This window comes from Vibrio sp. 397 (genome assembly GCF_033339395.1).
GTDB lineage: Bacteria > Pseudomonadota > Gammaproteobacteria > Enterobacterales > Vibrionaceae > Vibrio > Vibrio alginolyticus.
In genome coordinates, this window is the sequence record NZ_JAWOUN010000026.1 from 1 (window position 1) to 45,581 (window position 45,581).

The 45,581-nt window shown below is 44.6% G+C and carries 39 protein-coding genes, 1 rRNA gene, 1 pseudogene and 1 other annotated feature; of the genes and pseudogenes, 17 read left to right on the forward strand and 24 right to left on the reverse strand.

The features are described from left to right. The 4 genes from R7P36_RS23085 to rluD form a co-directional block, all read right to left on the reverse strand. A 16S ribosomal RNA gene (locus R7P36_RS23085) occupies positions 1-67 on the reverse strand; the annotation flags it as partial. Positions 68-589: 522 nt separating this feature from the next. Continuing rightward, on the reverse strand, positions 590-3,163 hold the full coding sequence (clpB, locus tag R7P36_RS23090) for an ATP-dependent chaperone ClpB (protein WP_318099411.1): 2,574 nt from the start codon (positions 3,161-3,163) through the stop codon (positions 590-592). Between the two features lie 144 nt (positions 3,164-3,307). Beyond that, the gene (gene pgeF / locus R7P36_RS23095) at positions 3,308-4,036 is read right to left on the reverse strand and encodes a peptidoglycan editing factor PgeF (RefSeq protein ID WP_005381874.1); all 729 of its coding nucleotides are present in this window, start codon (positions 4,034-4,036) and stop codon (positions 3,308-3,310) included. A 1-nt stretch (position 4,037) separates the two neighbouring features. Beyond that, positions 4,038-5,015 (reverse strand): 23S rRNA pseudouridine(1911/1915/1917) synthase RluD, encoded by a 978-nt coding sequence (gene rluD, locus R7P36_RS23100; RefSeq protein ID WP_005381875.1) that lies wholly within the window; start codon positions 5,013-5,015, stop codon positions 4,038-4,040. 136 nt (positions 5,016-5,151) lie between these two features. Here rluD and bamD point away from each other — a divergent pair, with 136 nt between their 5' ends. The 5 genes from bamD (at position 5,152) to yjjX (ending at position 10,141) form a co-directional block, all read left to right on the forward strand. Next, a complete protein-coding gene (bamD, locus tag R7P36_RS23105; protein ID WP_005381876.1) occupies positions 5,152-5,880 on the forward strand; it encodes an outer membrane protein assembly factor BamD in 729 nt (242 codons plus the stop codon). A gap of 148 nt (positions 5,881-6,028) precedes the next feature. Next, positions 6,029-7,510, forward strand: coding sequence for a lytic transglycosylase F (locus tag R7P36_RS23110; protein WP_309474286.1), 1,482 nt, complete (start codon positions 6,029-6,031; stop codon positions 7,508-7,510). Between the two features lie 325 nt (positions 7,511-7,835). Beyond that, entirely contained in the window at positions 7,836-8,162 is a 327-nt protein-coding gene (gene hpf / locus R7P36_RS23115) for a ribosome hibernation-promoting factor, HPF/YfiA family (protein ID WP_005381889.1), read from the forward strand. A gap of 108 nt (positions 8,163-8,270) precedes the next feature. After that, positions 8,271-8,392, forward strand: a sequence feature (Phe leader region). A gap of 12 nt (positions 8,393-8,404) precedes the next feature. Further along, positions 8,405-9,583 carry a prephenate dehydratase gene (pheA, locus tag R7P36_RS23120; protein ID WP_213899739.1) on the forward strand — a complete coding sequence of 393 codons (1,179 nt, stop codon included), beginning with the start codon at positions 8,405-8,407 and terminating at the stop codon, positions 9,581-9,583. Positions 9,584-9,607: 24 nt separating this feature from the next. Beyond that, positions 9,608-10,141: an inosine/xanthosine triphosphatase gene (gene yjjX / locus R7P36_RS23125; RefSeq protein ID WP_213899738.1), complete on the forward strand. Its 534-nt coding sequence runs from the start codon at positions 9,608-9,610 to the stop codon at positions 10,139-10,141. A 110-nt stretch (positions 10,142-10,251) separates the two neighbouring features. On the opposite strand, the gene trpR is transcribed toward yjjX, so the two are convergent. Further along, positions 10,252-10,560, reverse strand: coding sequence for a trp operon repressor (trpR, locus tag R7P36_RS23130; protein ID WP_005381892.1), 309 nt, complete (start codon positions 10,558-10,560; stop codon positions 10,252-10,254). Positions 10,561-10,573: 13 nt separating this feature from the next. Then, positions 10,574-12,520 (reverse strand): murein transglycosylase, encoded by a 1,947-nt coding sequence (gene sltY, locus R7P36_RS23135; RefSeq protein WP_031779075.1) that lies wholly within the window; start codon positions 12,518-12,520, stop codon positions 10,574-10,576. Positions 12,521-12,884: 364 nt separating this feature from the next. Between sltY and ettA the strand changes: the two genes are divergently transcribed. The 3 genes from ettA (at position 12,885) to R7P36_RS23150 (ending at position 16,183) form a co-directional block, all read left to right on the forward strand. Then, complete coding sequence (gene ettA / locus R7P36_RS23140; protein ID WP_005381894.1) at positions 12,885-14,552, forward strand: energy-dependent translational throttle protein EttA; 1,668 nt, start codon at positions 12,885-12,887, stop codon at positions 14,550-14,552. Positions 14,553-14,782: 230 nt separating this feature from the next. Continuing rightward, on the forward strand, positions 14,783-15,142 hold the full coding sequence (locus tag R7P36_RS23145) for a PilZ domain-containing protein (protein ID WP_005381897.1): 360 nt from the start codon (positions 14,783-14,785) through the stop codon (positions 15,140-15,142). Positions 15,143-15,181: 39 nt separating this feature from the next. Further along, a complete protein-coding gene (locus R7P36_RS23150) occupies positions 15,182-16,183 on the forward strand; it encodes a M23 family metallopeptidase (RefSeq protein WP_005381900.1) in 1,002 nt (333 codons plus the stop codon). Positions 16,184-16,260: 77 nt separating this feature from the next. Here the strand turns inward: R7P36_RS23150 and tyrA are convergent, their stop codons facing one another. From tyrA to nagZ, 3 genes are all read right to left on the reverse strand, one after another. Beyond that, entirely contained in the window at positions 16,261-17,388 is a 1,128-nt protein-coding gene (gene tyrA, locus R7P36_RS23155; RefSeq protein ID WP_213917043.1) for a bifunctional chorismate mutase/prephenate dehydrogenase, read from the reverse strand. A 21-nt stretch (positions 17,389-17,409) separates the two neighbouring features. Continuing rightward, a complete protein-coding gene (locus tag R7P36_RS23160; RefSeq protein ID WP_005381904.1) occupies positions 17,410-18,486 on the reverse strand; it encodes a 3-deoxy-7-phosphoheptulonate synthase in 1,077 nt (358 codons plus the stop codon). 207 nt (positions 18,487-18,693) lie between these two features. Then, positions 18,694-19,677, reverse strand: a complete 984-nt coding sequence (gene nagZ, locus R7P36_RS23165) for a beta-N-acetylhexosaminidase (protein ID WP_213917042.1) — start codon at positions 19,675-19,677, stop codon at positions 18,694-18,696. Between the two features lie 99 nt (positions 19,678-19,776). On the opposite strand from nagZ, the gene R7P36_RS23170 reads away from it, so the two are divergent. Then, a complete protein-coding gene (locus R7P36_RS23170; protein WP_033906112.1) occupies positions 19,777-20,889 on the forward strand; it encodes an anhydro-N-acetylmuramic acid kinase in 1,113 nt (370 codons plus the stop codon). 36 nt (positions 20,890-20,925) lie between these two features. Then, positions 20,926-21,855, forward strand: coding sequence for an N-acetylmuramic acid 6-phosphate etherase (gene murQ / locus R7P36_RS23175; RefSeq protein WP_213899736.1), 930 nt, complete (start codon positions 20,926-20,928; stop codon positions 21,853-21,855). Between the two features lie 51 nt (positions 21,856-21,906). Here the strand turns inward: murQ and R7P36_RS23180 are convergent, their stop codons facing one another. Together R7P36_RS23180 and R7P36_RS23185 are read right to left on the reverse strand one after the other, a co-directional pair. Beyond that, complete coding sequence (locus tag R7P36_RS23180; protein WP_005381911.1) at positions 21,907-22,179, reverse strand: hypothetical protein; 273 nt, start codon at positions 22,177-22,179, stop codon at positions 21,907-21,909. A 114-nt stretch (positions 22,180-22,293) separates the two neighbouring features. Continuing rightward, positions 22,294-22,635 carry a DUF2799 domain-containing protein gene (locus R7P36_RS23185; protein ID WP_005381912.1) on the reverse strand — a complete coding sequence of 114 codons (342 nt, stop codon included), beginning with the start codon at positions 22,633-22,635 and terminating at the stop codon, positions 22,294-22,296. Positions 22,636-22,915: 280 nt separating this feature from the next. Between R7P36_RS23185 and R7P36_RS23190 the strand changes: the two genes are divergently transcribed. From R7P36_RS23190 to R7P36_RS23205, 4 genes are all read left to right on the forward strand, one after another. Then, positions 22,916-24,400, forward strand: coding sequence for a carbon starvation protein A (locus tag R7P36_RS23190; RefSeq protein ID WP_005381914.1), 1,485 nt, complete (start codon positions 22,916-22,918; stop codon positions 24,398-24,400). A gap of 193 nt (positions 24,401-24,593) precedes the next feature. Then, positions 24,594-26,264 carry a sensor histidine kinase gene (locus tag R7P36_RS23195; protein WP_005381915.1) on the forward strand — a complete coding sequence of 557 codons (1,671 nt, stop codon included), beginning with the start codon at positions 24,594-24,596 and terminating at the stop codon, positions 26,262-26,264. Between the two features lie 31 nt (positions 26,265-26,295). Then, on the forward strand, positions 26,296-27,024 hold the full coding sequence (btsR, locus tag R7P36_RS23200; RefSeq protein ID WP_064353638.1) for a two-component system response regulator BtsR: 729 nt from the start codon (positions 26,296-26,298) through the stop codon (positions 27,022-27,024). A 71-nt stretch (positions 27,025-27,095) separates the two neighbouring features. Further along, positions 27,096-27,569: a low molecular weight phosphatase family protein gene (locus tag R7P36_RS23205; RefSeq protein ID WP_064353637.1), complete on the forward strand. Its 474-nt coding sequence runs from the start codon at positions 27,096-27,098 to the stop codon at positions 27,567-27,569. A 46-nt stretch (positions 27,570-27,615) separates the two neighbouring features. Here R7P36_RS23205 and ispH read toward each other — a convergent pair whose 3' ends face one another. The 6 genes from ispH to murJ form a co-directional block, all read right to left on the reverse strand. Continuing rightward, positions 27,616-28,581 (reverse strand): 4-hydroxy-3-methylbut-2-enyl diphosphate reductase, encoded by a 966-nt coding sequence (gene ispH, locus R7P36_RS23210; protein ID WP_017636164.1) that lies wholly within the window; start codon positions 28,579-28,581, stop codon positions 27,616-27,618. Between the two features lie 24 nt (positions 28,582-28,605). Further along, positions 28,606-29,037 (reverse strand): FKBP-type peptidyl-prolyl cis-trans isomerase, encoded by a 432-nt coding sequence (gene fkpB / locus R7P36_RS23215; RefSeq protein WP_042521860.1) that lies wholly within the window; start codon positions 29,035-29,037, stop codon positions 28,606-28,608. Between the two features lie 144 nt (positions 29,038-29,181). Then, a complete protein-coding gene (gene lspA / locus R7P36_RS23220; RefSeq protein ID WP_005385948.1) occupies positions 29,182-29,688 on the reverse strand; it encodes a signal peptidase II in 507 nt (168 codons plus the stop codon). Positions 29,689-29,761: 73 nt separating this feature from the next. After that, entirely contained in the window at positions 29,762-32,590 is a 2,829-nt protein-coding gene (ileS, locus tag R7P36_RS23225; RefSeq protein ID WP_017636166.1) for an isoleucine--tRNA ligase, read from the reverse strand. 64 nt (positions 32,591-32,654) lie between these two features. Continuing rightward, positions 32,655-33,590, reverse strand: a complete 936-nt coding sequence (gene ribF, locus R7P36_RS23230) for a bifunctional riboflavin kinase/FAD synthetase (protein ID WP_005381933.1) — start codon at positions 33,588-33,590, stop codon at positions 32,655-32,657. Between the two features lie 69 nt (positions 33,591-33,659). Beyond that, positions 33,660-35,222, reverse strand: a complete 1,563-nt coding sequence (murJ, locus tag R7P36_RS23235; protein ID WP_025998736.1) for a murein biosynthesis integral membrane protein MurJ — start codon at positions 35,220-35,222, stop codon at positions 33,660-33,662. 305 nt (positions 35,223-35,527) lie between these two features. Between murJ and rpsT the strand changes: the two genes are divergently transcribed. Continuing rightward, entirely contained in the window at positions 35,528-35,788 is a 261-nt protein-coding gene (gene rpsT, locus R7P36_RS23240; RefSeq protein WP_005381938.1) for a 30S ribosomal protein S20, read from the forward strand. Between the two features lie 303 nt (positions 35,789-36,091). On the opposite strand, the gene R7P36_RS23245 is transcribed toward rpsT, so the two are convergent. Together R7P36_RS23245 and nhaR are read right to left on the reverse strand one after the other, a co-directional pair. After that, a complete protein-coding gene (locus R7P36_RS23245; protein WP_005381940.1) occupies positions 36,092-36,400 on the reverse strand; it encodes an ArsR/SmtB family transcription factor in 309 nt (102 codons plus the stop codon). Between the two features lie 288 nt (positions 36,401-36,688). After that, entirely contained in the window at positions 36,689-37,579 is an 891-nt protein-coding gene (gene nhaR, locus R7P36_RS23250) for a transcriptional activator NhaR (protein ID WP_005381942.1), read from the reverse strand. A gap of 386 nt (positions 37,580-37,965) precedes the next feature. Between nhaR and R7P36_RS23255 the strand changes: the two genes are divergently transcribed. Beyond that, positions 37,966-39,111 (forward strand): Na/Pi symporter, encoded by a 1,146-nt coding sequence (locus R7P36_RS23255; protein WP_025768431.1) that lies wholly within the window; start codon positions 37,966-37,968, stop codon positions 39,109-39,111. A 147-nt stretch (positions 39,112-39,258) separates the two neighbouring features. Next, a complete protein-coding gene (locus R7P36_RS23260; RefSeq protein ID WP_053306894.1) occupies positions 39,259-40,401 on the forward strand; it encodes a flavohemoglobin expression-modulating QEGLA motif protein in 1,143 nt (380 codons plus the stop codon). Between the two features lie 70 nt (positions 40,402-40,471). Here R7P36_RS23260 and R7P36_RS23265 read toward each other — a convergent pair whose 3' ends face one another. From R7P36_RS23265 to R7P36_RS23285, 5 genes and pseudogenes are all read right to left on the reverse strand, one after another. Further along, entirely contained in the window at positions 40,472-41,323 is an 852-nt protein-coding gene (locus R7P36_RS23265; RefSeq protein ID WP_025768429.1) for a thymidylate synthase, read from the reverse strand. A 9-nt stretch (positions 41,324-41,332) separates the two neighbouring features. Next, positions 41,333-42,154: a prolipoprotein diacylglyceryl transferase gene (lgt, locus tag R7P36_RS23270; protein WP_005381948.1), complete on the reverse strand. Its 822-nt coding sequence runs from the start codon at positions 42,152-42,154 to the stop codon at positions 41,333-41,335. Between the two features lie 87 nt (positions 42,155-42,241). Next, complete coding sequence (locus R7P36_RS23275; RefSeq protein WP_005385965.1) at positions 42,242-43,033, reverse strand: sulfite exporter TauE/SafE family protein; 792 nt, start codon at positions 43,031-43,033, stop codon at positions 42,242-42,244. A gap of 6 nt (positions 43,034-43,039) precedes the next feature. Then, a complete protein-coding gene (gene ptsP / locus R7P36_RS23280) occupies positions 43,040-45,286 on the reverse strand; it encodes a phosphoenolpyruvate--protein phosphotransferase (RefSeq protein WP_213899734.1) in 2,247 nt (748 codons plus the stop codon). Positions 45,287-45,288: 2 nt separating this feature from the next. Continuing rightward, positions 45,289-45,581, reverse strand: a pseudogene (locus R7P36_RS23285) (RNA pyrophosphohydrolase); the annotation flags it as partial.

Here is a 45,581-nt window from a genome sequence, read left to right on the forward strand (position 1 = left end):
GCTCGACTTGCATGTGTTAGGCCTGCCGCCAGCGTTCAATCTGAGCCATGATCAAACTCTTCAATTTAAGATTTTGTTCGGCTCAATGAATACTGAACATTCCTTTCGCTAATAAATAGCAGAAGTAATGTTTGAATTGACTGTGCTGAATCTTTCGATTCAATGGTCACTTCGTATCATTGAAACCTAATTTGAAGCCTAAGCTTCTAATTGGATTATCATCAACGAGTGCCCACACAGATTGATAGGTCTATATTTTTAAAGAGCACACTTCGAAGTTCTCTTCAAAGTGGACGGCTATTTTAGCTAGATAACTTATCGTGTCAAACACTTTTTTAAGTTATTTATCTGCGAGTTAATTTTAACTCACTAACCGTAGTTGTTTAGGTTCCGCTTCACTTGCTTTCCCGTGACAACGGAGGCGCATTATAGGGAGTTCATTAAAGAACACAAGTGCATTTTTTAAAAAAACTCACCTTTTTAGTTTATTCGTATAGAAAACAGACAAAAGACTCTAAAAAACTATAGAAAAGGGGCCAAACGGCCCCTTTAGTGTGATTTTTATCTCAATTTTACTGTATCCATACAATTATTGATGAGCACAAATTTGGTCATTAGTAACAATTAGCTGCACTGTCTTGTCTGGAACGATTTCACCAGAAAGAATTGATTTGGCTAACGGGTTCTCGACATTCTGCTGAATTGCACGTTTTAAAGGACGCGCACCATACACAGGATCGAAACCAACTTGAGCGATCAAGTCGAGTGCTTTGTCGGAAACTTCTAGTTGATAGCCTTTCTCCTCTAGTCGTTTCGCCAAACGTTCCAATTGAATAGAAGCAATGGACTTAATGTGCTCTTGACCAAGTGGATGGAACACCACGATTTCGTCAACACGGTTCAAGAACTCTGGGCGGAAGTGTTTGCTAACCACATCCATCACTTCACTCTTGATACCTTGATAGTCTAATGTTGCGAAATTCTCTTGGATACGAGATGAACCCAAGTTAGATGTCATGATCACAACCGTATTACGGAAGTCAACAGTACGACCTTGACCATCCGTTAAACGCCCATCATCGAGAACTTGCAGCAGAATGTTAAATACATCCGGATGCGCTTTCTCTACTTCGTCTAACAAAATTACCGAATACGGCTTGCGACGAACCGCTTCAGTTAAGTAACCACCCTCTTCATATCCGACATAGCCTGGAGGCGCACCCACCAATCTTGCCACTGAGTGTTTCTCCATGAACTCAGACATATCGATACGGACCATCGCATCTTCACTGTCGAACATAAAGCTCGCAAGTGTCTTACAAAGCTCTGTTTTACCCACACCAGTTGGACCTAAGAATAAGAAGGAGCCAATTGGTCGGTTTGGATCAGAAAGCCCAGCTCGACTACGACGAATGGCATTCGATACAACAGAGACCGCTTCGCTTTGCCCTACCACACGATTATGCAGCACGTCTTCCATACGAAGTAGTTTCTCTTTTTCCGCTTCTAGCATCTTGGATACCGGAATGCCGGTTTGCTTAGAAAGTACTTCTGCAATCTCGTTGTCGGTTACTTTATTACGCAATAGCGCCATTTCCTGCATTTCAGCTTGGGTTGCAAGATCTAACTGCTTCTCAAGTTCAGGAATACGACCATATTGAAGCTCCGACATACGGTTTAGATCGCCAGCACGGCGAGCAAACTCCATGTCCATACGAGCTTGTTCAAGCTCAGACTTAATATGTTGAGTGCCAGAAAGAGCTGCTTTTTCTGTATTCCAAACCTCTTCTAGTTCAGCGTACTCACGTTCTTTTTCATTGAGTTCTTCATTAAGCGCTTTCAAACGCTTTTCACTCGCTTCATCGTGCTCGTTACTTAGTGCTTGTTGCTCAATTTTGAGTTGGATGATTTTACGCTCAAGCTTATCCAAGGACTCTGGCTTAGAGTCAATTTGTAAACGAATGCTTGAAGCCGCTTCGTCAATCAAGTCAATCGCTTTATCCGGCAACTGACGGTCGGAGACATAGCGATGTGACAAACTCGCCGCAGCAACAATCGCTGGGTCGGTAATTTCGACGTGATGATGAAGCTCATAACGCTCCTTCAAGCCACGTAAAATCGCCACGGTATCCTCAACGGTCGGCTCATCCACCAGCACTTTTTGGAAACGACGTTCTAATGCTGCATCTTTTTCGATGTACTGACGATATTCATCCAATGTTGTTGCGCCAACACAGTGCAGCTCACCACGAGCTAATGCCGGTTTTAGCATGTTGCCCGCATCCATTGAGCCTTCACCTTTACCAGCACCGACCATAGTGTGTAGTTCATCAATGAAGAGGATGACGTTGCCTTCTTCTTTAGCAAGTTCATTCAATACTGATTTTAAACGCTCTTCAAATTCCCCACGGTATTTCGCGCCAGCAACCAGTGCGCCCATATCCAGTGATAGCACACGGCGACCACGCAGACCTTCAGGTACTTCATTGTTAACTATGCGCTGCGCTAAGCCTTCAACAATTGCTGTCTTACCTACGCCTGGTTCACCGATAATCACAGGGTTGTTTTTAGTACGACGCTGCAATACCTGGATAGTACGACGGATTTCATCATCACGGCCGATAACCGGATCCAATTTACCTTGCTCTGCACGTTCGGTAAGGTCTATGGTGAACTTTTCCAATGCTTGACGAAGCTCTTCTGCATTCGGATCATTGACCTTTTGACCACCTCTGATCTTTTCGATTGCCTGGCTGACTTTTTGCTCTGTTAAGCCGATCTCTTTGAGCAATTGCCCCAATGGTCCGCGATCTTCTAAAGCGGCAAGCAGGAAGACTTCAGACGAGATATAGGAGTCTTGACGCTTTTGCGCCACTTTGTCACACAGGTTAAACAATGTGCCCATCGAGCTAGAGAGCTGAACATCCCCACCGATGCCACTGACTTTTGGTAATCGATCTAACATTTCACTCAATTTAGAGCGTAAATGCGTTACGTCCACATCCAGCATAGTAAGCAATGGACGAATTGGACTGCCATTTTGATCAAGCAAAGCCACCATGAGGTGAACTGGCTCGATATATTGATGATCGCGCCCTAACGCTAGTGATTGAGCATCAGAGATAGCGATTTGAAACTTACTTGTGAATCGATCAAGACGCATATCTACCTTCCTAACCTCAACTAAAGGAAATTCTTTTGACAGTTAGAAAGATGGATACTCGGGTGGGGAATTTCAAGGGAGTGAATGAATAAAGATAGCTTTGCAAAAATAGTAGTATGCATCTTAGCACTTTGGTGCTTATAGCTAGTCTTCGATCCAAATAAAGGTTGCTTGTCGACCAGTCTTACCATCACGGCGATAAGAGTAAAAAGAGGCTTTATCTTGGTAAGTACAAAGTCCAGAATCAAACACTTGTGTCACACCAGCCCGGTTTAGACGTTGCGTTGCCAGCACCGACATGTCAGCAAACCATTTACCGTCGATATCGCGTGGAGCAAATGCTTGATTCGCCTGTGAATCAAAATCAACAAAAGCTTGCAGAACATCTTCACCCACTTCGAAGGCTTGAGGGCCAATGGCGGGGCCAAGCCACGCTATCACTTCACCAGAAAACAACGCTAACGCATTTTCGACAATGCCATTTGCTAAGCCGCGCCAACCTGCGTGAACAGCGGCTACTTGCGTACCTTGTGTATTAGTCAATAATACAGGTAAACAATCGGCGGTCATCGCTGAACAAACAACATGGCTTGAAGAAGTAAATACACCATCCGCATCAAGCACCTGTGTTGTTGGTTCATTTGCTTGAGCCACAACGGTTGAATGCGTTTGGTTTAACCAGATTGGCGCATTTGGCATGCTTGCCTGTTGCGCCAACCAAGCTCGGTTCTTCTCTACTAAAGACAAATCATCCCCAACGTGAGTACCTAAATTTAGCCCTTGGTAAGGGCCTGTCGAAAATCCGCCTATGCGTGTTGAGGCGAAAGCTTTGACATTTTTAGGCGCTGGCCAGTTCGGAATGATCGTCTTCATATTAGAATTCTTCCGGTAAGCCGTGCTCTTCTGTATCTTGACGAAGCGCTTCAGTCATCACAACCATGTCATCAGGCACTGGAGCATGAAACTCAAGAACTTCGCCCGTAATTGGGTGCTCAAAGCGCAGCATTACTGCGTGCAATGCTTGGCGATCGAAGCCCCGGATCATTGCCGTTAGCTCTTCAGACGCACCTGTCGGGATGCGAGCACGTCCACCATATGCAATATCACCGAGCAGCGGATGCTGAAGATAAGACATGTGCACACGAATCTGGTGCGTACGACCCGTTTCTAGACGCAAACGAATACGCGTGTGTTCGCGGAAGCGTTCAGCAACACGGTAGTGCGTTACTGCTGGTTTGCCCATTGGTGCCACCGCCATAAGCGTGCGCTTAGTAGAGTGACGACCAATAGGTTGATCCACTTTACCGCCCGCAGTCATACGACCAATAGCGATCGCTTCGTACTCACGAGTAATATTACGTTTTTGCAGTGCGCGAACCAGACGAGTTTGTGCAGGAACGGTTTTCGCCACCACCATCAAACCCGTTGTGTCTTTATCCAAACGGTGCACGATACCTGCACGAGGTACTTCTGCAATATCAGGGTAATGATGCAACAACGCATTAAGTACAGTGCCATCAGGCGTACCAGCGCCCGGATGAACCACAAAGTCACGAGGTTTGTTGATAACGATAATATCTTCATCTTCATAGACAATATCTAGCGGGATATCTTGCGCTTCCCAGCGTTCTTCATCTTCTAACTCGGCTTGCAATGTAATTTCCTCGCCACCCATTACTTTGGTACGAGGTTTAGTGACAACTTCACCATCAACTTGAACTTTCCCATCAAGCAGCCACTCTTTTAGGCGCGAGCGAGAGAAGTCCGCGAATAATTCGGCGATAGCTTGGTCTAAACGTTGACCTAACTGGCTATCTTTTACGGTATTTGTTAATACAATCTGCTGAGCCATATCGAACTTTTTTAAAAACTGTGAGACTAATGCTCACGACTGTGAAAAAATAGACTATTACGTCATTGTATCTGTTACTGGAAAGAAAGTAACGGCAGCTTAAGAAATATTTAGATTCAAGGAACAGACTCCTGATATGAAACGTCAGACTTTAACAGGCCTTTTAGCGGTATCCCTTCTGTTTGGATGTGCAAGCAAAGAAGAAATCGTTCCTGATGTGCCGCCTTCGGAACTGTATGCAGACGCACAGATTTCTCTTCAAAGTGGTAATTGGCTTTCTGCAATTGAGAAACTGGAAGCATTAGACTCACGTTACCCATTCGGTGCCTACTCAGAACAGGTGCAGCTTGACCTAATCTATGCGTACTACAAAAACGACGACCTTGCTTTGGGCTTGGCAACCATTTCTCGCTTTATGCGTTTAAACCCAACCCATGAAAAGATGGACTGGGTGCTGTACATGCGAGGTCTAAGCCATATGGCGCAAGATCGTAACTTTATGCATGATTTATTCAGCGTAGATCGAAGCGATCGCGATCCTGAACCGGTAAAAAAAGCGTTTGATGACTTCAAAAAACTACTTCAACGCTACCCGAATAGCCCATATGCAGAAGATTCACAAAAACGTATGGTTGCGCTGAAAAACCGTCTAGCGAACTATGATTTAGCGACTGCTGACTTCTACCTTCGCCGCGAAGCTTGGGTCGCTGCTATTAATCGCAGCCAAGAGCTACAAAAAGCGTATCCAGACACAGAAGCTGCACGTAAGTCACTGACTATCCAGCTAGAGGCCTACAAGCAACTTGGTTTGGAAGACGCCGTAGCAAGAACTGAAAAGCTTATAGAGCTCAACCCTGTGAAGTAATTGAACTTGCTTTAAACTGAACCGCCACCGTTTTTACCGTGGCGGTTTTTTATTACTCTCAATAGTGTATTCAGCCCTTTCTTGATGATCTTCCTAGCTCCACATATGCTTAAAGTTCTCCTCCCCCCTTTATAAAAAGGATGTGAACGTGACGATATCTAAGCTTTGCGCAGTTATGCTGCTCCTCTTGTCTGCTTCCGTTTGCGCACTGCAAATCTCGCCGCTCAAACAGCCTCCTTATACCGGAGACCTCGATGTCATCAAGGAGAAGAATGTACTGCGCGTCTTAGTTTCTGCTGATTTAGGCTTTTACTACATTGAGGGCGGCACACCAAAAGGCATAGGCGCGGAATTGCTGGCGCATTTCGAAAAAGACCTTCGTAAACTCAAACCAAAGCTTAACGTACAAATTATTCCTGTTGCCCGCGACCAGCTACTGCCAGCCTTAGAAAACGGTTCAGGTGACTTAGCTGTCGCCAATCTGACTATTACCGACACGCGCAAACAGAAAGTGGAGTTCAGTTCACCCATCCTCACTGGTATTCAAGAGTGGGTAGTGACAAACAAAAGCACACCAGCGATGACGAAAATCGAACAATTGAGCGGCAAAGAGATTTGGGTGCGCGCCAGTTCTAGCTACTTTGAAAGCATTCAGACACTAAATAAGAAACTAAACAAAAAAGGCTTACCGCCTGTTATCGTGCACTTTATTGAAGAAACACTTCAAGATTATGAGCTGGTCGGAATGCTCAACAATGGTTACGTCAAAGCCATTGTTCTCGATAGCCATAAAGCCAAGCTTTGGCTGAAAGTGATGGATGATATTCGGGTTCACAAAAAAATCCCTATCCGCAAAAATGGCAAAATTGCTTGGGCAATGCGAGAAAATAGTCCCAAATTAAAAGCCGTCGTGAATAAGTTCATCCAGAAGTCTCGCTCTGGGACACTACTCGGTAACGTTATTTACGGTAAATACATCGATAACACGGGATGGTTGAACAGAGCTCTTAACCCTAAGAAAATTGCTCAACTAGAAAAACTCGCAGCGCTATTTTCACGCTATGGTGAGAAATACGATATCGACTATTTACTGATCGCTGCAATCGCTTACAAGGAATCAGGATTTAATAACGACCTAGTTGGAAGCCGAGGTGCCGTTGGCATAATGCAAGTCCTACCCAGCACCGCTCAAGATCCGAATATCAATATCAAAAATGTTCGACAATTAGAAAACAACATTCATGCTGGAGTGAAATACTTAGCTTTTTTGCGTAAGCAGTACTTCAGTGATCCTGATATTACTGCACAAAATAAACTCTACTTTACATTGGCGGCTTACAATGCGGGCCCCGGCAATGTAGAGCGTATTCGTAAGCGTGCAGCCCAACAAGGTTACGATCCTAATGTTTGGTTTAATAACGTGGAAGTCGTTATGCGGAAAAGTTTAAGCTCAACGGTTGGGTACGTCACAAGCATTAATCGCTACTACATAATATACAAACAACTAGAAAGTTTGGACCAAGTCAAAAGTCTAGAAAGGGTTTCACTAGCCCCAAAAGACCCCATTTTCATGATACCGCTACGAAAAGTCAGCCAAATGCCAGACAGTAAAAAGCCGCTTGTACAGTAAGCGGCTTTTTAAATGGATTCATTGGAAAGACTCAGTGATCGTCATCACACCTTACGTGTAGTTAAATTTTAACCACCTCAAATATTAGGCCGTAAAACTTCCCTAAAAACGAGGCCGTTTTCAGCTGAGTACTCTATCCAATCTACGGATTTACTAACCGATAACAAGCAATTTCACGATAAATCTCAGAAGTTCTTGAGTGAGATCACATTCATTTTTCATCATAAAAAACCCGAGCAAAATAATGATCTGAATCACATTTTTTTATGCTTAAAGCGGTAATCTGAACTCAACCCATGAGGGATGCAACAGAGGAAAAACACTTATGACAATGAATATCACTGGCAAAAACATCGAAATCACCTCTGCAATCCGAGCTCATATTGAGAGCAAATTTAAAAAACTGGAGAAATGGCAAGTAGACCTAATTGGTTGCCAAGCAACTTTCAGTGAGGAACCAAACAAACAGAAGAAATTCGAAGCGGTTATCAAAGTTCCTAAAGGCCAGCTCATTGCCTCAGCAACTCACGAAGATCTTTACGCAGCTATCAACGAAGTGGAGCAAAAACTAGAACGACAATTGAACAAGCTGACCCACAAACCTGAAGCTCGACGTGCAAGTAAGCCTGAGCTAGTGGAAGAAGAAGAGTAAACTGAACAGATTGAGGAAATAGCGCCGAAAGGCGCTATTTTTTTGCTTGACGCTCTCCCCAGCCTTGCTTATTGTGTTTAAACACTCATAAATTAAGCACTATTTATGCATTTAACCTCACTGTTTATTTTTGACTTCTTTTTCCTCCCATAGTTGGAGGGGCGAACTCGTTTGTGAAAGAAAAGTCAAAAACAAACAGAAAGCCTCCCAAATCGGGAGGCTTTTTTATAAGGAAAGAATTGATGACTGACCAACCTATTTCCCTCGAAGAAATTCGTTTACGCTTGAATGAGTTGGATGACCAACTTCTCAGCTTATTGTCTGAGCGCCGTAAACTCAGCATTGAAGTAGCCAAAAGCAAAGTACAAACCTCAAAGCCTGTTCGCGACGCCGTCCGTGAACAGCAATTATTGGTCAAGCTGATTTCTAATGGCCAAGATAAATACGAACTTGACGCGCAGTACATCACCAAACTTTTCCATACCATCATTGAAGACTCAGTTCTGCTTCAACAAAGTTATCTGCAAAATCTCGTTAACCCACAGCAAAGCCGTAAGCCACTTGCTCGCGTCGCATTTTTAGGAGCCAAAGGCTCTTATTCGCACTTGGCAAGTCGCGAATACTTCAGTCGTAAAAATACGGAGCTTATCGAGCTCAACTGCGAGCACTTTAAAGAAGTGACTCAAACGGTTGAATCTGGCCATGCTGATTATGGCGTTCTGCCAATCGAAAACACCAGCTCAGGCTCTATTAATGAAGTGTATGACTTACTACAACACACGACGCTTTACATCGTTGGAGAGCTAACTCAACCAATCGAACACTGCTTGGTTGCGAAAAAAGACATTCGTCTGGAAGATATTAAAACGCTGTATTCTCACCCTCAGCCACACCAACAGTGCAGTGAGTTTTTAAGCCGTATGAAAGGGGTAAAGCTGGAATCCTGCGCGAGCACAGCAGATGCAATGCAGAAAGTCCAAGAGATGGATCGTGATGATGTGGCTGCAATTGGTAATGCATCAAGCGGTAAGCTATATGGCTTGCAAGCAATTCAAGGCAACATCGCAAACCAAACCGAAAACCATACTCGCTTTATCGTGGTTGCTCGTAAACCGGTTGAAGTTTCTACTCAGATTCCAGCAAAAACCACATTGATCATGTCGACCTCCCAAGAGGCAGGCTCATTGGTTGAAACACTATTAGTGCTGCAACGTTACGGCATCAATATGACCAAGCTGGAATCACGCCCAATTATGGGGAACCCGTGGGAAGAGATGTTCTACGTAGACTTGACATCACATCTTGCTTCGACAGAAATGCAACAGGCACTTGAAGAGCTAACAAAAATCACTAAGTACTTGAAAGTATTAGGCTGTTACCCGAGTGAGAACGTAAAGCCTACGCAAGTAAAATTGAGTTAATAGACACCAGTGAGTAAAAAGATCATGGCAACCCAAAAAGTCGTAATCGCATCGCTAAACCCAGCCAAAATTAATGCAGTTCAAAGTGCATTTCGTAATGCATTTCCGCATCAAGAGTTCAACTTCGTTGGCATCAGTGTACCGAGTGAGGTCGCAGATCAGCCCATGACGAATGAAGAAACTCATCGTGGTGCGCTAAACCGCGTTAAAAACGCAAAAGTAGAGATGCCAAACGCGGATTACTATGTCGGTCTCGAAGCGGGAATTGAAGCAAACGTGACGTTTGCTTGGATGGTGATTGAGTCAGAGACTCACCGCGGTGAATCTCGTTCTGCAAGCTTAATGTTGCCGCCAAAAGTCTTGGAAAAACTCAAGGATGCGAATGAGTTGGGAGATGTAATGGACGAAGTGTTTGGTACTGATAATATCAAACAGAAAGGTGGCGCTATTAGCCTGCTAACCCAAAACCAGCTAACTCGAAGCTCGGTCTATCACCAAGCCTTGATTCTGGCTTTAATTCCATTCACAAACCCTGAGCATTTTCCTTCAAATTTATAACACTCAGCCTAGTCTCTAGATACGCAAAAGGGCGGATATTTCCGCCCTTTGTAATACGTTATCTTAGTCACTTGTAACACCAAGGCCTAAAAGCAAATTGGATATACTGTCTACTTAGATACCGCAACTTGTTCTAACAAGACTTTCAACTTGTCTTTTTCTTCATCAGATTTCGACTTTAGTTCGTTAGAGCCACGAGTAATGGTGGCAATGCCCACACCAAGCATCTGACTGATCTGACGTTGAGATAATTCTCCTTTAAGAAGTTCGTTAATTATATTAACGCGTGATATTAATGACTCTCTCTCATCACGTGACATCAGCATAGTTAACAGCATGTCATCTTGCTGGGTGCCCATACTTGTTCGAATTAGCTCAATAATCTGTTGCCAGTCTTTGTACTCGGGTTCGTGCGACATCAAGTTACCTCACTCAATACTTGGTATTGATCTCATGTTGATTCAAGAACGCGCCATCGATACCCAAAAGATCACGATAGTATGTTTCAAACATCAAGATGTTTTGTACATAACCGCGCGTCTCTTTAAATGGAATTGCCTCAATAAAGGCATAAGCATCCACTTTTCCTTGGGTACGCTCTCGCCACGTTTTTACTCTGTTAGGACCTGCATTATAAGCAGCAAGAGCAAAAATACGATTATTATCGTAATCCTCTAATAAACCTTGCAAATAATGGCTACCAATTTCGATATTTTTTCCTACATTGTAGAGATCCTGCGTACCTTGATAACTCAACTTATATTTACGTGCCGTGTACTTCGCCGTCGCAGGCATGATCTGCATAAGACCACGAGCGCCAACTGGAGAGCGGGCTTCAACATCTAACGCACTTTCCTGTCGAGCGAGAGACATCATCGTGACGGGATCAATGTTGTGCTTTTTCGCATAAAAGTTAAACCACCAGCGGTGTGCTATTGGGAACCTAAGTTCGATATTATCCCACATCTGCGCTTGAATACTCGCGGTCACCGTTAGGTGATGCCAACGTTTAAATGATGCATAAGCCGCCAACATCGCCTTTTCATCTTTCCCTACGCGGCGCAGTAAGTGTGCCCATTCACTCTTCGCTGCTGCGATTTTATCCGTCGCGATCAACTCTTCGATACGAGCTAACGAGTCTTGATAGGGTTGAACAACTTTCTTATCCAACTTAACCGTATGCGTTGGGTATTTGATTGATTGTCCGATTGCATTGGCGGCAGCCACACTGTAGAAGTTTCGTTGCCCAAGCAGAGTTGCTAAACGCTGTTTCCCCGCGATGTCATCACCTAACGCTATTTCACTTCTTCCAAGCCAATATTGCCAGCGTAGCGTGGCTTGTTCTTCTTTATTTAGAACAGCAATCCACTCTTGTACGCCTTTCCAATCTGCATTTTGAATCGCTAAGCGGATGCGCGTTTCAATCAACGGTAAGTACTGACTGGTTTTCGTTTTATCATCGCGCCATTTAGCTAATGACTCAGACTCCGTACGAGTCAATCGAAATGCAATATAGTCGGCAAGTTCTTGCGCTTTTTCTGGAGAAAACTTCTGTCCTTTAATGACGGCATCGTACGCACCTTGTGCTTGGCTAGTGTTCATACGAGCCAACTTTTCTAACGCATATTCACTTTGCGCTCGATTAAAATCATTCGCAGGTTTTTTCTTCGCGAATTCCGCAACACTTGCAGGATTATCAAACAACGCTTTCATTTCTTTGGCTTGTTGCTTTGCCTGCGCTGATTTAGGCAGTTTGAGCAAGTAACTCATCAAACCGCCATTACGAGCATCAAACGCCAGTAACATACGCTGTAGAATCAGTTCATCGGTACGCTCACCCGCCTTGTCCCATGCTGCAAATAATGGGTCACACTCATCAGCAATGCTGATGCCACGTAACCACATATGTTCAGCCCCTTTAAACGCCGCGACTTTCTTGCCTTGCTTTAACTGAGCGACGTAGAAAATACATTGGTAACGCTCACCACTAGGAATGACTTTTTGAAACTCAGTAATGGTTTTCCAATCTTTTTGCTTATAAAGATGATTGAGGTATGGAGCGCGAACTCGACGAGAAAATGGAAAAGACTCGTGCTCAGAAATAAACTCGTTTACCTGTTGTGGTGACTTTTCCGGTAACTGTCTAATAAAAGTGCGGTAATCCACATAAGGCGTTAGTGGATAGTCAGAAATTTTAGGACGAATCGAAAGGTATCCATCGATGTCATTTTTATCTAATAAATCTTGAGCTTGCTCATATACTTCGCGCTGCTTTTCCAAACTCAGCGCGGCATTAGCACTCAAACTCATAGCACACAACGCGGCGGCGCAGCATACGTTTTTAGCCAATTCAGATACGTTGAATCTCATTTGTGTCATTTTCCCCAGACATATACTGCCCTAAAGCCTAGTTTTGTTAGAGTTCATGTGATGTTAAGGCAATTTTCACACATGCATCTATTTACACAGAATGCAGATGTCCATGTAAAGCAACTTAGTGTATTAAAAATTGTACTCGTCAAACTTTTAAGACGATGGAGACAAAGCGTTTCTAACTCGCATAGAAAACACTTCGTCATTCTTAACGAATAACAAAAGTGTATACCCTAACCGTGTAAGTTTCCGGTCAGCTCAAAATAAGAAATCCATTCGTTAGGGAAATTCTTGCAATGCGGTAACAAAAACAAAGCACTTGGTATAAAATGATGGGTTTGAATGACAGTTAATTTAGGAACGATCGGCAATGGCTGAATACGTATATACCATGTCGCGGGTGAGCAAAATTGTGCCACCTAAGCGTCAAATTCTTAAAGACATCTCTCTGAGCTTCTTCCCTGGTGCGAAAATCGGTGTTTTAGGTCTGAACGGTGCAGGTAAATCCACACTGCTACGTATCATGGCAGGTATCGACACGGATATCGACGGTGAAGCGCGTCCACAACCTGGTCTAAACGTAGGTTACCTACCTCAGGAACCAGTATTAGACGAATCAAAAACCGTTCGTGAAGTTGTTGAAGAAGCGGTTGCTGACGTTGCTGACGCTCTGAAACGTTTGGACGCAGTCTACGCAGCATACGCTGAACCAGATGCAGACTTCGACGCACTTGCAAAAGAGCAAGGCGAGCTAGAAGCCCTTATCCAAGCGAAAGATGGTCACAACCTAGAAAATGCGCTTGAGCGTGCAGCAAACGCACTACGTTTACCTGAATGGGACCAAAAAATTGCGCACCTATCAGGTGGTGAACGCCGCCGTGTGGCTATTTGTCGCTTGCTACTTTCTAAGCCAGACATGCTATTGCTTGATGAACCTACCAACCACCTAGATGCAGAATCAGTGGCTTGGCTAGAGCGCTTCTTAGTGGATTACACAGGTACCGTAGTAGCCATCACCCACGACCGTTACTTCCTAGATAACGCTGCGGGCTGGATCTTAGAACTGGACCGTGGTGAAGGTATCCCATGGGAAGGCAACTACACCTCATGGCTGGAGCAAAAAGACGCTCGTCTACAACAAGAAGCCTCCCAAGAGAGTGCTCGCCAAAAGACTATCGAGAAAGAGCTTGAGTGGGTACGTAAAAACCCTAAAGGTCGTCAAGCGAAGTCAAAAGCACGTATGGCTCGCTTTGAAGAACTGCAAAGCTCTGATCACCAAAAACGTAATGAAACCAATGAACTGTTTATCCCACCAGGTGAGCGTCTAGGTGATAAGGTTATTGAAGTGAAGAACCTGACCAAGTCATTTGACGGTCGTGTTCTGATTGATGACCTGTCATTCAGCATCCCTAAAGGTGCAATTGTTGGTATCATCGGTGCTAACGGCGCAGGTAAATCGACGCTATTCAAGATGTTAAGTGGTACTGAACAACCAGACTCGGGCACAATTGAGATGGGCGATACAGTAAAACTGGCATCGGTCGATCAGTTCCGTGACAGCATGGACGATTCTAAAACCGTATTCCAAGAGATCTCTGAAGGTGCTGATATCATTAAGATCAACAACTTCGAAATCCCAGCTCGCGCATACTGTTCACGCTTTAACTTTAAAGGCAGTGACCAACAAAAGATTATTGGTGAACTATCGGGTGGTGAGCGTAACCGTGTCCACCTTGCGAAGCTTCTTAAAGCGGGCGGTAACGTGTTGCTACTCGACGAACCAACCAACGACCTTGACGTTGAAACACTGCGTGCTCTAGAAGAAGCATTACTAGAGTTCCCTGGTTGTGCAATGGTTATCTCGCACGACCGTTGGTTCCTTGACCGTATCGCGACTCACATCATTGACTACCGTGACGAAGGCCAAGTTAACTTCTACGAAGGTAACTACACAGAGTACATGGATTGGTTGAAGAAAACATTGGGTCCTGAAGCCGCAGAACCACACCGTATCAAATACAAGCGTATTGCAAAGTAATCGCAACCCACAAAGTTTGATTGTAATTTGTACAAAGGCCGCTATCATAGCGGCCTTTGTTTTCTTTGTTATAAAAAGAGCTCATTAGCCCGTCTCGTTCGTTAAGAACATGACATAGCACTTACGTCACTCTGTAGCGACCTCGACACTTTTCAAACAACAATCGAACATTTTTTGTTCGTATTGATATACTATTCAATTCTGTTTGACGACCTGACGAGAATATTCATATGACAGAGAGACGACGCTTTTCACGTATTCTCCATCAAGCTCCAGCTAAGATAGAACAACGTGACTTGGCAATTGAAGCTAGGATTCAAGATCTTTCCTTGCATGGTTTACTCATGAAAGTGGAAGAGACTGAGGCTTTGGATCCAACCCTTCCAGTCCATGTGACTTTTTCATTTGATCAATCCGAACAAGTGATTACGTTAAAAGCGCAAATTGTGAATGTCTCTAAGTGTGAGATTAGGTTGAAGATCGCTAAGATAGATATCGAAAGCATTAGCCAACTAAAACGATTTATAGAATTGAATGTAGGCAATAACGACCTTCTGAATCGAGAGTTAGAGCACCTCTCTGGTTTTTAGGAGAAAAATAAATGAACGCCTATTTAAGTAACAATAACTATGTCTAAAAAAATCATCATGCAGATCCCGACGAAAGACGGCGATCAGCAGTTCTATTTGGGCCGCAGTTCGGTCCTAGCAGTATTTGCTTCAGTATTGGCATTACCTGCCGTCGTTGGTGGCGCGTGGTACCTTAATCAGCAGCAGATGCACAATAAAGACGAACTAACACAAATCATCGCCAAACTGGAAAGTGAAAAGGCCGAAGTGACGGCTCTTTACGAAGAACAGCTTGATACCAATCATTCGCTTTCCCAGTCTTTGACGGACAAAAACAATCAAATTCAGCTATTGGGCAAACGGGTATTCGACGTTGAATCGGTTTTAGGTCTCGCAGACGAAGAGTTGATGATCGATGAGAACAGCATGGGGTTAGAGGAGCGAATTGACGCAGCCGCTATCGATTCTGCTGTTCGCGCGACGATGTTCCGTTTGATACCAAATGACAGTCCAGTCACATACCAACGTATTTCTTCTTCTTACGGCAGTCGTATTAATCCGATTTCAGGTAAGAGGCATGTTCATACTGGTATCGATCTGACTTGTAAAAGAGGAGAAGAGATCCTGGCACCGGCTGACGGTGTGGTGGAAACCGTTCGCCCGAGCAATCGTGGTTATGGTAACTATGTCACCATTCGTCACTCATTTGGCTTTATGAGCTCCTTTGCTCATCTACAACGCTTCAAAGTGAAAAGCGGTCAGTTTGTTAGTAAAGGCGACATCATTGCTCAATGCGGTAACTCTGGCAACTCCACAGGGCCACACTTGCACTATGAAGTACGCTTCCTCGGACGAGCACTCAACCCTCAATACTTAATGGAGTGGACGCCAGAAAACTTCAATGACGTCTTTGAAAAAGAGAAAAAAGTGAAATGGGGACCTTTGGTTCAATTGATTGATAACGTTGTACGCCTACAAGTCAATTTAACCAATTCACCCTATCGCGATACCAGTATCAACACAGTATCAAGTGAAGATACGAGTAATACTGCGACGAACTGATTTGTCCATCAACACGAAAAAGAGCAGCTTACGCTGCTCTTTTTGTTTCGGACTCTGCACGGCTAAATGACCCGTGATTAGCCGCGATGAATATTATCATTCGCCTGTTTGAGTAAGTTTTGGCTCTCATTCATAAATTGTTGAGAATAAGTACCAAACCAATCACTCACCTGCTTAAAGCTTTCGATGAATCGCGCTTTGTCTCTGCTATCCAGAATCGCTACCGCATCACCTAAACGCTGATGGAATCGCTTGATCATATCGATATTCTCTTGAGAAGAGAAAATGATATCACCGTACAAGTTCGGATCCTGACCAAACAGTCGTCCCACCATCGCCAATTCAAGGCGGTAGATTGGCGAGCTTAACTTCAACAACTGATCGATGTTCGGATTCTCTTTGCTAAGGTGCATACCGTAAGCAAACGACGTGAAGTGGCGCAGCGCCTGAATCAACGTCATGCCATGATCGTGCTCTTGTGCATCGATTTGGCACAAGCTTGCGCCCCAAATCCCAAACTGTTGCAATAGCCATTGGTAATGCTCGTGACCACGGCCATCACAGTACACAATAACCTGCTTGGCAAGGCTCGGAACATCTGGGCCAAACATTGGGTGCAAACCAACCACAGGACCTTGGTGCACATTCAACATTGCTTGCAGAGGCTTCGACTTGATAGAAGTCAGGTCACACAGAATGCAGTCTTGCGGCAAGTTCCCCAGTTTTTCGATCACCCCTTCCGTTAGATGAATCGGCACCGTGACCACGACTAAACCCGCGTTGTCTAGAATCTCATCCGCATGAGCCCAGTCTTTACTGCCGAGAACTTTGACCTGGTAGCCCGACAATTTGAACATACGCCCAAACAGGCCACCCAATTGACCATTACCACCAATAATAACAACTGAGCGTAAATCAGGGTTCAAACACTTAAAACCGGAATCTTTCTCGCTGGCATAAGACTCACGCATTGTTCGACGCAGAATATCTTCAATAAGCTGTGGAGGAATTCCCATTTTTTCAGCTTCAGCGCGACGAGAAGCTAACATCGCCGCTTCGCGGTCTGGAGCATAAATTGGCAAACCATGTTCGCTTTTTACTTCCCCAACTTTCTCTACGAGCGCTAAACGCTGAGCCAATAGCTCCAACATTTGCTTGTCGACTGCATCAATCTGATCGCGTAATGCGTTAAGTTCAACTGCCATTGATGTTCCTTAAATCCTGTATTAATTAGCCTTTAGACGATTTTCTAAGAAAGGCACTAGCTCTTCATGTGCATGACGTAATAGTGCCTCAGTTGAATCCCAATTGATACATGCGTCAGTGATAGATACACCGTATTTCATCTCTTCAAGAGCTAAGTCAGAAGATTGATTTCCTTCATTGATATGGCTTTCAATCATAAGACCGATAATAGATTTATTGCCTTCACGGATTTGATGAATCACATCCTCCGCGACTAATGGCTGGCGACGGTAATCTTTACGTGAGTTGGCGTGACTGCAATCCACCATTAATGAAGCATCAAGACCAGATTTTGCCATCTCTTGCTCACACTCAGTGACTGATACCGAATCGTAGTTAGTTTGCTTGCCGCCACGTAAGATCACATGTCCATTAGCATTGCCCTGGGTGGTTAACAGTGCGACTTGTCCCTCACGATTAATTCCCATAAAACGGTGGCTAGAGGACGCAGCTTGCATCGCGTTAATTGCGGTTGCCAAACTGCCATCCGTGCCATTCTTAAAACCGATTGGCATAGACAGACCGCTTGCCATTTCACGGTGAGTTTGTGACTCCGTCGTACGTGCGCCGATGGCTGCCCAGCTAAAAGTATCCGCCAAGTATTGTGGGCTAATTGGGTCTAGAGCCTCAGTCGCGAGCGGGATTTCCATCTCTGCCAACTCCACCAGAAGTTCGCGTCCAACATGCAGACCGTGTTCAATATCGAAACTGCCGTCTAGATGTGGGTCATTGATCAGGCCTTTCCAGCCGACCGTGGTGCGCGGCTTCTCAAAGTAAACACGCATAACAATATACAGTTGGTCACTTAGTTGTTCAGAGAGTGCTTTAAGGCGCTTTGCGTAATCCTTCGCCGCTTCTACGTCGTGGATAGAACATGGACCGCATACAACAAGCAGGCGGTGATCCTTCTTGTGAATAATATTAGCGATAGTTTGACGAGACTCTTGAATAAAGCGACGTGCTTTTTCACTCAAAGGAAGCTTGGTTTTTAGTTCCTCCGGAGTAATAAGAACCTGTTCTTCGATAATATTAATATTGCTCAACTCACTTTTCTGCATAACTCTAACCTGTATATTTATTTTTACACCCAACCAAACCCTTGGTGAGACAACTAAGCTTTAACGACAAGATAACAGGCTAAAAAAGAAAAACAAGCGTACAGAATAAAAAACATTTAGTGTAAAATTTAATTTACAGCCAAATAAAAAGCCAAAGTATAATTAACTTTGGCTTCTCATCGCTGTTTTGAATCTTTTACAAGAGGTTTAGCTAGTCAAGCGTTTCATCGCTTTACTCGCCGCTTTCCACTCTTGAGATAGCTTAAGTTCGCTTGGAGAAAATGACTGTTTTTTCAGTAATCCATCCGCGAGTGGCACGGTTGAAACCGGTAAGTTGTCTAATACCTCAACGTGCGCTTCTCGTTTATTACACATTAACAACATATCGCAACCAGCTCTCAATGCTTGAGCACCTCGCTCGGCTGGGCTGCCCATAATCGCAGCGCCTTCCATAGTCAAATCATCCGAAAAAACCAAACCTTTAAAACCCAATTGCTGACGCAGGACCTGTTTTAACCAGTATTCAGAACCGCTGGCTGGTTGAGCATCATAATGTGGGAAAATCACGTGAGCAGGCATCATGGCATCTAAAATACCGGCATCAATTTGCGCTTTGAAGATCGCCATATCTTGTTCAAAAATATCACTGCGCTCGTCGTATGGTGTTTCTAGATGTGAGTCTGCAATCACGCCACCATGTCCAGGGAAGTGCTTGCCTGTCGTTGCCATGCCAACACTCTTCATTCCCTGCATATATGCAGTGCTATAGCGAAGAATGGTGTCGGCATCTTCACCGAATGCGCGGTTACCGATCGCTTTACATTGATGGCCTTGGTCAAGTACCGGGGCAAAGCTTAAATCAATATCATGGGCAATCAGCTCTGCTGCCATTAACCAACCGCCCATACGAGCAAGCTCTTCACCATTTTGATGTTTAGCGTACTCATCAGCAGCAGGAATTAATGAGAAACCTTCACGAAAGCGCTGCACTCGGCCGCCTTCTTGATCCACACCGATCAAAAACGGGCGCTTAGCCGCCTTTCGGATGGATTGAGTAAGTGCTTGAAGCTGTTCGCTATCATGATAGTTGCGAGCAAATAGAATTAAGCCACCAACCGTAGGATGCTCCAAGATTTCTTTGTCTTCAGCGGTCAGTTCATACCCCGCAACGTCAACCCATAACGGTCCCATGTTTTCTCCTCAAAATCGGCTGAATATCTCGTATTCGATGAGGTTATTCGCTTCAGATTTGCTTTACAATAAGTGAATGAAGAATTGACGAGATCGGCTATGAAATTTAACGAACTGTACATTGGTGTGATGTCTGGAACGAGTATGGATGGCGTTGATACCGCTCTAGTTGAAATAAGCGATGAGCATGTTCGTCTGATTGCGCACGACGACTACCCAATGCCCGCAGCGCTAAAAGACATGCTGTTATCTGTTTGTACCGGTCAAGCAACAAATTTAAAAACCATAGGTGAACTTGACCACCAGCTCGGCCACCTATTTGCAGATGCTGTGTTACAGCTACTCAATAAGTCTGGCTACGTCGCAGAGCAAATTCGTGCGATTGGTAATCACGGTCAAACAGTGTTCCATCAGCCTACCGGAAACTTGCCGTTTACCACTCAATTGGGCGATGCAAACATTATCGCAGTCAAGACAGGCATTGATACGGTAGCGGATTTTCGTCGTAAAGACATGGCGCTAGGTGGACAAGGTGCCCCACTCGTCCCTGCTTTCCATAAAAGCATTTTTGCGATGCAGGATTCCACAATTGTGGTGCTTAACATTGGAGGCATTGCCAATATCTCGGTACTGCATCCAGAACAACCAGTCATTGGCTATGACACAGGCCCGGGCAATATGTTGATGGACGCATGGTGTGCGCTGCATACTGGGCAAAGCTTCGACGAAGATGCACAATTTGCACTTAAAGGAACGGTAAACGCTACTTTGTTGACTCAATTACTCAAAGAAGCTTACCTCGCCATGCCTGCCCCTAAAAGTACCGGGCGAGAACTGTTCAATATTGACTGGCTGCATCAACAACTGGCCCATCACAATTTACCAATCGAAGACGTACAACGTACACTTTGCGAGTATTCTGCAATTACCATTGCCAACGAAGTCGACAAGTTTTCTCATGGCATCACACCTCAACTATTAGTCTGTGGCGGTGGAGCAAGAAACCCGCTTTTGATGCAGCGACTAGCTAAGTTATTGCCACAATGGAGCGTTGCGACAACGGCAGAAAAAGGTGTTGATGGCGATTACATGGAAGCAATGGCGTTTGCTTGGCTTGCGCAGCGCCATATTCACGGCCTCCCTAGCAACTTACCGGAAGTTACGGGGGCAAGTCGTCTCGCTTCACTGGGTGTACTCTATTCAAAAAATTAAGGGCAATATATCCTAAACAAAAAGGCTTAATTCATTATGACGAACGATGCACTTATCGCAGCTTTATCCCATCTGGTATCTGAAGGGCGAAACCCAGACACCATGGACATCGACTTGCTGCCTTCTCTCGATATTGTTCAACGCATCAACCAACAGGACAAACTCGTTCCTCTTGCCGTTGAAAAAGTGTTGCCTGAGATCGCTGAAGCCGTTGATAAGATCACGGAAGCATTTAAGGTCGGAGGTCGGTTGTTTTACATCGGTGCGGGTACCAGTGGTCGACTTGGCGTTTTGGACGCTTCAGAATGCCCACCAACTTTTGGCACAGATCCAGAGATGGTCGTTGGTATTATTGCCGGTGGAAAAGAGGCAATGTTCCGTGCAAAAGAAGGGGCGGAGGACGACCCTACATTAGGCGAGCAAGATCTTAAAGAGAATATGCTAACACAACGCGATGTCGTCGTTGGTATTGCGGCAAGTGGACGAACACCTTACGTGATTGGTGGCTTAGAGTATGCGAACAAGCTTGGTGCCACCACTGTAGCACTATCTTGTAACCCTGACTCTCCGATTGCAGATATTGCTGATATTGCGATTAGCCCCGTTGTTGGACCTGAAGCGTTAACGGGATCCACTCGCTTAAAATCAGGGACAGCACAAAAACTCGTACTGAACATGCTCACTACCGCAAGCATGATTCGCCTGGGCAAAAGTTATCAGAACTTAATGGTAGATGTGAAAGCGACGAATGCAAAGCTAGTTGCAAGAGCGGCTCGTATTGTTATGCAAGCAACAGATTGTACTAACCAAGAGGCTAAAACGGCTCTCAAAGAAACGGACTACGACGCCAAGTTAGCTATTTTGATGATTTTAACCGGGCTGGATAAAGAAAGCGCGACTGAGCAACTGAAAGCCAAACAAGGATATTTAAGAAAAGTCGTGAGCGCGCAAGCTAATCAATCTTAATCAATAAAGCGCCTCACTTATTTAAAAGTCAGGCGCCTTTTATGGCTTAATTTAGTAGTTCAATCGTTCAATGTGAGTAATACCGACTTTACCTTCAAGGTCGCTGAACATATGAACCATTGCTGGGTATGGTTGTGCTCCAGGGTAGACAACTTCTGCATTACAGAAAAACGCATAGTTTTGTCCGGCTACGACTTGAGTAGCCACAACCAAAGGGGAGTATTTGACACCGACAAACCCCTCGATACCTTTAGCAAATACTTCTTTATTCTCTGCTGTGAGTTCATGAAATGGACTCCAACCACCAGCCATTTGCGTTGACATAATGTGATTCCTTTTTTTCTGTGCTCACTATCAAGCAATATGAACATAGTTTAATAAGGAGAATTTTGCCACATTTATGTGATGCAGACAGTGTAACAACGGCTTTATTGACTATTAATTTGAGTATTCATTCCAACCACGTTGCCATTCCATGCGGAATTTTTGCGCTTGCTCAGTACCTTCACAAACCCCTTCGTAATACTGACCAGATAACCCCATTTGATACGCAAAAGCAGGATTACAGTACTCACGTAAACCTTCTAAATAACCTTGGTCGTAGTCACTTTGCTTAACACTACCCAACTCACGAAGCTCGCTCATCGTGCGCGATGTGTGTCCGGTTATGCCATCTTGATATCCGATCTGATGCCAATCTCCCGACTTGGCAAGATCTGCTGTCGTTGCTGTGCATCCTGCAAGTAAAGCCAGTGCCAGACCTACCGTTACCTTTTTCATGGTTCTTCCTTAAGTAATTGTTTTCAAAAATAAGCTTACCACTAATTATTGGCGCTTGCCGCTGAGCTTGCAGATTTAACCACTGATGACTCAAATCAGCCGCTCAAGACTGTCATCAACCTTTCGCCATTTTTAAAAACCGCTCAAGCAGCATATCGACCACTCAGTGCTCTATTCGACCACTCATCTACTAACCGAATGCATTTAACACAAGTGACGCATAACATGCATCCTGAGATTAAAAAATTACCCTACCCAACTAAGACCAAGGACAATTGCTATGATGTGGTTTCTAACCTGTGTCGCAGCCCTAATCGGCGGATACTTCATCTACGGCGCTTTCGTCGAGAAGATTTTCGGCATCAATGAAAAACGCCAAACGCCAGCTCACACCAAATCGGACGGTGTTGACTTCGTTCCAATGTCAACAAAGAAAGTTTACCTAGTTCAACTACTTAACATCGCAGGTGTTGGTCCAATTTTTGGCCCGATCATGGGGGCACTATACGGTCCTGCGGCGATGCTTTGGATTGTAGTCGGTTGTATTTTTGCTGGTGCAGTACACGATTACTTCTCAGGCATGCTTTCAGTGCGTAACGGCGGTGCATCTGTACCTACCATTACAGGTCGCTACCTAGGTAATGGCGCAAAACACTTTATGAATATTTTTGCCATTGTCCTATTGCTTCTAGTTGGCGTAGTGTTCGTTTCAGCCCCTGCTGGCATGATTACTAACCTCATCAATGATCAAACAAGCTTGAGCGTAAGCATGACTACAATGGTTATTGCTATCTTTGCTTACTACATCATTGCGACGATTGTTCCTGTCGATAAAATCATTGGTCGTTTCTACCCACTGTTTGGCGCCCTACTTATCTTTATGTCTGTTGGCCTAATGACAGCCGTTGCTTTCTCTAGCGAACACACAGTAATGGGTGACTTCCAAGTTTCGGACATGTTCTCTAACCTCAACCCAAATGACATGCCGTTATGGCCTGCATTGTTCATCACTATCGCATGTGGCGCTATCTCTGGCTTCCACGCAACTCAGTCTCCACTGATGGCGCGTTGTATGGAAAATGAGAAAAACGGTCGCTTCGTATTCTACGGTGCAATGATTGGTGAAGGTGTTATCGCGCTAATTTGGTGTGCTATCGCTCTGTCTTTCTTCGGCTCTCTAGACGCTCTATCCGAAGCTGTGAAAAACGGTGGTCCTGGTAACGTGGTATACAGCGCATCATTTGGTCTGCTAGGTGTGTTCGGTGGTATCCTTGCGTTCCTGGGGGTGGTTATCCTACCAATTACGTCTGGCGATACAGCGTTCCGTTCAAGCCGCTTGATCCTTGCTGAATACTTCAACATGGAACAAAAAACGCTACGTAACCGTCTACTGATGGCACTTCCACTGTTCGTTATCGGCGGTATCTTAACTCAAGTAGACTTCGGCATTATCTGGCGCTACTTCGGTTTTGCAAACCAAACAACAGCGGTAATGATGCTTTGGACTGCGTCCGCTTACCTACTGCGTCACAACAAGCTGCACTGGATTACCACTATCCCAGCTATCTTCATGACCACGGTATGTGTCACGTTCATCTTAAACAACAGCTCGCTAGGTTTTGGTCTGCCAATGCAACTATCAACTATCGTAGGTATTGTGTTTGCCCTAGCTGTGACAGGTTACGTTATCAAAACCTCTAAGGGTAAAGGTGAAACTGAACTGGCTGACGAAGAGAAACCACAAGCCGTATCAGAAACAGCGTAATACTCGTCACATCTGAGTGACTAAGATAGGAGCCTGCCAATTGCAGGCTCTTTTTGTTTTATACCCAAGTCACTTTAAGACTCAGAAAGCACAGCGCAGCATCATTTACTTAGCTGTTCTTATCTATCTGAGCCAAGCATCTTGAGGTTACTTAGGTATACAATAACAACATTGATTCTAGGTTAGGTTCACTATGGAACTGGTCATCTCCCTTTTACAACAGATGTGTGTGTACTTAGTTTTGGCTTACATGCTAAGTAAAACGCCAATCATCTTACCTTTGCTGAGTATTTCTTCGCGCTTAAGCCACCGCCTAATTTGTTACGTACTCTTCTCTGGCTTTTGTATTCTCGGCACCTATTTCGGTCTGCACATCAACGATGCTATTGCCAATACTCGTGCGATCGGCGCAGTTATGGGCGGGCTGTTTGGTGGACCTGTTGTAGGTTTCGCCGTCGGATTTACTGGTGGCATCCATCGATACTCTCTTGGTGGCTTTACCGACCTAGCCTGTGCAATTTCAACCACCGCCGAGGGCGTAATTGGTGGCTTGCTCCACGTTTACCTTATCAAGCGAAATAAAGGCGCATTGCTGTTTAATCCAAGCGTTGTATTCAGCGTCACGTTTGTTGCAGAAGTGGTGCAAATGATTTTGCTGCTCGCCGTCGCGAAACCTTTTGATCAAGCCTATGAACTGGTGTCCGCTATTGCAGCGCCTATGATCATCGCGAACTCATTTGGTGCGGCGTTGTTCATGAGTATCCTGCAAGACAGAAAAGCAATCTTTGAAAAGTTTTCTGCGACGTTTTCGCGTCGAGCGCTCACCATTGCTGATCGCTCAGTGGGAATTCTAAGCAACGGCTTCAACACCGAAAACGCAGAGAAAATCGCACGTATTATTTACGAAGAAACCAAAGTGGGCGCTGTCGCGATTACTGACCAAGAAAAGATCTTGGCGTTTGTGGGCATTGGCGATGATCACCATAAACCAAACACGCCGATTTCATCGCAAAGCACATTAGACTCCATGGAGAAAAACGACATCATTTATCTTGATGGCGCGGAGCGTCCATACCAATGCTCCATTGCAAAAGATTGCAAGCTCGGATCTGCGCTGATCATCCCACTGCGTGCAGGGAAAGAGGTCATTGGTACCATAAAGCTGTATGAACCGAAGCGTAAATTGTTCTCGACGGCCAACATGTCGATGGCGGAAGGAATAGCCCAGCTTCTATCTAGCCAAATCCTTTATGGCGATTACCAACAACAACAAGCCTTACTCGCCCAAGCAGAAATAAAATTGCTTCACGCTCAGGTGAATCCACACTTTTTGTTTAATGCACTCAATACTATTAGTGCGATTACTCGTCGTGACCCTGACAAAGCGCGCGAGCTAATCCAAAATCTATCGCACTTCTTCCGCAGCAATTTAAAGCAGAACATTAATACCGTGACGCTAAAGGAAGAGCTTGCACATGTGAACTCGTACTTGAGCATCGAAAAAGCGCGTTTTACGGACCGCTTAGAGGTTGAAATCGATATTCAACCTGAATTGCTGGACATCAAATTACCAAGCTTTACACTCCAGCCTTTGGTTGAGAATGCCATTAAGCATGGCATTTCAAACATGCTTGAAGGTGGTAAAGTTCATATATACAGCGAAGCACACCCACAAGGTCACTTGATTACCGTCGAAGACAACGCAGGCAGTTTTGAACCGCCAAAAGAAAACCACTCAGGGCTAGGTTTAGAAATTGTCGACAAACGTCTCACTAATCAATTTGGACGTGATGCAGCGCTAAAAATTACGTGCGAGCCACATCAATTTACTAAAATGAGCTTTATCATTCCCCCAAAATCATAAAAGCACGCTGAAGCAATAAAGGTAATGTTGGATGTTAACCGCACTCGTCATTGATGATGAACAGTTTGCTCGTGAAGAGCTAGCAGAGTTACTGGATGAAACAGGCCAAGTTGAGGTCGTGGGCGATGCCTCAAACGCAATCCTTGGCCTAAAAAAAATCAATGAACTTAAGCCTGATGTAGTGTTTCTCGATATCCAAATGCCTCAAGTCACGGGGATTGAACTACTTGGGATGCTTGATCCAGAAACCATGCCTTATGTGGTTTTTGTCACGGCTTATGATCAGTATGCGATTCAAGCATTTGAAGACAATGCCTTTGATTACTTGCTCAAACCTGTCGACCCATGCCGGTTAACTAAAACGGTCAAACGACTAAACAAAGTCATTAGCCAATCCGCCCTAACGCAACAACTGTCTGCTATTACACCTGACACGTTGGCTCAGATACCGTGCATCGGACACAACCGCATCGTTATCATGGCCACCGACACGGTGGAATGTGCTTACAGTGATATCAGCGGCGTGCATGTACGCTCCACCAGCCAAACCGCGAGCACCCAACTGACATTAAAAACGTTGGAAGAGAAAACCCCTCTAGTCCGCTGCCATCGTCAATACTTAGTCAGTATTAAAGCGATTAGCGAAATCAAGTTACTGGAAAATGGGTTAGCGGAAATCATTACCAAAACAGGCTTTGAGATACCAGTAAGCCGCCGCTACTTAAAGGTGCTCAAAGAGATGCTCGGCATTAGCCACTAACACAAAAACTTCACACATCATCGCTGAGTTTCCGCTAGCGTATAAATAGGACGCTCTGAAAAGACGAGGCGATGATGTATAAAGTTTTATTCATATGTAAGCACAACGCTGGACGAAGCGTCCTCGCGGAGTCAATCGCAACCAATATCCTGCCAGCAGATTTTAGTGTCACCAGTGGAGGCTCACATCCCACAGGCAAGGTGCACCCAGTGGTACAAAAATATTTAGATGACCACCAACTCCCCATTCCGCATATCCACACGCATTCATGGGAGGAGCGAACTCAGTTTCTTCCCGACATCGTTATTATTCTCTGTGATTCTTTACATAAAGAAACTGCTCCTCAGTGGCTTGCAGGTGGTGTTCGAGTAAACTGGCAAGTTGATGCTTTTCCGACCGATGGTTCTGATGAAGACATGTACGCACATTGCGAAAAGGTTGCTCAATCGCTTGAGCGAAGAATCACGAAGATGTCTGATATGATTATCGATGGTTTAGGAAAAGACCAAATTCGTGATTACCTAAATGAGTTAAGAGAGATGTAAAAAAGGCGACCCACAGGTCGCCTTTTGAATATTCGATAAATGGAGATTAATCCACTTGCTTGATTTGCAGTTCTTTAGGTACTTCAAAGAACATATTCTCTTCGCGACCAAGTACTTCATCAACCGCTTCGGCACCAACGAGTTCTTTGATTCGCTCTAGAATCTGATTAACGAGCTCTTCCGGAGCAGATGCTCCCGCAGTCACGCCGACCTTTGTTTTGCCTTCGAACCACTCAGGTTTGATATCTTCCGGACAGTCGGTTAAGTAGCCAGGTGTCCCTAGCTTTTCAGCTAGCTCTTTAAGACGTGTAGAGTTTGATGAGTTTTTAGAGCCCACCACAACCATCACATCTACGTCACCAGCTAATTCACGTACGGCATCTTGGCGGTTTTGTGTCGCGTAACAGATATCGTCTTTACGTGGACCTTGGATATCTGGGAACACGCGGCGTAGCTCTTCGATAACATCGGCAGTTTCATCGACAGAAAGCGTCGTTTGGCTTACGTAATGAAGATCGGATGGATCTTTCACAATCGCCTTCAGTTTCTCAACATCGGCTGGAGTTTCAACCAAGTACATACCACCGGTTTCACTGGCGTATTGCCCCATCGTACCTTCGACTTCAGGGTGACCTGCGTGACCAATCAGAACCACTTCCATATTACGACGGCTCGCACGCGCCACTTCCATATGCACTTTGGTTACTAAAGGACACGTTGCGTCAAATACGGTCAAATCACGCAGCTTGGCTTCCTGACGAACTGCCTGCGATACACCATGAGCAGAAAAAATCACAATGTTGTTGTCTGGCACTTCGTGCAGTTCTTCAACGAAGATAGCACCACGCTGTTTTAGACCTTCAACCACAAAACGGTTATGCACCACTTCATGACGCACATAAATCGGTGGCTGATACATCTCTAGCGCACGCTCTACGATGCTAATCGCGCGGTCAACACCAGCACAGAAACCACGTGGGTTAGCTAACAGGATTTTCATTTCATTGCTCATGGAAGTTATCTTTTATTTGGTTCGCTATTCTACTGACAAAATTTCAACTTCGAAAGTCACGTCTTGTCCCGCTAGAGGATGGTTGAAGTCCACAGTGACTGAATCGCCTGCAATCTCTGTAATAATGCCCGGGATTTCCATGCCATCAGGGCCACTGAAGGCCATGATTGTACCAACTTCCACTTCTGCATCACCTACAAATTTAGTGCGATCCATATAGTGAATATGATCAGGGTTTGGCATACCAAAAGCGTCCGCCGCTTTTAGTTCAATTGCCTTTTGTTCGCCTACTTGTAAGCCTAGTAGGCATTGCTCAAAGTTCTCACTCAAGCTGCCATCGCCCATAACAAACTTCGCTGGTTTACCCATGTTATGAGTACTATCTGCAACCGATCCGTCTTTCATTTTAATCGTAAAGTGAAGGGTTACTACCGATTCATTGGTTATTGTTGTCACGTTAATGCTTCCTTGTTCTTGGGTTATTACGCTGTCAGCTTGGTCTTTTTATACATTGATATGCTGATTGGCGCTCCAACATAATAAAAAGCGTCGCTCGAATCAACGGACGACGCTTAGGGTTATTCGATATACCGCAAAAGATTACTTGTCAGCGTCTTTTTTACGGAAGCCATCCAGAATAATCATTGCCGCACCAATACAGATCGCCATGTCAGCAAGGTTGAATGCTGGCCAGTGGTAGTTACCCCAGAAGAAGTCTAGGTAATCAACAACAAAGCCATGAACGACGCGGTCAAACACGTTGCCCACTGCACCACCAATAATCAGTGCATAAGCAATGTTGTTCCATTTTTCTTTTGCTGGAAGCTTGCTCATCCAGTAGGTCAAAAGACCCGTCACAACAAACGCGATACCTGTAAATAACCAACGCTGCCAACCGGCTTGATCGCTCAAGAAGCTGAATGCAGCACCGTAGTTATGAACATAAAGTAGGTTGAAGAATGGCAACACCTCAATTCGGTTTGCCCATCCGTAGCCCATGTTGTCCATCACCACCAATTTGATGCCAATATCTGCAATAAATACCAGAATTGCTAACCACAGCCAGCGAACTCCAGATTGCTTTAACGTCAGTGCTTTTTCACTCATTACTTTACCTACAAACAGCCCCAGTAAATACTGGGGCTGTTAATTTTAAAAAAAGTTCAGTCGTTCTAGGCAATTACGCGAATTTACGTACTTCACCTTCGCCGTCTACGTTAGACACACAACGACCACAGATCTTCTCGTGACCTTCAATTGTGCCTACGTCTGGCGTGTGGTGCCAACAACGGTCACACTTCTCGCCTTCAGCTGCTGCTACTTCTACAAACAAGCCTTCGATATCTGTGGCTTGTGCTGCATCCGTCTTCTCACCTAGAGGCTTAACTTTCGCCGCAGAGGTTAGTAAAACAAAGCGCAGTTCATCTTCAAGTTTGTTGATCTTCGCCGCTAGTGCGTCATCAGCAAATAGAGTCACTTCAGCTTGTAGTGCACCACCAATGGTTTTCTCTTTACGCGCATCTTCTAGAAGTTTGTTTACCGCACCACGAACCGCTTGGATCTCAGACCAGAATTCGTTGTTCAGCTCTTCACCTTCAGCAAGACCGAATAGACCGTCGAACCACTCACCAGTGAATACGAACTTGTCGCGTTGACCTGGCATTTCGTTCCAGATTTCATCTGCAGTGAACGACATGATTGGCGCCATCCAACGAACTAGCGCTTCTACGATGTAGTAAAGTGCAGTCTGACAGCTACGTTGAGCGTTGCCGCCACGTTTTGCTGTGTACTGACGGTCTTTAATTACGTCTAAGTAGAAAGAGCCCATTTCGATTGAACAGAATTGCATTAGACGCTGAGTTACACCGTGTGTGTTGTACTCTTCGTATGCTTTAACAATCTCTTCTTGTGCTGCTAGTGCACGACCAACCGCCCAGCGATCTAGCGCAACCATCTCTTCAACAGGAACGATGTCTGTTTCAGGGTTGAAGCCGCTTAGGTTAGCAAGGAAGAAACGCGCTGTGTTACGGATACGACGGTACGCATCTGCGCTGCGTTTTAGGATTTCATCAGAAACCGCAACTTCACCAGTGTAGTCTGTAGAAGCAACCCATAGACGAAGAATGTCAGCACCTAGCTTGTTGGTTACGTCTTTTGGCGCAACCACGTTACCGATAGATTTAGACATCTTACGACCCTGACCGTCAACCACGAAACCGTGTGTCAGTACTTGTTTGTAAGGTGCTTCGTCTTTCATCGCAATAGATGAAATTAAAGAAGATTGGAACCAACCGCGGTGTTGGTCAGAACCTTCTAGGTATAGGTCTGCACTGTTGCCGTTGTACTCTTCACGAGCATCAACAACAGAGAAGTGAGTGACACCTGAATCGAACCATACGTCTAGCGTATCTAGCACTTTTTCGTATTGGTCAACGTCAGCACCTAGTAGTTCAGCGGCATCTACATCCCACCATGCTTGGATGCCTTTCTCTTCAACCAGCTTAGCGACTTTCTCGATCAGCTCTAGCGTGTTTGGATGAAGTTCTGCTGTTTCTTTATGAACAAACAGAGCAATTGGCACACCCCAAGTACGTTGACGAGAGATACACCACTCAGGGCGACCTTCGATCATACCTTCGATGCGGCTTTGACCCCACTCAGGCATCCACTCTACATTCTTGATTGACTCTAATGCTTTAGCACGTAGGCCAGCTTGGTCCATAGAAACGAACCATTGAGGTGTAGCACGGAAGATGATTGGGGTCTTATGACGCCAACAGTGTGGGTAGCTGTGCTCGTAAGCGTGGTGGTGTAGTAGTGCACCTTTTTCTTTTAGTACTTCTACTACTGCATCGTTCGCTTTAAATACGTGCTGACCAGCAAATAGCTCTGTATCTGGTAGGTAAACACCGTTTGAGCCAACTGGGTTTGCTACTTCTAGGTTGTACTTGTTACCAACCGCGAAGTCTTCTTGACCGTGACCAGGAGCAGTGTGAACAACACCAGTACCTGAATCAGTCGTAACGTGATCACCAAGGATCGCCGGTACAGTGAAATCGTAGAATGGGTGTTGGAATTGAGAAAGCTCTAGGTCCGCACCTTTAGCAAAGCCAAGGTTGTGGAAGTGCTCGATACCCGCACGATCCATTACGTCTTTCGCTAGCTCAGCAGCAACGATGATACGCTCAGCGTTGTCGCCTTCTGTTTGGATAAGCACGTACTCTAGATCATCACGTAGACATACTGCGCGGTTTGCAGGCAGTGTCCAAGGTGTTGTTGTCCAGATAACGATAGATACGTCACCGTGACCTTCATGACCTTCTGTCAGTTCAAATTTAGATAGCAGTGCCGCTTCGTCAGCCGCTTTAAAACGAACGTCGATAGATGGCGATACTTTATCTTTGTATTCTACTTCCGCTTCAGCAAGAGCAGAACCACAGTCTGTACACCAGTGAACAGGTTTGAAACCTTTTAGAAGGTGACCATTGCTTGCAATCTTACCAAGAGCACGAATAATGTTCGCTTCAGTTGCGAAATCCATAGTGCGGTATGGCTTGTCCCACTCACCCATGATGCCAAGACGTTTGAAGCTCTCTTTCTGACCTTCAACCTGACCTGCTGCGTATTCACGACATTTCTCGCGGAATTCCGCTGCTGTCACTTTTTGGCCTGGCTTACCTACTTTCTTCTCTACCATTAATTCGATTGGTAGACCGTGGCAGTCCCAGCCTGGGATGTAAGGTGCGTCAAAACCTGAAAGTGTTTTGGATTTAATAATAATGTCTTTAAGAATCTTGTTTAGTGCGTGACCAATATGAATGTCACCATTTGCGTAAGGAGGGCCATCGTGCAATACGAATGACTTTTTGCCTTTCTTAGCTTTACGGATTTCACCGTAAAGATCTTCTTTGTACCAACGCTTAAGCATTTCTGGCTCACGATTGGCCAGGTTGCCGCGCATTGGAAACCCTGTTTCAGGTAAGTTCAGGGTATCTTTATACTCACTCATCGATTCTTAATTCCGTTATATTGGGCGAAAATTAGACATTATGTTGAACGGTGGAATAAACCGCTCAACGCTTAAGCTGACGCAGCCACACCCTTGCTGCTTCAGCATCCAATTCAATTTGTTGTTTAAGTGCTTCAAACGACTCAAACTTTTGCTCATCTCGAAGTTTATGCAAAAGTTCCACTTCTAGTTGCTTGCCATATAAATTGGCATGAAAGTCGAATAAGTGCACTTCTAACTGTTGGCGAACACCATTGACGGTTGGTCTTTGACCAATATTAGCAACACCACCAACTGGCTTATTTCCTAAGCCAAGCGCTTGAACAACATAGACTCCGGAAACCGGAGAAACACAGCGTTTCAAAGGAATATTTGCAGTAGGGAACCCAATGGTTCGACCTAGCTTTCTTCCATGAGAAACACGACCGCTGATGCTGTAGTTTCTTCCCAGCATCTGTTGCGCGGAATGCAAATCGTCACGCGCCAGCGCTTGACGGATAGCCGTACTGCTGACACGTAATTGTTGTAAACAAAAGCTCTGGGTACTTACGACATCAAAGCCGTATTTTTCCCCTGCTTCCTGCAGCATTGCAAAGTTACCTGTACGGCCTTTGCCAAAGCAGAAATCATCACCAACGACAAGAAACTTAACACCCAAACGCTCGACCAACAAGTCACGGATAAACTCTTCCGCGGTTAAACTTGCAAAATGGCGATTGAAATTGACACACAGTAAGCGGTCAATATCGAGCTTACTCAATTGCACGAACTTATCGCGTAATCGAGTCAACCTTGCAGGTGCCTTGTCTTTGGCAAACAGCTCCATCGGCTGAGGTTCAAAGGTCATCACAACAGAAGGCAAGGATAGCCTGTCCGCTTGCTCAGACACTTGCTGCAATACTTGTTGATGGCCTTTATGGACACCATCGAAATTGCCAATAGTCAGCACACAACCATGATGTCGCGGGTTGATATTGTGAATGCCTCTAATCAGTTCCATTGGATACTGCTTTCTGCCTCTGTTTTACTTTACACTGTGTGAAACTGACGGATTATATACTAATCACCCTCAGTCTGTCCCAGCTTTTAGGTCTTTTAAACGCGCACCAGTTAAAAATAGAACCACTAGGTAAACTACGGCTCCTAAACCGATCAACATCCCTAGCACCGCGCTTCGGTGAGCAAAGCTCCAGCCCAGCCATACTGACATATCTTCCAGTTGCCATAAGATTGCCGCCACCATCGCCGCGCCAGCAATAGCTAAACGTATAATAAAGAAGACGGTTCGCTTAGTGATTTGGTATACCTCTGCGATGTGCAGGCCACGATACAGCAGTGCCATATTCACAAATGCCGATAGTGCCGTCGCGATAGCCAAGCCAACGTAGCCATAGAAGTACGCAAAAATTGCATTAAATACCATGTTGGTCACCATCGCAATGATGCCGTATTTCACTGGCGTTTTAGTGTCTTGACGCGAGTAATAACCCGGAGCGAGCACTTTAATCAGCATAAAGTTCAACAAGCCTGAAGCGTAAGCAAAGAGTGACAATGATGCTTGATGTACGTCTTGTGGCGAAAACTCACCTCGCATGAATAACACCATCAACATAGGTTTTGCCAGTACCATCAAACCAAGCATTGCAGGAAGGCCAAGTAAGATCACCATGCGCACCCCCCAGTCCATGGTTTGTGCGAATCCTTCATTTTGTGCGTCAACATGTTTGCGTGATAATGCTGGTAAAATCACCGTTGCAATAGCAATACCAAACAGACCTAACGGGAATTCCAACAAGCGATCTGAATAGTACAACCAACTGATCGAACCGGTTTGCAGAAAGCTGGCAATAAAAGTATCAAACAACAAGTTGATTTGGCTTACCGACACACCGAACAAAGCAGGAATCATTAAGGTTCGGATCTTCACCACGCCCGGATCGCGCCAGCCCCATTTCGGCTTAACCATAACCCCCGCTTTAATAAGGAAAGGGATTTGAAATAAGAACTGAACCAAACCACCAAGGAAAACACCGATGGCAAGACCAATCTCTGGCTGTGGCATCTGCGGCGAGATAAACCATGCTGCCAAAATGATCATCACATTGAGGAAGACAGGAGTAAACGAAGAAACCGCAAACTTACCTAGTGTATTGAGAATGGCTCCCGATAGGGCAACAAAAGTGATGAACCATAAATAAGGAAAGGTAATCTTGAGCATCACGCTAGCAAGTTCGAACTTCTCAGCCGCGGGACCACCATGCATCCAGTCTAGGAACCAACCAAAACCAAACAGTGCAGTCACCACTCCGGAACCTAGAACACCTAAGATGGTAACAATTGAGACTATCACCCCTAATGTACCCGCCGCACGAGCAATGAGCTCCCGAGTTTTATTCATGTCGCCTTGAGCATGGCTTTCCGTTAAAACAGGTACAAACGCTTGGGAAAAAGCACCTTCAGCAAACAAACGTCGTAAAAAATTAGGAATTTTATTGGCGAAGAAAAAGACGTCTGCGCTTGCTCCTGCCCCCATTAAATTTGCCACTACAACATCACGAACTAGGCCAAGAACGCGGGAAATAAATGTCATAGCACTGACGATCATGCCAGACTTGAGTAGTCGTTTACTCACTGTAACCTCGGAATATCACCATAAGACAGCTAACCCTATACTGTTTCTCTGACAGGTGCTGTAAATAGACGTCAAAAATCTATCCGCGGGTTGTAAGGAATAAGTGTGCCTTTCGCGGATAATTATTAGCATTGGTATAAAAATGCTGTTAGAATCCCCGCCATCTTAACCGCGATAACCTCTCTTACCAAAATTTGTTTTGGCTTAGATCGGTTTTTGCACAAATCATTTGACATTTAAGCGCAAATGAGGGATATTCCTCGCCCTTAAATTGTCACAGAACTAAGTTTTTGGGAGTTAGACCCTTGGCAAATAGTAAATCTGCTAAGAAGCGCGCTATCCAAGCTGAGAAACGTCGTCAGCACAATGCTAGCCGTCGCTCAATGATGCGTACTTACATGAAGAAAACTGTTGCTGCTATCGAAGCAGGCGACAAAGAAGCTGCAACTGCTGCATTCGCTGTAGTTACACCTATCCTAGACCGCATGGCAACTAAAGGCCTTATTCACAAGAATAAAGCAGCTCGCCATAAGTCTCGTTTCGCTGCACAAATCAAAGCTCTTTAATAGAGTCCTGATTTTACAGTGAAGAAAAAACCGACCTTGTGTCGGTTTTTTATATCTACAAAGTTTTCTTAATAAAAAAAGCTGGCAATGCCAGCTTTTCTTTTTCTGAATGTCCCATTTAAAGACATCAGCTTATTCATTACCCATATAACGCTCAAACTAGAAAGCACTAATAAAACACTTGAGAACAAAGCAAATTGGTCGATGAGTAGTACCCTATCATCAAAAGTTTAACGCCACTCTCAAATATTCCAACAAGTTAGATTCACACTCTAAGATGAGCAGTATATTAGGACTATTTAATTAATGTTGAGCACTCTCAGCACAATAAAGACTATGCAGTGTTTTTATTAACGCTTTCACTTCATCACTCTTTAATGTGTAGTACACCGTCTGTGCTTCTTTCCTTGTCGTGACTAACTCATCACGGCGAAGCCAAGCAAGATGCTGAGATAATGCCGACTGGCTTAGCTCTAACTTTGCACACAGCTCTCCCACGGACAGCTCTTGGTTATGCAGCATACAAAGGATTTGTAGGCGTCTCTCGTTTGCCATCGCTTTGAGCAACACGACGGCTTTTGCGGAGTTCTGCTCCATTTCTTGTAGATTCATGTGTTGGACCTCTAGCTACAACTTACTTATTCCAACCCTGGCCAGCTTGTTGTGTTGCACTGATTTATATATCTAAGAAAATCAAGATACACTTCCAGAGTCTTCATTATTAGAACCTCTAATTTAGTTGTTAGTGATACACCAATATTATCCACCAAGGATTTTAATTGGTGCGCCATCAATAATTAATAGTTTTGCTCACTAAAACAAGTATCTTGCTTACTTAGATATTATTTAGAATTATATTTTTATTGATAGTAATCTATTTATTTACGCAACGATACGGGTTTACTCAAACATTTGACTGAAATCAGCATCACAAACATTTTTTACCGCGGGGTGTTGGATCATTCGTTCCGCAAAAATCACGTAGTACTCTTCTTTTAGCCCATCGACATGGCCAATTAGCTGTAAATTTCGGTCGTCTTCAATCTCCGACATGTATACGGTCGGTGCCAAGAAAATCACATCATCGTGGTACCGAGCAAAAGCTTTCATCAACGCAACATCATCAAACTCCCCTAGCACATTGGGTTGAAGGCCTTGACGATCAAACCATTGAATAACTTTACGCCCCATAGCCGTTCGGCTCGCGGGAATCAGAAGTTTTTTTTGTTCCAAGATCTCAGGGAATCGCACATTTTCAATTTCAGAAGAAGCAAAAAAGCTCATGCTACTTTCACCCAACTTTTTGCTATAAAGGCCAGGACTTTGAGTAGAATCAACGGGACAATCCGAAAGGATCATATCTAGCTTGTGCTGAGAAAGGCGTTCAAGTAGCAGTTCGTGGGTCGATTCATAACAGCGTAAATGAATACTGTTATCTTCCGGGACGGTCGTCATCAGTACTTTACTGACCAAGCGTTTAGATAATGCATCGGCTACACCAACTTCAAATAGAATGTTCGAGTGCTGGCTGTAATTGACGATATCTAACATCTCATAGCTCAAACCGAACATCCGGTCGGCGTACTTAAACACAAGCTGACCTAACTCAGTGGGCTCAACTGTACGACCATTGCGCTTGGTTAACTTTCCTTTCATGCGCTCTTCAAGCGCTTTAATCTGTCCTGTCACGGTTTGCGGTGTCAGGAAGAGCGCGTCAGCCGCCTTAGTTACAGAGCCCTGTTTGCACACCATCCAGAAATAATAGAGATGGTTGTAGTTTAGATGTGACATGATCGAGTCCCGAAAAGAAAGTGATACTTTTTATACCAAATGTGACAGAGACAAACAATAAACTCGACAAAACCATACAATACCTTACAAAAGCATAAGTTTTACCGAAAGTATAAAGTCAATACTGTCATAAAAGTTGAACTGAGGCGCATTTTCTCTACAAAAAAAACGCAAAAACCAAACAAAACGAAACCAAAATTTAACCACTAAAATCAACAAGTTAAAAATTAATTTTCTTCTTCTTTTACGCCATTATCAAAAAGAACAATAAAAATCTCTCACAGCAAGAAATCTGTAATATTACTGAAATATTTGTTCTCTAACATCGCCCGCAGATTCAACTACAGACCGAAAAATGAACTGAAAGGTCAACGGAGAAAATTATGATGAACCAAGCTACTTCAACAGTGGCACCAATTTCGAGCACAGCTCGTTGGTTACGCTGGGCTAACTTGGCATTCATGTTATATCTGCTTCTTCTAGCAGTATCTATGGTTGGTAGTGGCTTTAAATGGGCAACTGGCGATCAAGCTAAGGTGCTATTTGAATTTGCCGCACACCCAGTTGCAGGTCTAATGATCGGCTTGGTGGCAACAGCCTTAATTCAGTCTTCAAGTACTGTAACGTCTATTATTGTAGGCTTGGTTGCAGGTGGCTTACCTGTAGAAACCGCTATCCCTATGGTGATGGGTGCTAACATTGGTACCACAGTGACCAATACGCTTGTATCTCTTGGCCACGTGCGCTGTAAAGAAGAGTTCAAACGTGCATTTGCAAGTGCAACCATTCACGACTTCTTCAACTTGCTTGCTGTCGCTATTTTCCTTCCGTTGGAAATGATGTTCGGCATTTTAGAGAAAGTTTCTCACTGGCTTGTTTCTCCACTGCTTGCTACTGGTGATATGAGCATTAAAGGCTTCAACTTTATTAAACCAATTACAAAGCCAGTCGTAGGCGCAATTAAAGAGCCACTTTCTACCTTCGGTGATACTGTTGGCGGCGTCATGCTTATTGCTTTGGGTATTGCGACTATCTTCGTTGCAATCACAGTGATGGGTAAATTAATGAAGAGCCTAATGGTTGGTCGCGCACGTGAAATTTTGAAAAACGCCATCGGTCGTGGTCCTATTCACGGCATCGTATCAGGCTCAATCGTGACCGTTCTAGTACAATCTTCCTCAACCACGACAAGTTTAATGGTTCCGTTGGTTGGTACTGGCGTGTTGAAAGTACGAGATATCTACCCTTTCACTCTGGGTGCTAACATTGGTACTTGTATTACGGCACTACTAGCAGCGACAGCGGTATCTGGAGAGTTCGCAGTATTCGCACTTCAAATCGCTCTAGTCCACTTAGTATTTAACATCATGGCGACGCTGTTTATCTTTGGAATTCCATTCCTACGTGAGATTCCGGTTAAAGGCGCTGAGATGATTTCTGAAATGGCTATTAAGAATAAAGCTGTTGTTGGTGGCTACCTAATGTCAGTATTCGTTATTCTACCAGGTGCGATTCTAGCCCTAACAACGTAACAACAACGACATACCATCGCTTATTGTTTAGGCTCCACATCGTGGAGCCTTTTTTATGATAATTAAACTGTTCAAATCGATTGTCCGGTGATAATTTGAGCCACATCAGCATGCTTATGCTGAGCTATCTCATTTGGAGTCGACAACATGACGCAGCTTAATGACGCTATTTCTGATCAGCTACTCGCAATAGACGAAAACCTAACCCAACTGGTTGCTGATATTGATATCCTCAGTAGCGTGAATCCTCTTAATTATGCTCAAGAAAGAGAACGTTTCATTAAAAACAAATATTCTCAAGAGCCTAATTTTCAATATTCAATTACTAATGTAGATACTCACAGCGCAAAGCGACGTCTATATGAGCTACCTCTAGAAAACATTCAAGACACCCAATTGCAGAGGCTGTACGCAGATGTAATTCAGTCTTATGCAGATAAACTGGATCAAGTGAATACCATAGGCACGCAAGAGTTTCTTTATAACTCCTTACGCTATTATGGGGAACCGAGCGCCAAAGATATTGCCAACGCCCATTTCATATTGCACCTTCCTACAGAAGAAGAAAAAGAACCTCAGCACGATAGCCGTGCAATAGCACGTTTCATGCAAAATTTTGCTCAACGCAATGGGTATGAATGTGAAATACAGGTGTTGGACGGGATGTTAGCAAACGCACTAGTTTCAGGATCTCGAGTCAAAATTAACCACGCGGCGTACATCACCACTGATGAGCTGGAGGCTCTTGCACATCATGAAATGGGAGTACATCTCCTAACTACGCTTAACGGTCGTCAACAACCGCTAAAAGTCCTGAGCTTAGGTTGTCCTGCCAATACCAACACTCAAGAAGGGCTGGCTATATTATGTGAGTATCTGTCAGGACATTTCAGTATCAAGCGCCTAAGAACCTTAGCCTTACGAGTTCTGGCAGTAGAGTCGATGATCAAGGATCGCGATTTCCGCCATACGTTCATGCTATTAAAAGAACAGTATAAAGCTTCTGATCTTCAAGCATTTACAACGACTGCCCGAGTCTATCGAGGTGGAGGTTTAACGAAGGATTACTTGTATCTTAGAGGATTCCGAGAGGTGCTCAATGCCTATGATAAATTGGGCGATGACTTTTCACTATTGTTGTGCGGGAAAACGGAGCTGAAGTATTTTGAGCTTATCCGCTCATTAGTGAGTAAAGAAATATTCACTCAACCTAAGTTTATTAGCCCGGCACTGTCCACACCGATGCAGACCAACCCAATTCACCGTTATATTGTCAGTGCACTAAAATAATACCTTCTAAGTACAAAAAAGAAAAAAGCTCCATTCGGAGCTTTTTCTATATCTTGAAGAACGATACTCGTTACACTGAGAATGGGTAACGAATAGGATCGTGATGCTCGTACCCTTCAACCCAAAAGTCATCCAGTGTGACCCAAGTTTCCAAATCTTCTAGAGATTTAATCTCTGGGTTGATATGGAACGTCGGCGCTTTTAATGGCTCACGTTTCAACTGAACATCGCGCATCAGTTCAAGCTGATCTTCATAAATGTGAGCATTCACAATCTTATGAAATGCCTGACCAGGTTTCTTGCCCGTAATTTGCGCCATAATCACCAAGAACACGTAAACTTGAACCATATTGAAGTTTAAGCCAAGCGGTACATCACACGAACGCTGAGTACTATTCAGGTAAAGCGTATCATCCAGCAATGAAAAATGGTGACTGTACATACAAGGACGCAAGCACCCCATGTGGAACTCACCCGGATTGTAGAAGTTCAAGATTTCACCGCGGTCATCAACACCACGCGTTAAGTCATCCACTATCTTACGTAGCTGGTCAACATGACCACCATCAGGTTTCGCCCAGGCGCGCCCTTGAACCCCATAGACACGGCCCATGTCGTCTTCACCTTTACGGTATGGGTTATTCAACCAGGCATCATTTAGGTTGGCATTGGCATCCCAGGTTTTCGTGCCCAGCTTACGAAAATCTTCCGCATTATCGTAACCACGAATATACCCTAATAGTTCTGCAACGGCCGCTTTCCAAAAACTTTTACGTGTGGTGACCAACGGAAATTGATTGTTCGCAACATCGTAGGTTAAATCCGCGTTGATTACGGTCAGGCAGCGCTTGCCTGTACGCTCATTTTCAACCCAAACACCTTGGTCAACGATGCGTTGACACAAATCTAAATACTGTTTCACACCAATACCTTACTTCGTCTTTTGTGGTAATTCGTCTTTGTAATGACCACGTTTGTATGCCCAAACCATCATGAGGACACCGATAACCACCATTGGCAGGGATAAAATCTGTCCCATGGAAATAAAGCCACCGAATAAACCCAAATGAGCGTCTGGTTCGCGCACGTATTCTACTAGGAAACGGAAGGTTCCGTAACCCGCAAGAAAGAGTCCTGAAACAGAACCTAGAGGACGAGGTTTCTTGATGAACCAATTCAAAATGAAGAAAAGGACGATACCTTCAAGCGCCATTTCATAAAGTTGCGATGGATGACGTGGCAGTGGACCGCCATTTGGGAAAACGATCGCCCAAGGCACATCCGTTACTCGGCCCCACAACTCGCTGTTCATGAAGTTACCTAAACGCCCCATACCCAAACCAAATGGCACAAGCGGCGCGATAAAGTCAGCAACACCGAAGAAAGTTCGCCCGTTTTTGTGTGCATACCAGAACATCGCGGTAATCACACCCAGTAAGCCCCCGTGGAAAGACATACCACCGGTCCACACTTTAAATAGATACAAAGGGTCAGCCAGGAAGAGCTCAAAATTGTAGAAAAGCACGTAGCCTACACGGCCACCAATCACCACGCCAAGGAAGCCTGCGAACAACAAATCAGAAACCTGCTCTCGTGTCCAACCACTTCCAGGCTTATCCGCACGTCGGTTAGCTAACCATAGAGCAAACATAAAGCCCACAAGGTACATCAAACCGTACCAACGAACCGAAACAGGACCAATAGAGATTAAAACCGGATCAATATTGGGAAATTCAATATATCCCTGAGACATAAATCATTCTCTTCTTATCACAACAAAATAAATATACCCAAGTAACCTCTAGATGCTTGGTTCAGCGAGAATGACTTGGGTACAAACTTAGAGCAGCATGGTCGCTGCAACAAACATTAAGAACACCGCGAATATCTTTTTTAATACCGCAGTTGGAAGGTTAGTTGCCAGCTTCGCACCCACTTTTGTTGTGAGCATCGAGGCCATAGCAATCGCTAATAAAGCGGGAAGATAAACATAGCCAATACTGTATGAAGGTAAGCCTTCCACTTTATAGCCATGTAAGATGAAGCCGATCATACCAGAAATAGCAATCACGCAACCACAAACGGAGGATGAGCCCACCGCTTTACGCATCTCTATCCCATGTTTATTTAAAAATGGTACCGACAGTGAGCCACCACCAATACCAGCAAGGCTTGATACGACACCAATTCCCGTGCCGTAAACTACAGTCACAGGGCTGCTCGGCATAGGTTTACTGCTCGTAACTTTAATGGAACGAAACATTTGTACTGACAGGCAAAGAACAATGACACCAAACACTTTCGGCAAATAGTGTGTAGGGATCCACTCAGCAATATTGGCACCAACAAAGCCACCAATGACCACACCAGGCATCAACCATTTTACGACAAACATATCGACATTGCCGAGCTTAAGGTGATTCATCGCCGATGAGCCAGACGTGACAATAATACTCGCTAACGAAGTGGCTAAGGCCATGTGCATACTCATTTCTGGAGAGATCCCAGCAAGGGGAAGCAAATACAACAAGGCAGGAACAACAATCAAACCACCACCGATACCGAGTAACCCCGCCATCACACCCACAAAAGCGCCTAGCGCCAACAATAACAAAAATAAAGAGACGGTCACGATTTCCTACTTTTTACCTGCACGGATAAAGCCCGCAAAGCCCTGTTGAATGAAGAAGTCATGCATCATTTGATGAATGTCCTCCCCATAGGACTTTGTCATTGCTTGCTCCGCTAATTTTTCTAATTCTTCTTGTTGACTATGACGAATCAAATATTTCACCTTAGCCACGTTGGAGGTGTTCATACTCAAACTGGTATACCCTAACCCAAGTAAGAGAAGAGCGCCAAATGGATCACCCGCTAGCTCACCACAAATACACACGGGCACCTGATATTTATCACACACCTCATGGATTTGCTTAAGCGCTAACAGTACCGCAGGATGCATAGATTCATAGACATCCGCTACGCGCGAATTGTTCCTATCTACCGCTAATAAATACTGAGTTAAATCGTTTGTCCCGACAGAAACAAAATCAACACGGTGAGCAATCGTTGGCAACAGATACACCATCGATGGTACTTCAATCATGACCCCAATTTGTGGGAATTGAATTCTATCATCAAGCAAAACGGCTTCGCTGTGAGCTTGATTAATCAAGCTAATGGCATCGTCTAGCTCTTTTACCCCTGACACCATTGGCAATAAGATACTTAAGTTTCCGCTTTCTGCACTCGCTCTTAACATTGCACGCAGCTGGATCAAGAAAATGTCTGGATGATCCAATGTAAAACGAATGCCACGCCAGCCTAGAAACGGATTATCTTCTTCGATGGGCAAATACGGCAAAGGTTTGTCACCACCAATATCCAAAGTACGCATCACTACTCGTTGATTCGGATAGCTGTTAAGTATTGCTTGGTATTGATGATACTGCTCATCTTCCGAAGGAAAGTGATGCTGAAGTAAAAATGCAATCTCAGTTCGGTACAACCCAACACCATCAACACCTGTGTTGATGGCAATATTAATGTCTGCACTGAGTCCCGCATTCAGCATAATTTCGATATGGTGATTATCTTGCGTAACCGCAGGGAGTGCGAGGTCCTTGTTTACCATGGCAAACAATTCAGACTCTTCGCTTACTAAGCTGCGATACTCTCGCAACAACTGGCGGTTTGGCTCTAAGAAGATCTCCCCCGTATAGCCGTCGACTATCCCGAGTTTGCCATTCACCACATCCGGATTAATGTTTGCGCCCATGACTGCAGGGACCCCAAGAGCTCGAGATAAAATGGCAGCGTGAGAGTTTGCGCCTCCCTCTAATGATACGACGGCTAACAAGAACTCTTTAGGTACAGAAGCGAGCAAGGTGGCAGTGAGTTCATTCGCCACCAAAATAATGGGACGATCAATTGCAGAATTTTCTTGCTCGCTGTTGTGCAGAAAATAGAGCAGCCTTTGCCCTAACTCTCGGATATCTTGCGCTCTTTCACGCATGTATACATCCGACATTCTGGCAAATCGATTCGAGTATGACTCTACAACTTGGCGTAACGCCCAGTCTGCCCTGTCTCCTTTTTCAATCTGCTTCTTCAAATCACCGCGAAGCATCGGATCATTCAGTAAGTGAGTAAACAGATCGAAGATCGCCAGCGCATCTTTGTTGATTTCACTGTCCAGTTTTTTCCGCATGCGGCGAAAGTCATTTAACGCTCGCTCTATGGCCACCAGTAGTGTCTCGTGCTCGCGTTCCTTATCTAACGTGGACGAAGGGAAAATATCCGATAAACTCGGCTGGGTATTGTCGAACCAAAACTCTCCAATCGCGACACCAGTAGACGCAGGCAAACCTTTTAATACCGTGGGTTTAGATGCTAACTGCCAATGCCCAAGATTCTGCGCATGTGCAATGAGCACCGCTAACTGAGCGGATAAGGTAACAAGAAACGATTCTTCCATTTCACTAAACAAGCGCGGCGTTTTTTGTTGGATCACCAACACACCTAAAACTTGTTTACGATGAATGATTGGAGTAGCTAAAAAAGAGTGGTAAATCTGTTCGCCGAGTTGAGGAAAGAATTTGAACTCGGGGTGTTTTGAGGCTTCGGCAAGGTTAAGGGGTTCAGCGCTTCGTTTTACCAACCCAACCAAGCCTTCATTGAAGTTGATATGAATACTATCACCTTCAAAAATAAGGCCTTGAGTTGCCATTAACTCAAGGCGCTGCATTTCTTCATTAGCAAGATAGATAGTACAGCACTCAGTACTAAGGGCAGCACAAGTCTCTTTCACCAATATATCGAGTGCCAGATGCACATCATCGACCCTGGAGACTTTCTCAACTATTTCCCTTAGCTGACTGAGCATGATTATCCTCTACGTTGCTTTTTTCTTTTCCCTTTCGCTTTTCTCTCTCGAAAAGGCATGGCTAAGGATGCAAATTCTTTCATCGCTCGTCGATAAACATCTCGCTTGAAAGAAACAACTTGCCTAACTGGATACCAGTAACTTACCCAGCGCCAACCATCAAATTCAGGGGATTTTCCGCGTTGCATATTAATGCGAGACTCATCGCATTCTAATCTCAGCAGAAACCATTTCTGTTTTTGGCCGATACAAACAGGCTTGGAGTCCCAACGCACCAATCGCTTTGGTAGCTTAT

What these genes read in the sequence shown, in the direction of transcription:
- clpB (WP_318099411.1), bottom strand. Translation starts at nt 3,163, where the DNA reads ATGCGTCTTGATCGATTCACAAGTAAGTTTCAAATCGCTATCTCTGAT.
- pheA (WP_213899739.1), top strand. Translation starts at nt 8,405, where the DNA reads ATGACTGACCAACCTATTTCCCTCGAAGAAATTCGTTTACGCTTGAAT.
- R7P36_RS23255 (WP_025768431.1), top strand. Translation starts at nt 37,966, where the DNA reads ATGAACCAAGCTACTTCAACAGTGGCACCAATTTCGAGCACAGCTCGT.
- ettA (WP_005381894.1), top strand. Translation starts at nt 12,885, where the DNA reads ATGGCTGAATACGTATATACCATGTCGCGGGTGAGCAAAATTGTGCCA.
- R7P36_RS23205 (WP_064353637.1), top strand. Translation starts at nt 27,096, where the DNA reads ATGATGTATAAAGTTTTATTCATATGTAAGCACAACGCTGGACGAAGC.
- pgeF (WP_005381874.1), bottom strand. Translation starts at nt 4,036, where the DNA reads ATGAAGACGATCATTCCGAACTGGCCAGCGCCTAAAAATGTCAAAGCT.
- R7P36_RS23145 (WP_005381897.1), top strand. Translation starts at nt 14,783, where the DNA reads ATGACAGAGAGACGACGCTTTTCACGTATTCTCCATCAAGCTCCAGCT.
- lgt (WP_005381948.1), bottom strand. Translation starts at nt 42,154, where the DNA reads ATGTCTCAGGGATATATTGAATTTCCCAATATTGATCCGGTTTTAATC.
- R7P36_RS23160 (WP_005381904.1), bottom strand. Translation starts at nt 18,486, where the DNA reads ATGCAGAAAAGTGAGTTGAGCAATATTAATATTATCGAAGAACAGGTT.
- lspA (WP_005385948.1), bottom strand. Translation starts at nt 29,688, where the DNA reads ATGAGTGAAAAAGCACTGACGTTAAAGCAATCTGGAGTTCGCTGGCTG.
- R7P36_RS23180 (WP_005381911.1), bottom strand. Translation starts at nt 22,179, where the DNA reads ATGTCAACGCAAATGGCTGGTGGTTGGAGTCCATTTCATGAACTCACA.
- yjjX (WP_213899738.1), top strand. Translation starts at nt 9,608, where the DNA reads ATGGCAACCCAAAAAGTCGTAATCGCATCGCTAAACCCAGCCAAAATT.
- R7P36_RS23150 (WP_005381900.1), top strand. Translation starts at nt 15,182, where the DNA reads ATGTCTAAAAAAATCATCATGCAGATCCCGACGAAAGACGGCGATCAG.
- R7P36_RS23170 (WP_033906112.1), top strand. Translation starts at nt 19,777, where the DNA reads ATGAAATTTAACGAACTGTACATTGGTGTGATGTCTGGAACGAGTATG.
- ileS (WP_017636166.1), bottom strand. Translation starts at nt 32,590, where the DNA reads ATGAGTGAGTATAAAGATACCCTGAACTTACCTGAAACAGGGTTTCCA.
- hpf (WP_005381889.1), top strand. Translation starts at nt 7,836, where the DNA reads ATGACAATGAATATCACTGGCAAAAACATCGAAATCACCTCTGCAATC.
- bamD (WP_005381876.1), top strand. Translation starts at nt 5,152, where the DNA reads ATGAAACGTCAGACTTTAACAGGCCTTTTAGCGGTATCCCTTCTGTTT.
- R7P36_RS23190 (WP_005381914.1), top strand. Translation starts at nt 22,916, where the DNA reads ATGATGTGGTTTCTAACCTGTGTCGCAGCCCTAATCGGCGGATACTTC.
- nagZ (WP_213917042.1), bottom strand. Translation starts at nt 19,677, where the DNA reads ATGGGACCGTTATGGGTTGACGTTGCGGGGTATGAACTGACCGCTGAA.
- ptsP (WP_213899734.1), bottom strand. Translation starts at nt 45,286, where the DNA reads ATGCTCAGTCAGCTAAGGGAAATAGTTGAGAAAGTCTCCAGGGTCGAT.
- ribF (WP_005381933.1), bottom strand. Translation starts at nt 33,590, where the DNA reads ATGGAACTGATTAGAGGCATTCACAATATCAACCCGCGACATCATGGT.
- R7P36_RS23260 (WP_053306894.1), top strand. Translation starts at nt 39,259, where the DNA reads ATGACGCAGCTTAATGACGCTATTTCTGATCAGCTACTCGCAATAGAC.
- sltY (WP_031779075.1), bottom strand. Translation starts at nt 12,520, where the DNA reads ATGACACAAATGAGATTCAACGTATCTGAATTGGCTAAAAACGTATGC.
- nhaR (WP_005381942.1), bottom strand. Translation starts at nt 37,579, where the DNA reads ATGTCACATCTAAACTACAACCATCTCTATTATTTCTGGATGGTGTGC.
- tyrA (WP_213917043.1), bottom strand. Translation starts at nt 17,388, where the DNA reads ATGGCAGTTGAACTTAACGCATTACGCGATCAGATTGATGCAGTCGAC.
- R7P36_RS23245 (WP_005381940.1), bottom strand. Translation starts at nt 36,400, where the DNA reads ATGAATCTACAAGAAATGGAGCAGAACTCCGCAAAAGCCGTCGTGTTG.
- trpR (WP_005381892.1), bottom strand. Translation starts at nt 10,560, where the DNA reads ATGTCGCACGAACCCGAGTACAAAGACTGGCAACAGATTATTGAGCTA.
- murQ (WP_213899736.1), top strand. Translation starts at nt 20,926, where the DNA reads ATGACGAACGATGCACTTATCGCAGCTTTATCCCATCTGGTATCTGAA.
- btsR (WP_064353638.1), top strand. Translation starts at nt 26,296, where the DNA reads ATGTTAACCGCACTCGTCATTGATGATGAACAGTTTGCTCGTGAAGAG.
- R7P36_RS23185 (WP_005381912.1), bottom strand. Translation starts at nt 22,635, where the DNA reads ATGAAAAAGGTAACGGTAGGTCTGGCACTGGCTTTACTTGCAGGATGC.
- R7P36_RS23195 (WP_005381915.1), top strand. Translation starts at nt 24,594, where the DNA reads ATGGAACTGGTCATCTCCCTTTTACAACAGATGTGTGTGTACTTAGTT.
- rluD (WP_005381875.1), bottom strand. Translation starts at nt 5,015, where the DNA reads ATGGCTCAGCAGATTGTATTAACAAATACCGTAAAAGATAGCCAGTTA.
- ispH (WP_017636164.1), bottom strand. Translation starts at nt 28,581, where the DNA reads ATGAGCAATGAAATGAAAATCCTGTTAGCTAACCCACGTGGTTTCTGT.